General features: G+C 60.7%; 46 protein-coding genes and 1 pseudogene (2 of these 47 cut by a window edge). 21 read left to right on the top strand and 26 right to left on the bottom strand.

Annotation, left to right across the window (positions count from 1 at the left end; all coding sequences use genetic code 11):
• The 6 genes and pseudogenes from GC425_RS08795 to trmB form a co-directional block, all read right to left on the bottom strand.
• Positions 1-1,025, bottom strand: the start of a protein-coding gene (locus GC425_RS08795) for a PhoX family phosphatase (RefSeq protein ID WP_151844747.1). It extends 1,105 nt beyond the left edge of the window; the window shows 1,025 of its 2,130 coding nt (coding positions 1-1,025); its start codon is at positions 1,023-1,025; the stop codon falls past the left edge of the window.
• Between the two features lie 150 nt (positions 1,026-1,175).
• The gene (locus tag GC425_RS08790; protein WP_151844746.1) at positions 1,176-1,550 is read right to left on the bottom strand and encodes a DUF3054 domain-containing protein; all 375 of its coding nucleotides are present in this window, start codon (positions 1,548-1,550) and stop codon (positions 1,176-1,178) included.
• Positions 1,551-1,564: 14 nt separating this feature from the next.
• Positions 1,565-2,611, bottom strand: coding sequence for a YbhN family protein (locus GC425_RS08785; protein WP_151844745.1), 1,047 nt, complete (start codon positions 2,609-2,611; stop codon positions 1,565-1,567).
• Between the two features lie 7 nt (positions 2,612-2,618).
• A pseudogene (locus tag GC425_RS08780) lies at positions 2,619-4,754 on the bottom strand (MMPL family transporter); the annotation flags it as partial.
• Between the two features lie 85 nt (positions 4,755-4,839).
• Entirely contained in the window at positions 4,840-5,502 is a 663-nt protein-coding gene (locus GC425_RS08775) for an NYN domain-containing protein (protein ID WP_151844743.1), read from the bottom strand.
• Complete coding sequence (gene trmB, locus GC425_RS08770; RefSeq protein WP_151844742.1) at positions 5,487-6,251, bottom strand: tRNA (guanosine(46)-N7)-methyltransferase TrmB; 765 nt, start codon at positions 6,249-6,251, stop codon at positions 5,487-5,489. Before trmB ends, GC425_RS08775 begins: the two co-directional genes overlap by 16 nt.
• A gap of 33 nt (positions 6,252-6,284) precedes the next feature.
• Between trmB and GC425_RS08765 the strand changes: the two genes are divergently transcribed.
• From GC425_RS08765 to GC425_RS08755, 3 genes are all read left to right on the top strand, one after another.
• Positions 6,285-7,142: a hypothetical protein gene (locus tag GC425_RS08765; RefSeq protein ID WP_151844741.1), complete on the top strand. Its 858-nt coding sequence runs from the start codon at positions 6,285-6,287 to the stop codon at positions 7,140-7,142.
• Positions 7,143-7,243: 101 nt separating this feature from the next.
• Positions 7,244-7,789 carry a DUF6802 family protein gene (locus GC425_RS08760; protein WP_151844740.1) on the top strand — a complete coding sequence of 182 codons (546 nt, stop codon included), beginning with the start codon at positions 7,244-7,246 and terminating at the stop codon, positions 7,787-7,789.
• A gap of 48 nt (positions 7,790-7,837) precedes the next feature.
• Positions 7,838-9,661: a phosphoenolpyruvate carboxykinase (GTP) gene (locus GC425_RS08755; RefSeq protein ID WP_151842668.1), complete on the top strand. Its 1,824-nt coding sequence runs from the start codon at positions 7,838-7,840 to the stop codon at positions 9,659-9,661.
• Positions 9,662-9,765: 104 nt separating this feature from the next.
• On the opposite strand, the gene ahpF is transcribed toward GC425_RS08755, so the two are convergent.
• A complete protein-coding gene (gene ahpF, locus GC425_RS08750; RefSeq protein WP_151844739.1) occupies positions 9,766-11,367 on the bottom strand; it encodes an alkyl hydroperoxide reductase subunit F in 1,602 nt (533 codons plus the stop codon).
• 132 nt (positions 11,368-11,499) lie between these two features.
• Positions 11,500-12,063: an alkyl hydroperoxide reductase subunit C gene (ahpC, locus tag GC425_RS08745; protein WP_151842666.1), complete on the bottom strand. Its 564-nt coding sequence runs from the start codon at positions 12,061-12,063 to the stop codon at positions 11,500-11,502.
• A gap of 237 nt (positions 12,064-12,300) precedes the next feature.
• Here ahpC and budA point away from each other — a divergent pair, with 237 nt between their 5' ends.
• On the top strand, positions 12,301-13,032 hold the full coding sequence (budA, locus tag GC425_RS08740) for an acetolactate decarboxylase (protein ID WP_151844738.1): 732 nt from the start codon (positions 12,301-12,303) through the stop codon (positions 13,030-13,032).
• A gap of 75 nt (positions 13,033-13,107) precedes the next feature.
• The gene (locus GC425_RS08735; RefSeq protein ID WP_151844737.1) at positions 13,108-13,779 is read left to right on the top strand and encodes a TetR/AcrR family transcriptional regulator; all 672 of its coding nucleotides are present in this window, start codon (positions 13,108-13,110) and stop codon (positions 13,777-13,779) included.
• Between the two features lie 55 nt (positions 13,780-13,834).
• Here GC425_RS08735 and GC425_RS08730 read toward each other — a convergent pair whose 3' ends face one another.
• Positions 13,835-14,146, bottom strand: coding sequence for a hypothetical protein (locus GC425_RS08730; protein ID WP_151842663.1), 312 nt, complete (start codon positions 14,144-14,146; stop codon positions 13,835-13,837).
• A gap of 513 nt (positions 14,147-14,659) precedes the next feature.
• Here GC425_RS08730 and GC425_RS08725 point away from each other — a divergent pair.
• The gene (locus GC425_RS08725; RefSeq protein WP_151844736.1) at positions 14,660-14,995 is read left to right on the top strand and encodes a hypothetical protein; all 336 of its coding nucleotides are present in this window, start codon (positions 14,660-14,662) and stop codon (positions 14,993-14,995) included.
• 144 nt (positions 14,996-15,139) lie between these two features.
• Here the strand turns inward: GC425_RS08725 and GC425_RS08720 are convergent, their stop codons facing one another.
• The 3 genes from GC425_RS08720 to GC425_RS08710 all read right to left on the bottom strand — a co-directional run bounded on the left by GC425_RS08720 (position 15,140) and on the right by GC425_RS08710 (position 19,657).
• Positions 15,140-17,410, bottom strand: coding sequence for a 3-hydroxyacyl-CoA dehydrogenase NAD-binding domain-containing protein (locus GC425_RS08720; RefSeq protein WP_151844735.1), 2,271 nt, complete (start codon positions 17,408-17,410; stop codon positions 15,140-15,142).
• Positions 17,411-17,461: 51 nt separating this feature from the next.
• Positions 17,462-18,688, bottom strand: a complete 1,227-nt coding sequence (locus tag GC425_RS08715; protein ID WP_151842660.1) for an acetyl-CoA C-acetyltransferase — start codon at positions 18,686-18,688, stop codon at positions 17,462-17,464.
• 156 nt (positions 18,689-18,844) lie between these two features.
• Positions 18,845-19,657 (bottom strand): bifunctional 2-polyprenyl-6-hydroxyphenol methylase/3-demethylubiquinol 3-O-methyltransferase UbiG, encoded by an 813-nt coding sequence (locus GC425_RS08710; protein ID WP_151844777.1) that lies wholly within the window; start codon positions 19,655-19,657, stop codon positions 18,845-18,847.
• Between the two features lie 108 nt (positions 19,658-19,765).
• Here GC425_RS08710 and GC425_RS08705 point away from each other — a divergent pair, with 108 nt between their 5' ends.
• Positions 19,766-20,923, top strand: coding sequence for a glycosyltransferase family 4 protein (locus GC425_RS08705; RefSeq protein WP_151844734.1), 1,158 nt, complete (start codon positions 19,766-19,768; stop codon positions 20,921-20,923).
• Positions 20,924-20,997: 74 nt separating this feature from the next.
• Here GC425_RS08705 and GC425_RS08700 read toward each other — a convergent pair whose 3' ends face one another.
• The 3 genes from GC425_RS08700 to GC425_RS08690 form a co-directional block, all read right to left on the bottom strand.
• Entirely contained in the window at positions 20,998-21,138 is a 141-nt protein-coding gene (locus GC425_RS08700; protein ID WP_192930429.1) for a hypothetical protein, read from the bottom strand.
• Positions 21,139-21,488: 350 nt separating this feature from the next.
• The gene (locus tag GC425_RS08695) at positions 21,489-23,330 is read right to left on the bottom strand and encodes a hypothetical protein (protein ID WP_151844733.1); all 1,842 of its coding nucleotides are present in this window, start codon (positions 23,328-23,330) and stop codon (positions 21,489-21,491) included.
• Positions 23,331-23,418: 88 nt separating this feature from the next.
• Entirely contained in the window at positions 23,419-24,735 is a 1,317-nt protein-coding gene (locus GC425_RS08690) for a DUF3068 domain-containing protein (protein WP_151844732.1), read from the bottom strand.
• 271 nt (positions 24,736-25,006) lie between these two features.
• On the opposite strand from GC425_RS08690, the gene GC425_RS08685 reads away from it, so the two are divergent.
• Complete coding sequence (locus GC425_RS08685; protein ID WP_151844731.1) at positions 25,007-26,239, top strand: acyltransferase; 1,233 nt, start codon at positions 25,007-25,009, stop codon at positions 26,237-26,239.
• Between the two features lie 7 nt (positions 26,240-26,246).
• On the opposite strand, the gene GC425_RS08680 is transcribed toward GC425_RS08685, so the two are convergent.
• The 3 genes from GC425_RS08680 to GC425_RS08670 all read right to left on the bottom strand — a co-directional run bounded on the left by GC425_RS08680 (position 26,247) and on the right by GC425_RS08670 (position 30,756).
• The gene (locus tag GC425_RS08680; protein ID WP_151844730.1) at positions 26,247-29,831 is read right to left on the bottom strand and encodes an alpha-(1->3)-arabinofuranosyltransferase family protein; all 3,585 of its coding nucleotides are present in this window, start codon (positions 29,829-29,831) and stop codon (positions 26,247-26,249) included.
• A 21-nt stretch (positions 29,832-29,852) separates the two neighbouring features.
• Positions 29,853-30,041, bottom strand: coding sequence for a DUF2613 domain-containing protein (locus GC425_RS08675; RefSeq protein ID WP_151844729.1), 189 nt, complete (start codon positions 30,039-30,041; stop codon positions 29,853-29,855).
• Between the two features lie 199 nt (positions 30,042-30,240).
• The gene (locus GC425_RS08670) at positions 30,241-30,756 is read right to left on the bottom strand and encodes a universal stress protein (RefSeq protein WP_151844728.1); all 516 of its coding nucleotides are present in this window, start codon (positions 30,754-30,756) and stop codon (positions 30,241-30,243) included.
• A gap of 18 nt (positions 30,757-30,774) precedes the next feature.
• On the opposite strand from GC425_RS08670, the gene GC425_RS08665 reads away from it, so the two are divergent.
• A complete protein-coding gene (locus tag GC425_RS08665) occupies positions 30,775-31,992 on the top strand; it encodes a glycoside hydrolase family 3 N-terminal domain-containing protein (protein ID WP_151844727.1) in 1,218 nt (405 codons plus the stop codon).
• A 195-nt stretch (positions 31,993-32,187) separates the two neighbouring features.
• Positions 32,188-33,921 (top strand): VanW family protein, encoded by a 1,734-nt coding sequence (locus tag GC425_RS08660; RefSeq protein ID WP_231699795.1) that lies wholly within the window; start codon positions 32,188-32,190, stop codon positions 33,919-33,921.
• Positions 33,922-34,032: 111 nt separating this feature from the next.
• Here GC425_RS08660 and GC425_RS08655 read toward each other — a convergent pair whose 3' ends face one another.
• The gene (locus tag GC425_RS08655) at positions 34,033-34,458 is read right to left on the bottom strand and encodes a hypothetical protein (RefSeq protein WP_151844725.1); all 426 of its coding nucleotides are present in this window, start codon (positions 34,456-34,458) and stop codon (positions 34,033-34,035) included.
• A gap of 63 nt (positions 34,459-34,521) precedes the next feature.
• The gene (locus GC425_RS08650; RefSeq protein WP_192930428.1) at positions 34,522-35,328 is read right to left on the bottom strand and encodes a hypothetical protein; all 807 of its coding nucleotides are present in this window, start codon (positions 35,326-35,328) and stop codon (positions 34,522-34,524) included.
• Between the two features lie 547 nt (positions 35,329-35,875).
• Here GC425_RS08650 and wecB point away from each other — a divergent pair.
• The 7 genes from wecB to GC425_RS08615 all read left to right on the top strand — a co-directional run bounded on the left by wecB (position 35,876) and on the right by GC425_RS08615 (position 45,749).
• Positions 35,876-37,045, top strand: a complete 1,170-nt coding sequence (gene wecB, locus GC425_RS08645; RefSeq protein WP_151844723.1) for a non-hydrolyzing UDP-N-acetylglucosamine 2-epimerase — start codon at positions 35,876-35,878, stop codon at positions 37,043-37,045.
• Between the two features lie 104 nt (positions 37,046-37,149).
• Positions 37,150-38,397 (top strand): UDP-N-acetyl-D-mannosamine dehydrogenase, encoded by a 1,248-nt coding sequence (gene wecC, locus GC425_RS08640; protein ID WP_151844722.1) that lies wholly within the window; start codon positions 37,150-37,152, stop codon positions 38,395-38,397.
• A gap of 69 nt (positions 38,398-38,466) precedes the next feature.
• Positions 38,467-39,753, top strand: a complete 1,287-nt coding sequence (locus GC425_RS08635) for a glycosyltransferase family 4 protein (RefSeq protein ID WP_257823236.1) — start codon at positions 38,467-38,469, stop codon at positions 39,751-39,753.
• Positions 39,754-41,337: a glycosyltransferase gene (locus GC425_RS08630; RefSeq protein ID WP_257823234.1), complete on the top strand. Its 1,584-nt coding sequence runs from the start codon at positions 39,754-39,756 to the stop codon at positions 41,335-41,337.
• Positions 41,338-41,372: 35 nt separating this feature from the next.
• Positions 41,373-42,803: a glycosyltransferase family 4 protein gene (locus GC425_RS08625; RefSeq protein WP_151844719.1), complete on the top strand. Its 1,431-nt coding sequence runs from the start codon at positions 41,373-41,375 to the stop codon at positions 42,801-42,803.
• A gap of 45 nt (positions 42,804-42,848) precedes the next feature.
• Positions 42,849-43,673 (top strand): hypothetical protein, encoded by an 825-nt coding sequence (locus GC425_RS08620; RefSeq protein WP_151844718.1) that lies wholly within the window; start codon positions 42,849-42,851, stop codon positions 43,671-43,673.
• Positions 43,674-43,703: 30 nt separating this feature from the next.
• Positions 43,704-45,749: a glycosyltransferase gene (locus GC425_RS08615; RefSeq protein ID WP_151844717.1), complete on the top strand. Its 2,046-nt coding sequence runs from the start codon at positions 43,704-43,706 to the stop codon at positions 45,747-45,749.
• Here the strand turns inward: GC425_RS08615 and GC425_RS08610 are convergent.
• The 4 genes from GC425_RS08610 to GC425_RS08595 are packed head-to-tail and all read right to left on the bottom strand — an operon-like array spanning position 45,674 to position 50,401.
• Complete coding sequence (locus tag GC425_RS08610) at positions 45,674-47,740, bottom strand: hypothetical protein (protein ID WP_151844716.1); 2,067 nt, start codon at positions 47,738-47,740, stop codon at positions 45,674-45,676. The two genes, GC425_RS08615 and GC425_RS08610, sit on opposite strands and share 76 nt — an antisense overlap.
• A gap of 32 nt (positions 47,741-47,772) precedes the next feature.
• A complete protein-coding gene (locus tag GC425_RS08605) occupies positions 47,773-48,609 on the bottom strand; it encodes an ABC transporter ATP-binding protein (RefSeq protein ID WP_151844715.1) in 837 nt (278 codons plus the stop codon).
• Complete coding sequence (locus GC425_RS08600; RefSeq protein WP_151844714.1) at positions 48,593-49,534, bottom strand: ABC transporter permease; 942 nt, start codon at positions 49,532-49,534, stop codon at positions 48,593-48,595. Before GC425_RS08600 ends, GC425_RS08605 begins: the two co-directional genes overlap by 17 nt.
• A gap of 18 nt (positions 49,535-49,552) precedes the next feature.
• Positions 49,553-50,401 (bottom strand): prolyl oligopeptidase family serine peptidase, encoded by an 849-nt coding sequence (locus tag GC425_RS08595; protein WP_231699786.1) that lies wholly within the window; start codon positions 50,399-50,401, stop codon positions 49,553-49,555.
• 489 nt (positions 50,402-50,890) lie between these two features.
• Between GC425_RS08595 and GC425_RS08590 the strand changes: the two genes are divergently transcribed.
• The 4 genes from GC425_RS08590 to GC425_RS08575 all read left to right on the top strand — a co-directional run bounded on the left by GC425_RS08590 (position 50,891) and on the right by GC425_RS08575 (position 55,916).
• Positions 50,891-52,561: a hypothetical protein gene (locus GC425_RS08590; protein WP_151844713.1), complete on the top strand. Its 1,671-nt coding sequence runs from the start codon at positions 50,891-50,893 to the stop codon at positions 52,559-52,561.
• Between the two features lie 44 nt (positions 52,562-52,605).
• A complete protein-coding gene (locus GC425_RS08585) occupies positions 52,606-53,241 on the top strand; it encodes a hypothetical protein (RefSeq protein ID WP_257823232.1) in 636 nt (211 codons plus the stop codon).
• Positions 53,242-53,599: 358 nt separating this feature from the next.
• Positions 53,600-55,255, top strand: a complete 1,656-nt coding sequence (locus tag GC425_RS08580) for a hypothetical protein (protein WP_151844711.1) — start codon at positions 53,600-53,602, stop codon at positions 55,253-55,255.
• 25 nt (positions 55,256-55,280) lie between these two features.
• Positions 55,281-55,916, top strand: coding sequence for a hypothetical protein (locus tag GC425_RS08575; RefSeq protein WP_151844710.1), 636 nt, complete (start codon positions 55,281-55,283; stop codon positions 55,914-55,916).
• 28 nt (positions 55,917-55,944) lie between these two features.
• Here the strand turns inward: GC425_RS08575 and GC425_RS08570 are convergent, their stop codons facing one another.
• Together GC425_RS08570 and GC425_RS08565 are read right to left on the bottom strand one after the other, a co-directional pair.
• The gene (locus GC425_RS08570) at positions 55,945-57,579 is read right to left on the bottom strand and encodes an AbgT family transporter (RefSeq protein WP_151844709.1); all 1,635 of its coding nucleotides are present in this window, start codon (positions 57,577-57,579) and stop codon (positions 55,945-55,947) included.
• A 62-nt stretch (positions 57,580-57,641) separates the two neighbouring features.
• Positions 57,642-57,671, bottom strand: the final stretch of a protein-coding gene (locus GC425_RS08565) for an NAD-dependent epimerase/dehydratase family protein (protein WP_151844708.1). It continues 963 nt past the right edge of the window; 30 of the gene's 993 nt are visible here — the last part of the coding sequence; its start codon lies off the right edge, out of view; it ends in the stop codon at positions 57,642-57,644.

Below are 57,671 nucleotides of genomic sequence, written 5' to 3'. Positions count from 1 at the left end.
TCGTGGGGTTCCTTGCGCACATCCCATCGCGGATCGAAGCGCTCCCACTTCCGCTGCGTCTGTGGATCCTCAATACCGTAGCGCTTAAAGCGCTTCCGGGCGCGGGAATCCTTCACCTCGGCACCACCGGCGAAATACTGATCGATATTCTCCTCGCCGGACAGCACCGTTCCCCACGGGGTGAGGCCTCCGGAGCAATTATTCAGCGTCCCCAACACTCGTGTGCCCGTAGGGTCGGTTGTCGTTTTCGCCAGCTCAGAGCCAGCCACAGGACCGCGCAGTGCAAACTCGGTTGTGGTGGTAATGCGCCGGTTGTAAGGGCCCATCACTGGCTTCAGGGAACCATCCTTGGCATTTCCCTCCACCTCCACGATGGTCATTCCGTGGCTGGCGAGCTCAATTCTGTACTGCTCTTCCGTGGGATGATCTTCCTGATATCCGGGGAACATCTGGTGAGGCGTGGTGTATTCGTGATTGGACACCAACAGAAAGCGATTCTTCTTCCCCCTAATGGGAAGCAGTGCGGCATAATCGCAGTTAAATCCGAATTGCTTTTCGGCCGCCTCCGGGGACTGCCGATCCACAGCCCACCCCTCGCCGCCGGGAAGGACGGCATCGCCCCAGCGGATCACCACGGCAGACTCGTACCCATCGGGCACCACCACCGCGTCCTCGGTGTTAGGCGCCACCATCTCGAAGTTCAGACCAGGGACCGGGGACTCTCCACCGGCAGCATCAGCTGCCCCACCAGTAGACCCGTCGGGAGTCTGCGCCCCAGACTGCGCCGAATCGGAACACGCCGCCAGCATGGACGCCCCACCCACCGTCACCAACGCCGCGCTTCCGGCGCGCAGCGCAGCACGGCGGGAAAAATTCGCCTGAAGAATATCGCCGAAATACGCGTTGTTGGAAGTATTCGCCACCTCTTTAGAACACGCATCCCCGCACTTATACAGGCACGTCCGGTGGGAACGGCTGGAGGTGAAATCTAACGCGGACAGGAGGTTACGGCCGATCAATGCCATGGATAATGCCTTCGTCTCTTCTTGTGTAGTCAGTTGTGCTCGTCGTGCACACTAGAGGCTAAGAGACAAAGGTAGAGAGGCGCTTAATACGCGTTAAAATTTTGTTGAATGAGGGTGAACAGTAATTAACGCGCGCAGGCGCTCAGCACATTAACGCGCGCGCCGCGCAACCACCCCAGCGATTCCCCGCCACCCGAAAAGCAGCAGCCCACTCATCACCGTGGCCACCACAATGAAGGACCAATGCGGAAACGCGCCGTGGCGAACACCCCACAGGGTCAAGCCCGTGGCCACGCTGAACACCCAGACGACGGCCCCGGGGAGGAAACGCTGGGCGTCGGGGGAACGACGGATCAGCACCAACACGCCCCAGCCCAGCAGCGTGCCGCACAGAAACGGCCAGGAGGTCTCCAGCCACCCTAGGACGCTCAGCGGCATCTCCGGCGTGTTGTGGGCGATCCGTGCCAGCAGCGCAAACAGGAGGATGGCCAGGATGTCGAATATCGCCGCGCGGACGTTGAGCATGAATCCTTCTTTCGTTATGTCAATCGACGCCCAGCCTCACTATCGACCGGCGCGGTCGTGGGATCATCACCCATCTTATTGAACTGGCCTGCGAAGTACACGATCCATCCCACAAGCGCCAGACCGATGAAGCTGAGCATGCGGAACACAATCGCGGTCGCGAACGCCTGATGGATGGTCAGGGTTCCCATCGCCACCAGTGAGGACGTGAGCGCCAGGTCCACCGTGCCCAGGCCACCGGGGGTGACCTGAACCTGGCCCACCAGCTTGGCCGCGAGGAAGCTCAGAACCACGCCGGCCACAGGCGCCTCCGCGCCCACGGCGACCACGCAGAACAGCAGAGCGATGATCTCCAGTACCCAGTTCATCAGGCTGGCGGTGATGGCCATTGCCAGGCGCGGCAGGGGCAGCTCCACGGCGGCGATCTGCTCGGACATGCCGGCCAGGTGCTCGGTGAAACGGTCCTCTGGCTTCTTCATCAGCCGGTTGAAGGCCCGTGCACGGTTAATCAGAAACGCCTCCACGCTGCGGGGATGCAGGGCAATCCAGTTTGTTGCCAGGGCGATAGCCACCAACGCGCCCACGGCGACGGCGATGGTGACCCAACTGACCTTCAAGCCAAGGAAGAACACAGCGCCCACGGCGAGGATCGCCATGCCGGCGCCGGACAGCGCCCCGGAGAGGATCATGTACCAACTGGCGATGACTGGGGTGGCCCCCCACTTCAGCTGCTCGCGGAAGATCATCGCCGCGGAGATCGCGGGGCCGCCGGGGAACGTGGCTGACCAGGCGTTGGCTGCCAGGCCCAACATGTTGCTTCGCCAGCGCCCGGCGGGCACGTCCGCCGACCGGAGAAGAACCACCATCACTTCGGCCTGGGCCACCATGGACAACGCGATGGCCACGGCGGCGAGCGCGATCCAGGTGTTGTTGCCCTGGGACAGTTCATTCCAGCCGTCGGAGATGAAGGAGAGGTGTTCTCGGCCAAAGAACGCGATGGCACCCAGAACTACCAGCATCGCTATGGCCCGGAAGCCAGGCGTGCGGTAGAACTTCGACATATTATTCGTGACCCAACTTCTCGGAGGCTTTCTTGACAGCTGCGGGGGCCCACCAGTTATCCGCGCCCAGCAGGTGCATGATGGCGGGCACAAGCAGCATTCGGATGATGGTGGCATCGAGGATCAATGCGATCACCATTCCAAAGGCAATGTATTTCATCATGACAATGGTGGAGAAACCAAATGCGCCACACACAACGATCATGATGAGCGCAGCCGCCGTGATGATACCGCCGGTGGTGGCGGTGCCGAAACGGATTGCCGTGTCCGTGGTGGCGCCGCGTTTGCGTGCCTCCACCATACGGGAGACCAGAAACACCTCATAATCTGTGGAGAGTCCAAAGATGATGGCTACGATCAGCACCAGAACGGGGCTCATCAACGGCCCGGCGGTGAAGTTAAACAGGTCGGAGCCCACGCCGTCGACAAACAGAAGGGTCAGCAGACCCAGGGTGGCGCCGGTGCCCAGGATGTTCATGATCACGGCCTTGGCTGGGATGATCAGCGAACCGAAGATCAGGGCCATGAGCAGGAAGCTCACCACCACGATGTAGAGCAGCATCCACGGCAGCTTCTGGAACAGCGCTCCGATGGATTCCTGCTCCAGCGCTGGTGTGCCGGCGACTAGCACCTCGGCGCCGTCGGCCTCGATGGCCTCCAGCTCGCGCACCACGCGGCCGTAGTCATCGCGGTTAGCGATGCCCGCGGACAGCACGGTCACGTTGTCCTTGGTGGGTTGGGAGACCTTGAAGGGGCTGCTGAGCCCCTTCACCTGGTTCGCTTGCTGATACACCGGGGAGATCGCGGATGGGTCGCCGCTGATGACCAGCTTGATGGGATCCGTCCGGAAATCGGGGAAGGCCTGGTTGAAGTCCTGCTGCGCCACGCGCGTGCTGTTATCCGGTGGCAGGAATGTTTCGTTGATGCCGCCGAGTTTGATCCCGGCGATGGGGGCCGCCAGCGCGATCAGGCCCACGACCACCACGAACACAACTTTCTTGGAGTGCTTCATGGCGAACTGAGGGATCTTGCCCCAGGTGCTGAAGAACAGTTCACTGCGGCGCTTGTGGTTCTTGCGAATCGCCCACTTATCGATGTTGTGGCCCAGCATCGCGAAAATACTAGGGAGCACGGCCACGGAGAACAGCGCCGCCAGCCCCACCGCGCTCATGGCACCGAAGGCCACGGACTTCAGGAAGGCCTGGGGGAAGATGAGCAGCCCGGACAGCGCCACTGCCACCATCAACGCGGAGAATACCACCGTCTTTCCCGCCGACGCCGTGGTGTTGCGCACCGCTGTCTGTACGTCTGCGCCCTCGGCCAATTCTTCGCGGAAGCGGGAGACCATGAATAGCCCGTAGTCAATGGCGAGGCCCAGCCCCAGCAGAGTCACCACGGACTGGGCGAAGACGTTGATCTGTGTGAGGGAGGCCAGGATGGACAGCACGCCCATGGCGCCCAGGATGGACAGCACGCCCACCAACAGCGGCATGAGGGCTGCGATTACGCCTCCGAAGACGAGGAGAAGCAGCACCCCGACTGCGGGGAGGGCGTAGACTTCCGCGCGGGAAATATCGCCGGCCATGCCGCTGTCTAGCGCGCCGGAGACGGCGGTGGCGCCGGCGACCTGGACCGTGGGGGTGTCCTGGGGTGCGCCGGGAGCGGCACCGTCCAGGCTGATGGCGTGCAAATCATCCTCGATCACCCGATAGTTTTTCAGCACATCATCTTCCACGCCCTTCAAGGACACCGCCGCGAACGCCGCCGTGCCATCCGCATTGGCCATCTGCGCCGGGCCTCTATGGAAGAAAGAACGAATGCTGGCAATCTGATCCGGGTACTTGGCTTTCAGCGCCTCCAGCTGTTCTGTCATGGAGGCCTTGACCTCCTCGGTAACCGCGCCACCGGAGGTCGTGGAAGTCACTAGGACGATCACGTCGCCGTCGTCGTCACGGCCGAAGGTGTTCTGCTCGATCACGGCGGCGCGGGTGGACTCGGAGTTCGGGTCGTCCCAGCCCTCCTGGCTCATCCTGCTACCCAGCTGCGTGCCGAAGATGCCGTACAGGATGAGAATGCCGGTGATGATCACCAGCGGAATCAGCCGACGGAAGCGGTAGGCAATATCGCCCCAGGTAGTAAACATGCGCTAGAAGACTCTTTTCGACAGATAAATGAGCGGGGGTGAGAGAGGGTGTGCGACGGTAACGCCAGTGGCGTTCGTGATCACGTTATTGATCAAGCAAAGCAGATAGAGGACGGAACGGCTGCAACCACGCGCCCTCTGCAGGCAGATTCTCCAGGCTGATGCGTGGCAGCGGCTCGCGGAACACCCCAGGGATGTCCTCCAGGTCCACAAACTCAATCGACTCATGGGAGGTTGCCCACGCGGCATGCTCCTCGAAGCCGATGACCGTCACCGGCATCTCCTCGGCCAGCTCCTCCAGGAGCGACTGGAAGTTCCGGCCGTCGGCGCTGGCGACCACCACAGCATCCAGCGCGCCCTGCTCGCGGCGCAGCTCGATGTGCTCCAGCATGTCCGGGTCTACATCGGTGTACTCGTTCAGCTTGGGCTTGGCGAACACCGCAAAACCCATGTTCCGGAGGGCATCCACCCATGGGCGGACAAGGTCTGCGGTGCCGGTGGCGATGTTGGTGAAGACGGCCGCCTCTGGCTCAATCTCCCCATCGAAGTCCTCGGACAGTTCTTCGGCGCGGTGGACAAGCCAGCGGCCGATGGCGTCGAATCGGGGACGGTGCGCGGGGCTGGGGCGACCACCCAGGATGGAGCCTAAGCCCATGTCGATGTTGGGGGCATCCCAGATCAGGAGGACGCGCCGGGAGTCTCCTGGGGCCAGTGGGCCTCCTACTGTGGTGGCTACTTCTTCCGCCATAGGTACTCCCTAATTGTGTGTTCTTTGTCGAGGCCTTTTGCTTCGAATTTGGTGGTGATTTGTCGGTCGGTGAGGATCGGGATGTCCGATTGGTCCTCGGGCCAGCCCAGATATTCTAGTTCCGGTTCCACGGTCACCAGTTCGTCGATCCACTCTGCGTAGTCTGCGTGGTCGGTGGCGATGTGGAGGATGCCGCCCGGCTTCAGGCGCTGGGCGATGAGGTGCAGCGTGCCGGACTGGATGATGCGGCGCTTGTTGTGGCGCGCTTTGGGCCAGGGGTCGGGGAAGAAGATGCGCACGCCCTGCAGCGAGTTGGGCTGGAACATGCGCTGGAGTACCTCCACGCCATCCCCCCGCACCATGCGGATGTTGGTGAGTTCGTCGCGCACGACTGCTCCGAGGAGCTTCGCCAATCCCGGGCGGTACAGCTCCACGGCGATGATATTTGTATCAGCTTCTAGGGGTGCCATCGCGGCGGTGGAGGTGCCGGTGCCGGAGCCGATTTCCACGATGGTCTCCGCATCGCGGCCGAACCATTCGGGAAGGTCAATCACCTCATCTGCCAGCACTTTTCCGTAGTGAGGCCAGTGCTCTTCCCAGCGTGCTTCCTGGTTGTCGGTCAGGGTGCCGCGGCGGAAAGAGAAGGAACCTAGTCGCGGATAATCGCGTCCGTCGTTAAAATCAGTTTGAAGCGGCCGCCCATGGGGGAGGGAACCGCGTGTATTTTCGGTATTATTCATCGCTAACATTGTTGCAGATGAAGGGGACAGGGGGAATACAAGATGCAGACTTCAGTTTCTGTGATTGGTCCGGTGCAAGAGCGCCTGGATGAGGTGGCCGACGAGCTTCGGCAGATACAGCCGCAGTGGCAGGTGCTGGTGGGCGCGGGCCCGGATGCTCGCCCGACCGCCGTGGTGGCTGTGGTGGAGCGGTGGGATGCGGCGTCCTGCCACGTGGTGGGGGCGGTGGCGTCCGGCCAGGGCTGTGTGATTGTCCTGACCCGTGATGATCCTGAATTATCCGACGCCGAACCTCCCGACCTTCCCGGTATCTCGTTTATATCCACGGTGGAGGAGATCCCGGCTGCTGTGCGTACCGTGGCGGTGAGCGTGCGGGAATGGTCCTCGGATGCGTACCGGGCGGATGCGGAGCGCGTGGACCGGGTGAAGATTGCGATTCGGCTGGGGGCGAATAGGTCTATCCAGGGGCTGTGCGACCAGGGGATTGGTTCTTCGCAGGAGTGGGATCGCGCCTATTGGTCTTTCGTGGAGGATCTTCAGGCGGAGACACTGCGGCAGGGTGTGGCTTTTCCGTCGATGGAGTTGGCTCCACCGGAGTGCCCGCGCATTCCGGTGGAGGCGTCCTGGGGGCGGATCGCACTCGCGTTGGCGACCACCTGTGGTGCGTTCGCGGCACCCTTCGGGCTAGGCAGGGCACTGGGGCAGCCGATGCTGGGGCTGCTGGTGGGGCTGGTACTGGCTGTGATCGTGGCGGGGATCCGCCTGTGGATGATGCACGCTCAGTACGCGAAAGCTGCGAGGCAGCAGCGCGCGGTGCAGCTCAAGCAGGACCTGACGGCGCTGACGGCGGCGATGACCTCGCGTGTGCAGATCGCGCGAGTGGCGCCGGCGCTCACGTGAGGCACGCGAGCAGTGCCTGGGCTGGCGTGAGAGACACCAACACACATACACCTTTTTATCTAGCACCTTGTATCTAGCCATCTTTTATCGAGGGGATCATCATGGACTACAACCCGGACTACACCGACGGCCTCTACGGCCTACCATCCCACACCACGCCCGGCGCCGACTGGGCTCTGGAATACGCACCGCTGCCCATCGCATCCACACCGGAGGACTCGCCGCTGGCGGCCATCATCCCCCTGCTGGACGACCCCCAGGCGTTGGTGGGGCCCAGTGGGGACGAGACCTTGTTAATGGAATACAACGGAGTGGACTATCACATCCCCGCGGACATGGACACAGAATCCGCCACCCTGACGGACGGCCAAGGAATGAACATTCTGGCGGACACCGACGGGGACGGACGTATCGACTACGTCTCCTCCATCGATTACAACGGGAACTGGTCTGCCTGGCGATGGAGTACTGATGTGGGAGGTGCGCTGGGCGTCGGGGAAAATTCGGACCAGTATGGCCACGGGGAGGATGGCACCACGGCCGGGGACGGCACCTCGCCCCACAGTTGGGCATCTACCCCCGATATGGGCAAGGGGAAGTGGGAAGTGGGCGCGTGGAAGTGTGTTGAACGGGGGGAATGGGGTTAGGCTGGAGCCCTAGAACCCGAAAACTTTCGCAACTGAGGGAGAAACTCCATGACCATTCAGGGACTCATCGGAGAAGTTCCAACTGACAACCAAGACCTGATCAACTGGGTTAAAGACAGCGTGGAGCTTTTCCAGCCGGAGAACGTTGTTTTCTGTGATGGCTCCGACGAGGAATGGAACACGCTGGCAGAGCAGCTCGTCGACGGAGGAACCCTCCTGAAGCTGGCTGATGACTTCCAGCCCAACAGCTTCCTCGCCCGCTCCAACCCAGACGACGTGGCCCGCGTAGAGTCCCGCACCTTCATCTGCTCCAAGACTGAAGAAGAAGCCGGCCCCACCAACAACTGGGTAGACCCCGAGGCCATGCGTGCCGAAATGCGCGAGCACTTCTCTGGCTCCATGCGCGGTCGCACCATGTACATCGTTCCTTTCTGCATGGGCCCCATCACGGACGCAGACCCGAAGCTGGGTGTGGAGATCACGGACTCTCCTTATGTTGTGATGTCCATGCGCATCATGACCCGCATGGGTAAGGAAGCCCTGGACAAGATCGGCACGGACGGCGAGTTCGTGAAGGGCTGGCACTCCGTGGGCGCGCCACTGGAACCAGGCGAGAAGGACGTTCCATGGCCATGCAATGACACGAAGTACATCACCCACTTCCCTGAGGACCGCGAGATCTGGTCCTACGGCTCCGGCTACGGCGGAAACGCCATCCTGGCAAAGAAGTGCTACGCGCTGCGTATCGCCTCCGCCATGGCACGCGACGAGGGCTGGATGGCAGAGCACATGCTGATCCTGAAGCTGATCAGCCCAGAGGATAAGGCCTACTACATCTGTGCAGCCTTCCCTTCCGCATGTGGCAAGACCAACCTGGCCATGATCCAGCCCACCATCCCAGGCTGGCGTGCCGAGGTTGTGGGCGATGACATCGCCTGGCTGCGCTTCGGCGAAGACGGCCGCCTGTACGCCGTGAACCCAGAAAACGGCTTCTTCGGCGTGGCCCCAGGCACCAACTACAGCTCCAACCCCGTGGCCATGCGCACGATGGAGCCAGGAAACGCCCTCTACACCAACGTGGCACTGACCGACGAAGGCGGCGTGTGGTGGGAAGACATCGACGGCGACGCTCCCGCGCACCTCATCGACTGGCTCGGCAACGAGTGGACCCCAGACTCCGGCAGCAAGGCCGCACACCCGAACTCCCGCTACTGCGTGCCGATCGAGCAGTGCCCAGCAGCAGCACCTGAGTTCAACGATCCACAGGGTGTTCCCGTGTCCGCCATCCTCTTCGGTGGACGCCGCCCAGACACCGTGCCGCTGGTGACCCAGGCTCGCGACTGGAACCACGCCACCTTCATCGGCGCGACCCTGGCCTCCGGCCAGACCGCCGCAGCTGCTGAGGCTGCCGTGGGATCCCTGCGCCACGACCCTATGGCCATGCTGCCATTCATCGGCTACAACGCCGGTGACTACCTGCAGCACTGGATCAACATGGGCCAGAAGGGCGGCGACAAGATGCCAGAGGTCTTCCTGGTCAACTGGTTCCGCCGTGGCGAGGACGGCCGCTTCCTGTGGCCAGGATTCGGCGAGAACTCCCGTGTGCTGAAGTGGATCATTGACCGCATCGAAGGCCGCGTAGAGGCCGAGGAGACTGTGGTGGGCTACACCGCTCGCTACGAGGACCTGGACGTGTCCGGTCTGAAGGAAACCGAAGAGGACATCCGCGAAGCGCTTGTGGTGAAGCCAGAGGAGTGGGAGCGCGACCTGGCTGACAACGAAGAGTGGCTGAAGTTCCTGGGCCCCAAGGTTCCTTCCGAGGTATGGGACGAGTTCAACTCCCTCAAGGAGCGCATCGCTGCGGCGAAGTAGCGCGCACGCGTAAGGCCCGGCCATCCCTTTATAGGGACGGCCGGGCCTTGTTCCTGTTCAGGCGGCGCCCGCGCGCTGGCTGCTCGCGCCTGCAACCACAGTTGCTAGCGCTTACCGCCCGTCACGGAGAACTCCCATGCGGACAGACCGGCGGTCGCGCCCGAACCCTCCGCCACGATGATCTGCTTGAACGGAACATCCGTGCAGTCGCCGGCGCCGAACACGCCCGGCACGTTGGTGGCGCCGCGGCGATCGGTGACGATCTCGCCTGGGGTGTTCAGCTCCACGCCGGAGTCAGCCAGCCACTTCGTGTTCGGCACCAGGCCGATCTGGATGAACACGCCGGCCACGTCCACGCTCTTGGACTCGTCGGTGGTGCGGTCCGTGTAGGTCAGGCCGGTGACGTTCTTGCCATCGCCCACGATCTCGGTGGTGGCAGCGGAGGTGATGACACTGATGTTGGAGGTGGCCTCCACCTTGTCCATCAGCACGTCGTCGGCACGGCAGGCTTCGCCGAACTCCAGCACGGTGACGTCCTTCACCACACCGGCCAGATCCAGGGCCGCCTCGATGCCGGAGTTGCCGCCGCCGATCACGGCAACGGACTTGCCCTTGAACAGTGGGCCGTCGCAGTGAGGGCAGAAGGTGACGCCCTTGTTGCGGTACTCGTCCTCACCGGGCACTCCCAGGGTGCGCCACTGGGCGCCGGTCGCCACGATGACTTCGCGAGCCTTCAGTGCACCGTCGCCGAAGTGCACGGTGTGGAGCGCATCCTCACCGGCATCCACGCCGCCGCCCGGCTGGGCTGCGGCGGTGAAGCTGGTGGCGGACTGCGCCTTGATGATATCGATCTCGTACTGACGCGCGTGATCCTCCAGCGCGGCACCCAGCTGTGGTCCTTCGGTGTACGGCACGGACACGAAGTTCTCGATGGCGTTCGTGTCCAGCACCTGGCCACCGAAGCGCTCGCCGACCAGGCCTACGCGCAGTCCCTTGCGCGCCACGTAAATGGCGGCGGCGGCACCTGCGGGTCCCTGGCCCACCACCAGAACCTCGTAGGGCTCCTTCTCGTTGAGCTTCTCGGCCTCGCGGGCACCGGCTCCCTCGTCCAGGCGGCGCACGAAGTCCTCGATGGTGGTGCGGCCCTGGCCGAACTCTTCTCCGTTGAGGTAGATCGTGGGTACGGCCAGGACGTTGCGATCCTTCACCTCGTCCTGGAACAGGGATCCTTCCACGGCAGTGTGCTTGATGCGTGGGTTCAGCACGGCCATGGTGTTCAGTGCCTGCACCACGGTGGGGCAGTTTTGGCAGGTCAGGGACATGTAGGTGACGAATTCGTAGTCACCATCCAGGTTCTTCACCTGGTCGATCAGGTCCTGCTCTTCCTTGATGGGGTTGCCGCCGACCTGCAGCAGGGCCAGGACCAGCGAGCTGAACTCGTGGCCCATCGGGATGCCGGCGAAGGTCACGCCGATGTCGCTGCCCACGCGGTTGATGGAGAAGGATGGCTGGCGTGGGTGGGCATCGTCATCGCGGCGCGCGGTGATCTTCTCAGAAAGGCTGGCGATGTCCGTGAGCAGCTGCTCCAGGTCCTCGGACTGCGGGCGCTCGTCCAGGCTGTAGACCAGTTCCACGTCTTCAGTGATGCGGGGGACCAGGCTGCCCAGCTGCTTTTTCAGGTTGTCGTCTAGCAATTGCTTGGCCATGGTGTGGCTTCCTTTTCTTTTTCTTTTTTACGACGCCGTGGCGTGCGTGCGCTGGGGCGTCGGATAAAAAAATAAACATGGCGGGACGGGTAGGTTCCCCGGCCCGCCATGTGTTGGCACTGCGAACGAGTGTTAGATCTTGCCCACGAGGTCGATGCCTGGGGTCAGGGTGTCTTCGCCCTCTTCCCACTTGGCTGGGCATACCTCGCCTGGGTGTGCAGCGACGTACTGAGCGGCCTTGACCTTACGCAGCAGCTCCTCAGCGGAGCGGCCGATGCCTTCAGCGGTCTGCTCGATGTACTGGATTACGCCTTCTGGGTCGATCAGGAAGGTGGCGCGGTCGGCCTGGCCAGCACCTGGGCGCATGTTCTGGAAATTGTTGGTGATCTCTCCGTTGGAGTCGCCCAGCATGTAGTAGTTCACCTTGGAGACGTGCTCGGACTCGCCGTGCCATGCCTTGTGAACGAAGTGGGAGTCCGTGGACACGGAGTAGACCTCTACGCCCAGTTCCTGCAGCTGTGGGTAGTAATCAGCCAGGTCGCCCAGCTCGGTGGGGCAGACGAAGGTGAAGTCGCCTGGGTAGAAGAAGAAGATGGCCCACTTGCCGAGGACGTCCTTCTCAGTGACCTCAACGAACTCGCCGTTGTGGAATGCCTGTGCCTTGAAGGGGAGGATTTCAGTGTTGATCAAAGACATGGTGTTGAACTCCTTCATGTTTGGTTCGTGTATGGCCGACTATAGCTGTTTTTTCGGCACTGCGCTTGTCTTATAAGACTATTCAACTTATAAGGGGGGTATAAATTAATTCTTCCTAATAATAGTGATTGGGTGGACCCTATGCGGCCGCCGCGGACACTGCGGGAACGCCGATCGGGCGAGGCTGGCGCCGAGCTCCCTGCGGAGGTAGCTCCGAGGAGGTGGCAGAATGGCACCATGAGCCAGGACAACATCTACCGCCACACCATCTTCCAGAACTCACTGATGACAGCCCTGTTGGACGGGATCTATGACGGAGAGATGACCGTCGGGGAGCTCCTGGGCAAAGGCAACTTCGGCCTGGGAACCTTCGATGCGCTCGACGGGGAAATGGTCATTGTGGACGGCATCTGCTACCAGCTGCGACACGACGGCACGGCCACGCTGGCCGACCTCCAAGCCGGATCGCCGTACGCCGTGTGCACCAACTTCGTGCCCCGCATTCGCCGCCGTGCCCCGAAGAACATCACTCGTGCGGACCTCTCCGGCTTCATCGACGAGATGACCCCCAGCGAAAACTACATGTACGCCGTGCGCATCACCGGGCGCTTCAGCCGCGTGACCACCCGCACCGTGGTGAAGCAGCAGCAACCCTACCGGCCAATGACGGAAGCCACGGACGATGACGCCGAGCAGGTCTTCGACAACGTCAGCGGCGTGATCGCCGGATTCCGCACGCCCATTTACGAAAAGGGAATCTCCGTGCCGGGCTGCCACGTGCACTTCATTGACGATGACCGTACCGTCGGCGGCCACGTGCTGGATTTCACCCTGGAGGAGGGAAAGATCGAGCTCTGCCCCGGAACCGACCTGGAATTGCGCTTGCCGCTGACCCGTGAGTTTTCCGCCGCAAACCTCGCCCCTGAGGATATCGACGCCCAGCTTCACAAAACCGAAGTGAAACGATAGACGATCACCGTGGTGTGTGGACGGGCAGGCGCTACCCGCACCTGCCCGTCGGAGCGTGACCTTATAATTATCCCTATGAATATCGACTGGATCAGCGAGAAGCTGATGGCTCCCGAGGCGGATGCCAGCAGGCCGGAGAGGACGCGGCTGCTGCTGTTGAAAGCGGGCTTAAGTTTTCTGGCGCAGGGGGAGACGGATGTGTCGATTCTGCGGATTTGCCACAGTGCAGGGGTGAGCAATGGCAGCTTCTATAACTTTTTTGAGTCTAAGCAGGAGTTTTTTGAGCAGTCTGCGTATGAGGCGGTGAATAGGCTGTCCGATCTGCTGGTTGAAGATTCGCTTCGTGAAGATCTTGCTGATGAGGTTGTGGCGAGAAACTTCCGTGTTGTGGGGCGCGTGCATCGTGTTGCGCCGTTGATTTCTGAGGTGCTGATCCGCTTGGGGGCGGATTATTACGCCCAGGGGACTGGATTTGTGGAGAAGATGCGCGGAAGTATTGACCGTGGCGTGGCCGATGGAGTGTTCCACCTGGAGGATCCCGAAGGGGTTGTGGGTGCCACGGTGGGCGCCATGCTGATGCTGGGGCGCAGGTTGCATGACCACCCGGAGTTGTCTGCTGATCAGGCGACCGATGCGTTGTGCGAGAACATCCTGCGGATGATGGGGGTGGATCCTGTTCGTGCGCATGAGCTGGCGTGGGGAGAGCTGGAGCTGTCTGCGATGGCTGCGGAGCTTATTGGTCAGTAGCGTAGCGCACGCGGGATAGGGCGCGTGCGCGTGCGGGATTGTTCGTGCGGGATCGTTAACGTCCAACGAGTATGTAGAGCGCCAGTTCGGCTGCAATGACACTGGAGACGGACAGAATGATGCATATTGTCCGGGAGAACTTGTCGCCAAGGAGCCAGAATATGAGGCCAGGAATGAGCCCGATGAGTGCTACTGCATGCCATTCGTAATCGGGCTTCATATCCAGTTTTCCCGAACTTATGAACTCCGCGACCAGGGCGAAGATGATGAGGCCGGCTCCGCCCGCTGCCCAGCCTCGTGGTTCCCAGAACTCATCAAAGAACTCTTTGGTGGTGAACTTCGGGCGGTCTTTCCGGTTGTCATTCATGGATTCCAGTCCTTGGCTTTCTTCTTAGTTGGCATGCCAGCTTCTGTTGCGGTAGTGAAGATTCGTTTCGTTCACGATAGCATAAGTTAGGTTAGGTAAGGCAAAGATAGATATAAGTAAGCATGTCGATTCGCGCGAAAGGTGAAGTTGGGACAAGGGGTTCCCAGCTGGGGGAGTTAGGGGTGGCTCGTGATGGATGTTTGACTGGCGATAGCTTGGGCGGGCTAGCGTCCAATGTAAAGCGCTAAATCGTGAGATATTTCAAATGAGACCAATATTCGCGGCAAAGCAAATAAAAATACTAAATCCCTCAATTGTCGCTTGGGAATGAACGTCGAGCTGCCCTCATTGTAGGGAAATTTAAGAGAAGCCTAGCGAGGCGAGCAGCAGTTTGTGTACGGTGAACTACATACATTGCACGCGTCGAGCGGTGATGTAGTGCTTGTGTACTCCACTTTGCGCGCTTGAGGATGCGCTCGAAATATTTAATTCTACAACTAGTAGGGAGAAAGTGTGATAACGAAGACTTTTGAACTGGACCCAGAATCCACTCTGAATGATCTCCAAAATAAACTTTCCTACTTGCCGGGATTCAAGGTGAAGGACAGTGGGAAGAGTCATCTGACGGTGCATGTTGGCCACCCACTCAAGTATCGTTTGTTGGGGGTGTATGTGACGGACAACTACCTCGCTCCGATTGAGGTGCAAGCTGAAAAGACTGATGATGGCGCTATTAGTGTCACGCTGAAACAGTCGATAAAAGCTCTGTTTAATCTCGGCGGAAAGAATGTAGAGTTTTACCAACGTGGATACTCTCGCGTTGAGGAAGCGTTGTCTGCCAAGAGCTGAATCACATGAGGGCGCCCAGCTAGGGGGACACGAGAGCGTCCAGCTACGAAAAAGAGGTCGGACTGATGATTCAGTCCGACCTCAAGCCGGTGAAGGAACTAGCCTTCTCGGTGCAATCTTCCCTGGCACCAGCGCCGTGAACGCTTAGGCCTTCAGGGACTCCGGAACCTCGAAGCGCTCGCCGTACTTCTCAGTCAGCTCAGCGGCACGAGCCACGAAACCAGCCACGCCGGTGGTTGGGTAGTCGCCGCCATCAACGTCGGCAACCTTGCCCTCAGGCAGAGTTGCGGCAGCAGGGCGAGCGTAGTTCTTGATGTACTGGCGAGTACCACCAGTCCACGCTGGGAAACCAATGCCCAGGATGGAACCGATGTTGGCATCCGCATCGCTCATCAGAACGCCCTCGTCCAGGCACTTCTGGGTCTCCAGAGCCTCAGCGAACAGCATGCGCTCCACCAGGTCGATGAACTTCGGAGCGCCGTCCTGAGCTTCCGCGGTATCCAGACCGCGCCCGGAGGTAGAGGACTCGGCGTCGGACACAACAACACGTCCGGCGCCCAGCTCGTCCCACAGGCCACGCCACAGACCCGCGCGGCGTCCCTCCTCGTTGTACTCGTAGAAGCCACGGCCCTCCAGCTTGCCTGGGCGGTCGAACTTGTCCAGCATCGCATCCACGATCTCGGTCACGCCACCGTCGTCCACGCTGATGCCTGCGGCCTCCTGGGCGGCCTTCGTCTCAGCGCCGATCTTGCGAGCCAGCTTCAGGTTCAGCTCATCCTGCAGCTGCAGTGGTGGGGCAGGGTAGCCAGCCTGGCGGCCGGCAGCCTCGATCACGGCAGGGTCGATGCCCTCAGCCAGCATGCGCATAGCCTCGTTCAGGAAGAAGCCAATCACGCGAGAGGTGTAGAAACCGCGGGAGTCGTTGACCACGATCGGGGTCTTGCGGATCTGGGAGGTGAAGTCCAGGGCTGCTGCCAGGGTCTCATCGTCGGTCTTTTCACCACGGATGATCTCCACCAGAGGCATCTTGTCCACAGGGGAGAAGAAGTGGATACCGATGAAGGCTTCTGGGCGCTTCACGCCGGTAGCCAGCTCGGTGATTGGCAGGGTGGAGGTGTTGGATCCCAGAACGCAGTCGGAAGGAACAACAGCCTCGATCTCAGCCCAGACCTTGTGCTTGAGCTCGGTGTTCTCGAACACGGCCTCGATGACGATGTCACAGTCGGACAGGTCGGAGTAGTCCACGGATGGGGTGATGCGGTTCAGCAGGGCCTCGGACTTCTCCTGGGTGGTCTTGCCGCGCTCCAGAGCCTTAGCCTCCAGCTTCTCGGAGTAGTTCTTGCCCTTCTCCGCAGCCTCGATGGCGATGTCCTTCAGGACAACCTCCATGCCGGCCTTCGCAGCAACGTAGGCGATAGCAGCACCCATCATGCCGGCGCCAACCATACCCAGCTTCTTGAACTGCTTCTTCTCCACACCCTCTGGGCGCTGTCCGCCACCGTTGCAGTACTGCAGGTCGAAGAAGAAAGCCTGCATCATGTTCTTGGAGGTAGGTCCGGTGACGAGCTCCACGAAGTAGCGGGTCTCAACGGCGGTAGCCTCTTCGATGTTGCGCAGCTGAGCGCCTTCCACAGCGGCCTTCAGGATGGCCTTAGGCGCTGGCATAGGCGCACCCTTGATCTGCTTGGTGACGTTCGCTGGGAAGGATGGCAGGAACTGTGCTAGGGCTGGGGTGGATGGGGTTCCGCCCGGGATCTTGAAGCCCTTCTGGTCCCATGGCTGAGTGGCCTCTGGGTTGGCCTTGATCCACTCCTTGGCCTTGTCCAGCAGCTGGTCGGCTGGCACAACCTCGTCCACCAGGCCGGCCTTCACAGCGTCTTCAGCGCGGAACTGACGGCCAGTGGTCAGGACCTTCATCAGTGCGTCCTGGATGCCCAGCATGCGCACCACGCGGGTCACACCGCCGCCACCGGGCAGCAGGCCCAGGGTGACCTCTGGCAGGCCGAACTTCGCGCCCTTAGCGTCCGTGGCGATGCGGTGGTGGGTAGCCAAAGCGATTTCCAGGCCACCGCCCAGGGCCGTGCCGTTCATAGCGGCAACTACGGGAACGCCCAGGGTTTCGATGGCGCGCAGGCCGGCCTTCATGCCGTCGATTTCCTTGGTGAGGGCCTCAGCGTCTGCGGGGGTGGCCTTGATCATGGACTTGATGTCGCCACCGGCGAAGAAGGTCTTCTTCGCGGAGGTGATGATCACACCGGAGATCTCCTGGGCCTCTACGCCGGACTTCAGCTTCTCGACCAGCTCAGGAAGTGCGTCCTGGAAGGTGGAGTTCATGGTGTTGACCGGCTGGTTTGGGTCGTCCATGGTGATGGTGACGATCTTGTCTGCGTCCGTCTCCCACTTAAACATGCTCATTGTTGTCTCCTTGTTGGAAGTGTTGTTGGGTTGTTGGTTGTTGGGAGGCGGCTAGACGCGCTCGATGATGGTGGCAACACCCATACCTGCTGCAACACAGAGGGTGATGAGGGCGTAGCGGCCGCCGGTGCGGTGCAGTTCGTCTACTGCGGTTCCGGTGATGATGGCGCCGGTGGCACCCAGTGGGTGGCCCATGGCGATGGCTCCACCGGATACGTTGAGCTTCTCGTCTGGGATGTTGAGCTCGCGCTGTGCACGCAGAACCACGGAGGAGAAGGCCTCGTTGATCTCCCAGATGTCAATGTCCTCTGGCTTCAGGCCAGCCTTGGCCAGGGCTGCGCGGGATGCTGGGGCTGGAGCGGTCAGCATGATGGTGGGCTCCACACCGGAGGTAGCGACGGAGACCACGCGGGCGCGTGGAGTGAGGTCGTACTTCTTGCCGGCCTCTTCGGAACCGATGGCGACCAGTGCGGCGCCGTCGACGATTCCGGAGGAGTTACCAGCGTGGTGGACGTGGTTGATCTTCTCGATCTGTGGGTACTTGGTCTGTGCCACTGCGTCGAATCCGCCCTGCTGGCCGATCATGGCGAAGGCTGGGCGCAGGCCGGACAGGGACTCTGGGGTGGTGCCCTGGCGGATGGTTTCGTCGCGGTCCAGCAGGGTGATGCCGTTCTGGTCCTTCACAGGGATTACGGCGCGGTCGAAGCGGCCTTCTTCCCAGGCCTTGGATGCGCGCTCGTGGGAGCGTGCAGCGTAGGCGTCCAGCTCTTCGCGGGACACGCCGTCCAGGGTGGCGATAATGTCTGCGGAGATGCCCTGTGGGATGAAGTCGTTGTAGAAGTTGGATTCTGGGTCCAGGGCCAGCGCGCCGCCGTCGGATCCCATGGGGACGCGGGACATGGATTCCACACCGCCGGCGAAGACGAGCTCGTCCCAGCCGGAGCGGATCTTCTGTGCTGCGAGGTTCACGGCGGTGAGGCCGGAGGCGCAGTAGCGGTTTACCTGCAGGCCGGTTGCGGTGTAGGGCAGGCCGGCGTTGAGTGCTGCGGTGCGTGCGATGTCCATGCCCTGGTCGCCGACGGGGGTCACACAGCCTGCGATGATGTCGCTGATGGCGGCTGGGTCGATGCCGGGGTTGCGCTCCATGATGGCTTCGATCAGGCCGGAGAGCAGGTTGACGGGCTTGACGGTGTGCAGGGATCCGCCTGGCTTGCCCTTGCCGCGTGGGGTTCGGACTGCGTCGTAGATGTAAGCCTCTGGGGCACCATTACTAGTCATGGCAGGTTGGTTTCCTCACTTGCGTTGTAGACTTCATTTGTCTGTGTGGATGTGCTGGTTGCACACTATGTGTCGAGCGCCACATTACCAACCTGGGCAGACAAGTGCCCATCCGAACACTTATAAAAACACACCTTTACCCCCGCTAAGGGTGTTCTAGCTGGACTTTCGGAACACCAGCACCAGATTCGATACCAGAAACTCGCGCAGCACTGGCACCCGCACCATCCACCATGCCCACCAGGGGTGATACCGGGGGAACGTGGCCACCAATTCCGCGTTGCCGTTGCGTTGCCCGATATTATTCGACGCCTGCAACCCGTCCCCACAGCTCACATCAAAAAGGGACACACCCCACCTGTTTTTCGGCTCCGTGCCGTGCATGCGACGGTAACGACGGGCGGCGAATTCGCCGCCCACATAGTGCGGCCACAAGCCGGTCTCGTGCCCGCCGAACGGTCCCAGCCAGCACGTGTAGCTGTAAATCACCACGCCGCCGGGGGCCGTCACACGCAGCATCTCGTCCAACATGCGCCAGGGATCCGGGACGTGCTCGGCCACGTTGGAGGAGTACGTGATGTCGAACGCCTCATCGCGAAACGGCAGGTCCAGGCCCGAACCACGCACGGAGCTGGCCAGGCGAATGCCAGCGGCGGCCATCTCGCCCACATCCGGCTCGCAGGTGTAGTACTGCGCATCCTCCTTTGCGAAGGCCACCCCGAAATAGCCGGGGCCACCGCCCACATCCAGAATCCGAGTGTGGGCCAGCGCGGAGCCCGTCGCGCCTGCGTACAGGGCTTTGATGAGGCCCACTGTGTCCTCCGCCAGGTGCCCGTAGAAAATGTCAGGGTCCGTTTGCTCGTACTTGAAGTCGCTCAACAACCCCCAGGCGCGTCTCAACGTGGCGCGCTTTTTCCACTGCGCCAGTGCTGGGTTTGCGATCGAACTAGCCGCCGCGGTGGAGGCCATCGTGAGCGGGCCGACGAGGCGCCGCAGCCGAGCGAAAAGAGTCATGTACTCATACTTTCAGACAAATGCGCCTGAAGAAGCGCTTCGGACGCTAAGGTTATTTCTATCATGAAGATAGTCCTGTTGTGCTGGAGAGATACCAACCACCCCGAAGGTGGCGGTAGTGAGCGCTACCTCGAACGGGTGGGAAGCTACCTCGCCGCTCAAGGGCATGAGGTTATCTTCCGGACCGCGGCGTATAAGGGCGCGCCGAGGGCGTCGTGGAACATCAACGGGGTCGACGTGGGACCAGGAGATGACCATCCCACCGCCAGCAGCGCATTCAGGGTGATTCGCGGCGGCGGGAACCTGACCGTCTACCCCCGCGCCCTGGCCTGGTTGCTGTGGCAGCGCCTGCGCGGACGTACCCCCGACGCCGTGGTGGACACCCAAAACGGCGTCCCTTTTTTCGCCAGCGTGATCTCCGGTGCCCCCACGGTGGTGCTGACCCACCATTGCCACAAGGAACAATGGTCGGTGGCGGGGCCGTTTCTGTCCCGGCTGGGTTGGCTCATTGAGTCTACGATCAGCCCGTGGGTGCATCGTGCCAACAAGTGGGTGACGGTCTCCCAGCCGTCGGCGGACGAGTTCATCGGACTGGGGGTGCCCGCCCACAACATGACCATCATTCGCAACGGAGTGGACCCGGCACCTCAGCCGGAGGATCAGGTCTCCCCCGAGGACGTGGACACCGTGCACATCGTCACCCTGTCCCGGCTGGTGCCACACAAGCAGATTGAGCACGCCCTGCTGGCGCTGGCTGGAATTGTGCGGGACTATCCGCAGGTCAGGCTGGATGTTGTGGGCGACGGCTGGTGGATGGACAAGCTGCGGGACTACGCCGAGGAGCTGAACATCGAACAGTACGTGGTGTTCCACGGGCACGTGTCCGAAGACCAGAAGCACCGCATTTTGAACCGTGCGTCCTTGCACGTCATGCCGTCCAGGAAGGAAGGCTGGGGGCTTGCGGTCATTGAGGCGGGTCAGCACGGCGTGCCGACCGTGGGATACAAGGCGTCTGCCGGGCTGAAGGATTCCGTGATCGATGGCGAGACCGGCGTGCTGGTCGAGAACGAAGGCGACTTTATCACCACCATCGAAAAACTGATCGAGAACCCGGACTGGCGCCGCAGGCTGGGCGACGCCGCCCGACGGCGCGCGGAGTCCTTCAGCTGGGACGCGACCGGGCGGGCGTGGGAGCGGCTGCTGCGGTCGCTCAAGGGTTAAGACTGACGGCGCGAGTGTGCTGTCAGCTGTGGGCACGCCGTCAGCTGTGGGTACACCGTCGAGTGCGGAGCTGGTCAGGAGAGCTGAGCGCCATACTCGAACCATTCCTGCATGTGATCGGCGGTGACCTCCGGCGGGCCAATCGGTGCCGGGTGGAAGTCGATAATGCCGTGCGCGAGGATATCCCGGTCGTGTTGGGAGGCGCTTTGGCACAACCATAGGATTATTTCGCTCTTTCGAGATTTTATCCTGGGGAAATGCTCAAGAATTGCGACAAAGTCCTATGGTTGTGCCAGCGTGCTTACTGCCGGCAGGGCTGGCAATGTCCCGGCCGGTGCAGTCGGGATGTCTCAGCCGCTGCGCGCCACTTAGGGCTCGGAAATTACCGTTTTCCGGACAGACATTTTGTCGTTTAACCCTAGGTTTGTCCATCGCCGCGTTAGCTGCGGTGGTGGCGAACATATACTTCCCTACGCTCGCCCTGGTTCTCCTCGCGGTGGCCTTCCTTATCAGCAGGTTGAGTAATGCACTGGAGAAAAAGCAGCAAAAGCGCAGCGAGAACTGCCTATTTCCTGCGCACCCACCGCAATGCGAAATGCTGAATGCGCAACCCCAATCCCAGCACCGTCGCACTCCAAAACATGATGAGACCCACCGGGGCTGGCAACGTACTAGGATGAGGGCGCTCGCTCTCAGGCGCATCGCCCGCATGAGATGCGGCCGCATGGGCGGCGCCCGACGCGCCCGACGCAACTGAGCCGCTCGAACCGGCCGAACCAGCCGAACCACTCGACACAGCCGGCCCCACGCCCGCCGCCCCCGCATGGGACACCCTGAACAGCAGATACCCATCCGCGGCCAGAATGAGCGGATACCCCGCCTCAAACATCGTCTCCTTCGCCGCAGACACCGCCTCCCGGCCCGCATCTGACGCGGTATCAAGCAGCACCCACGACACATCCGCATCCGCCAGGCGCTTGTGCACGTCATCCCCGCCGTCAATGACCGCCTTCAGCAGCCCCATTACCTCCGGCTGGCCGTCCACCAGGCGACCGTCCACGATCAGGAACCCGGGATCCAGCGGCTCGCCGCTCAGTAGCTTCATCGCCGGACTGATCGACGGATACTCTCCGCGCTGATGATAATTCCCCGGCGGGAACATCAGAATCTTCCCCGGAGGCGCCGCATCTACCGCCGTCATAATCCTGTCCCACACGGGCGAGATGGGCTGGGTGCTCAGCGGGGCGATGTCACGCGGGAAGCAGGGCACGCTGATCACCGTTGCCATCATGATTATTAATGACGACGCCCAAGCGCGCCCCACCGACGCCTCACCGAACTTACCCACGAACACGCCGATCAGCAGCACATAGCCGGGAATAGCCAAGCACACGAACTTCTGGGTATCCCGCAGGAGACCCGCCCCCGGCACCGTGGAGACCAGCCACCCCATGAACTCCAGCCCCCAGGGGGTTGCGAACGCCGCGGGAAGGAGGATGGCGACCACCGTCATCACGGCCACTGGCCGGTACACCCGCCAGAGCTCTCTCATGCCCAGCAGTAGAACCAGCACCAACACGAGGCCCACAATGGTGGGGAGAAGTGTGCGGGAGGGAGCTTCGGCGTCGGCATTCCAGATTCCACCCAGGGACAGTAAGGCGCCCAACGTGCCTATACCCTCCTCCGCGCGGGCGGCAAAAAGTTCTGCGGACCGGGGGCTGGACAGGCTACCGGAGGCGCCATGTGGGTTGAGCAGAATCGCCAGGATCCACGGGGAGGACATGAACGCGCCCGTGATGAGCGTGATTCCGCGGTCGCGGATGCCGCGGGCGAAAGTGAGGGATGTGATCACCGCGAGCAGCGCGCCGGTGGGCACCAGCGCCGAGCCTGCGAAGCCCAGCAGCCACGAACCCCAGCGGCGATCCGCGATGGAATAGGCGAGGACCGGCATCAGAAACGCCGCCGTGGCAATGGTCCACTGGCCTTGGAGGAAGCGCTCGATGGTGAAGGGGTTCCAGATCACGAACAGGCTGGCGGCCATCTGCGGCGCCAAGCCCCCGCCCGCCATGTTCCGGACCATGAGGGTGGCATGCCAGCAGCCGGTGAACGCGCAGAGTAGAACCAGGAAACTGGCCAGGGCCACGCCCGGAATCTCGGGGGTGATGATGCCGAAGATCGTGTCCTGCGGGAGGTTGCGCGGGGCACCCATCGCGGTGCCGCGAGCCGAGGAGTTCAGCGCCATGTCTTGCGCGATGAACATGTCCCGCAGCATGAACACGTGATGAGGGTTGGTGGTGTACAGACCCTTCCAGAACGGCCATAGGGTCAGCCCCGTGACAAGAAAGAACCACCCAGCCAGGAGGAAGCTGTTCCTCCGCTGGGTGGTTCTACTTGTTTGGGTGCTCACAGAAATAGTGTAACTGGTGAAGGCGGCAAAAGCGTCTCAAGTGAAGCACTTTGTCCTGGAGTTTTACCAAACTGTTAGGTGTGGTGGGTTAGACCTCGCGCTCATACTCTGCCTGCTTGCGGGAACCGCGAGCCAGCACGAAGCCAACGATCAGCAGGATCAGGCCGACTGGAATCAGGATGAATGGGACGGTCTTGCCCATGGTCTCCATCTTCGTGAAGCCGTCCTCGGCCTTCTTCATCTGGCCCTGCTTGGACTCGTCGTTCCACTTACCTGGGTAGTACATTGCGGTGCGGGTTGGGTTCTCCAACTCCTTCTGGCGGTTCTCCGGCTGAGCGATCTGGTCCGCTTCCTCCTGGTTGCGGGCGTAGTACTGCCAGATCTCCTCGTTACCGTTGACGATCACGCCGGTGCGTGGCTCCACCCAGATGGTGCGGTTGACGGTGTAGAAGCGGGACAGCTCGATCTCTGGGTTGTCCTCCGGCTTGGGGGCCTCCTCGGACTCTTCACCCTCAGGCTTGTTGGCCTCGTCGCCCTCAGGCTTGTCAGCTTCCTGGGCCTTCTTCTCCTCGGCCTTGGCCTCGGCAGCCTTTGCCTTGTCCTCCTCGGTAGGCTGGATGCCCCACACGTCCGCTGCGAACTTCAGACGGTACGGAGCCAGGGTAGCCTCGTCAGCCTTGTCCAGCTCGCCATCGGCTTCCAGAGCCTCACGGATGTGAGGGTACAGCTCGGTGGGGTTCACGGTCTGCTCGAAGCGGTACACCTTCACACCGTCCTGCTCCTCTTCGCCCACGAAGTCAATGTCCTTGGTGGTGAAGCTGGTGATGTCGAAGTACGGGTAGGACTTCTTATCGGTACCCATTGGCCACTGGTATTGGATACCGTTACGGGCGAACGGTGCGGTGGACGCGGTCTTTTCCTTGCCCTTTCCAGAAGACAGTGGCGGGGTGATGTTCACGGTAGACACAGGATCCGGAACCGGCATCTGGGTCTTGCGATCCAGGGTCACGCGGTCCACGGTTGCGGACAGCAGGTTGTCTGGCTCCTGCTTGTCGTTGCGGTACAGGGTCTGGCCCAGTTCCATGGTCACTTGCTTCTTATCGGATGGCTCCTGAGCCACCGTGAAGCGCTGGGACTGCATGTCCAAGCCCTTCCAGATGAAGCAGCTGACCCTCTTGACCTCGCCAGAGCACTCTGGCAGCTTGTCCTTGCCATCCACAGGCTTGCCTGCGGCCAGTGCCTTGGAGTCCAGGAGGTTACCCGGCGTGGGAGCGGTACCCGTGGTGGAGACCAGGTTCAGTGGCAAAACCTTGCCTTTCGGCACGATGTACGTTGGCAGTGCGATGCCGAGGACCAGCAGGGCGGCACCAACAGCCGCTAGAACGGCGGAGAAAATTCTCTTCATAGGAGGGAAGTTCCTGACTCTTGTGTGTAGTTATTCTTAAGAATGCTTCAAAGGTAAGCGGCGACCGTAGTGAACGGGCTGTGAGAGCATCGCCCGGGGAGAATCACGTGGGAGTCACTCTCCGGCGCTCGTCCGGTGCTCTTACGACCTCAACTCATAGTCTTCACTCGCATTGATCATACTTTAGCCATACAAAGTAAGGCCTTGGGGCGGTTTTCGCAAAATCCGCCAAATTTTTTGAAAATTTTTCGCTACGATAACGCTCATCACTATGAACACAGCACCCTCTCACCCCGAAACCAACCCGGCGGCATCATCGGTTGCACAATCATCGACGCAATCGGCAGAGCCATCGGCGGCGCAACCGACGACACCCAGCCGCACGCCGTTCCTGCCCGCGCTGGAGGGGCTGCGAGCCATTGCCTGCTGCGGCATCATCATCACCCACGTGGCTTTCCAAACCGGTGCCGACCACGGCTCCCTCATTAACCGCATGATGGCCCGCACAGATTTCTTTGTGCCGGTGTTCTTCGCCTTGAGCGGATTCTTGCTGTGGCGCCGCCACCACGCAGATTTTTCCCTCCCCACGAACTCCCGCCACGCGTGGATGTGGGCCGGGTACTACGTCAAGCGCGTGGGGCGCATCATGCCCGCCTGCCTGGCGATGGTGGTGATCGTGCTGTTGCTGTTCCCCGTGGCCGAAAACCCGGGCTGGAAGCAGGTGCTGGCGAACCTCACGCTCACACAGATCTACGTGTCCGGAGGTCTGGTCGGCGGTCTGACCCATCTGTGGAGTCTGTGTGTCGAGATGGCCTTCTATCTGGTACTGCCTGTGGTGGCGCTGCTGTACGGCCGGCGATCCCCGCGCCAGCGCATTGCCATCATCCTGCTGGTGGGGCTCATCAGCTTCGGCTGGGCCTTCATCCCCGCGTTCACTGAGCCCCCAGGGCCAGGGGAGCTGAACCCCCACGTGATGCCCCCGGCGTTCACCGCCTGGTTCGGGGTGGGAATGCTGGGAGCGGAGCTGGAAAAGCTGAAAGCGCACGGGGGTCTGGGTCGGATCACGCCCGCGCTGCCGGTCATCTTCGGACGCTTCAGGGCCGTGTGGTGGCTGGTGGCCCTGGGCGCGCTGGCCGTGGCGGCCAGCGACGGGCCGGAAGGACTCACCCATGCGGGGCCCGGCGAGTTCGCCCGCCGCACGCTCTACGGGCTGGTGTTCGCCGCAGCACTCCTGCTGCCGTACGTGCTGGAACCGCGGTCGCGTTTTTTGGAATCCAGCGTGATGCAGGCACTGGGCCGCTGGTCCTACTCCATCTTCTTGTGGCACATGAGCCTGCTGTCTCTGGTGTTCCCCCTGTTGGGCATCGGGCTGTTCAGCGGCCACACCGCGCTGGTGCTTGTGGCAACGTTCGTGCTGACGGTTCCCGTGGCTGCACTGAGCTTCTCCCTGGTGGAGGAGCCGGCGCGCCGGGCTATCAATGAGTGGTGGCGTTCGCTCAAGTGACGCTGCCTCACCTGCGTGTGCGCAGCCGCGCACGCAGGTAGGCGGCATAGGGCACCGCCAGCGCCACCAGCAGCGCGCCGGAGACGAACCAGGAATCGCCGGCGTAGCTGGCGGATCCCCACGGGCCGCGCGCCGCCCCGATCACGGCAACGGCGGACGCCACACCGAACACGGCAGGCGCAACCTTGGCCTTCGCGTTCGTGGTCGCTGCTGTATCGCCGGCCGCCGCAGTCTCCGCTGCATGATCACCGTCGTCGACGCCCGCGGCTGCGCCGCCGTCGTTCAGCGCGCTCGCACCCGTGCGCCCGCCGGTCCGCGTCCTCCACAGCACCAGCAGCCACACCGCCACCAGCACCACGGCGCCCGCAAAACCGGCCATCAGCCAGGCGTGATAGGTGGACGTGGGTGTGAAGCTCACACTGATCGGGCCACTCACGCCTGCGGGGATGATCCAGCCCTGCTGCCACCCGTTGACCACCAGGGGCTTCAGGCGGATCTCCCCACCGGAACCTTCAGAACCGGAGCCGTTACCGTGTGCCACCGCCTCACGACCAGGGTTCGCCTGCGACGGCAACCACAGCACCCGCTCCGCGCCCGCGGCCTCGCCGCCCGGCAGGTCGAGCTGCACCGAGCCGGCCTCCCCAGTACTGAGCGCATCCGTAGCGATCGTGGCAGCGCCCGGCGCCTCGCTCACCGCCGCCGCGTACAGCGGCTCCGCGACCGTGAGCGCCACCCACGTGGCCGGGGAGGACAGCGTGTGCGTCCCCGGTGTGAGGGTGAACGTGTCTCCACAGATGTAGGTCTTCGGCGCGGCGCCCGCGCTGGTCACCGTCACGCCCGCGACCGTCCGCGCCCGGTCCGCGCTCAGCCGCCCCTCGGCCTGATCCGCGCAGCGATCCGTATGCACCACCACCGGGACCTCCCGATCCACCGTGAACTGTCGCGTCATGACTCCCTCGTTGAGCTCCTGCCCAACGATCCACCGATTCACCGTCCCTGCCGTACTCGACGCCGCCGGCACCGCGACCACACGGTGTGGCGTGATGTCCTCATCGTCGTTGGAACGGACGGTGGCTTCTGCAATGCCGAAGCTGCCGAAGGAACTGAGGATCGTCACACGGATCCGGTCGGCCTCGGCGGCCGGAACCTCCACGTCCACGGGGTCCTTTGAGTTCACCAGCGTGGTGGTGGATGCGACCACCCGCTCGCCCAGGTACGTGGTGACCTGCAGCTTCGCACCGCGCCCCTGGCCCGTGAGGCTGAGGCCCAAGCGGGAGTAGGGCTTGTTCAGGCTGAACTCCAGCCACTGACCACTGGAGACCCCGGGTGCGGGATACCAGGCGGTGCGGGGCTGGCCATCCACCGCTGCTGACACAGCAGCGGTGGTGTCCGCCCCGCCAAAACTGGAGGGCTCATCGCCCGCAGAGCTGGCGCGCACATGACCGCCGGTCTCCTGGACTTGGGTGAAAGCATCCTCTGGGAGTGCTCCGTCACCCTGCTCTTCCTGGAGCCATTCGGGGCTGCGCACAGGGTAGTCCCGCACTGGGTTCAACAGCTTCGTGGCATCGTCGGCAGCTCGGATGGCGGAGTCTGCGTTGTTTACATTTCCATAGTTGTGGTCGCGCAGCGCAGGGGTGTCCGTCACCGTCTCAGGAGAGGCTTCGGGGTTGAAGATACGCGGCCGCGGCGCGGCGTCGGCGCGGCGGCCCAGGGCGGCGTCGGCCTCGGATAGCCTGGTCGCAGCCTCGGGTGCGGCCGCCACGTTCTCCATCTTCTCCCGCGGCGACCAGCGCGGCAGACCAGCTGCCGCCACCTGCTCAGGCGAGCCCGTGGCGAAGATACGGATTTGCCGATCATCGCCGAACTCCGCCACCGGACGGAAACCGCCACTGCGCTCCAGCGTGCGCAGGATCTGCGCCGAACCCGGCGTATCCGCAGCCGCCGTGAGGTCACCACGGACCAGCAGATAGCCCACCCCTTGAGAGCGCAATGTCGCAGCCAACGTGGGGATCGAACGCCCAGAGCTTAGGGCCTCGTTGATCCCATCCAGCCCGCGAATCGCCTCCGGCTGCACCAACGGCACCGAATCTCGCACCGCCCACGGAACATCCAGCAGAGGCTGCGCCGGCTCATCGCGCGTATTTCCCCACGTCTGGCGGCCAAAACGAGCCTCGGGAAGAATCAACGTCCGCGGAGCCACCGTCGCGGGCTGCGTCACCTCACCGTGCAGGAAATCCGCAGCCTCCTGCCAATAGCCCGGCACCGCCCGGTACGCATCCGCCGCCGCCAGACGCAACGACCACGCCGGCGCCGTCACCACAGCCAGCAGGAGGCACACCGCCACGCCCTGCACCACAGAGCGGTTCTTCTCCGGGTGCTTCACCTTCTGAGCATCCCAGCGGAACACCACCGACCGCAGCGCATACGCCACACCCACCACCACAGGCAGGCGCACCAGCGGATCGAACTTATGCAGATTGCGCAGCGCCGCCCCGGAGGCATCCAGGAAACTCCGGAACTCGGACGACCAGGGGCTCAGCGGACTATACGCACTGATCATCACCGCGCAGCCCAGCAGCAACACCACCAAAAGCCGCCCCGTGAATGCTACGCGCGCCCGCGCCATCCCGCGCAGACCCCACAGGCCAATCAAGGCCACCAGGAGAGTGCCGACGATGAACACCGGCTCCGCCACCAGCGCCGAGCCGGCGATGCGCTCGTTACTTAAGAACGGAGTCCAGCTGGTGGTCCCGCGCAGAACCTCCAACGGGTTCAACCACCGCGTGGTCAGCGAGGCCGACTCAATGAAATCGGTAAACGCCGGGGAATAGCGGCCCAGAATCAACAGGGGGCCCACCCACCAGAACACCGCCAACACCCCAGCGGGGATCCAGGTGGCGAGGAAGACGAAGGCTGGGCGTCGGGAAAAATCGGAGGAACGGCGGGAACGGGCGAAGGAACGCGGGCGGGACAGCAACCACGCAGCACAGAACACCACCGCAGGCAGAACCGCAACGGCCGTGGCCACCGCATTGACCGCACCCATCGCCAACACCGCCACAGCGCTGGACAACGCCATGCGCACACTCGTGGCCCGCGAGTTAGCAATCGTGGCACACACCACCGGAATCAACACCCACGGGGCCAGGGCCATCACCCACGCCTCGGAGGAAATCGCCCCCACCGTGGTCAGGATGCGAGGGGACAGGGCGTACAAAACACCCGCGATGATCCGGGACGTGGTGGACGTGCGGAAACCAGCGCGACCCCACACCTCAAGGAGGCGGATCACCCCGGCAAACGCCACGAACAGAAGAAGCGCCCACCACAGGCGCTGGGCCACCCACCCCGGAACACCCACGCTGGAGAGCACAGCAAAAAACAGGCCATGCGGGAACAGGTAGCCGTAGGCCTGATTCTGCAGCTGGCCCAGCGGAAACACATCCGTCCACGGGCTCAGCGCCTGATGGAGAAAGCCCCAGGGGTTTGCCGTGAGATCATGCTTCGTATCGGCACTCGTCAGCCCGGGGGACTGTAAAAAGGCAAGGAGGAGCCACGCGATAGCGCTGATGCACCACGCGCGGCGTGTCACAGTATGCAGTGAAGTGAGGGACTAGTTAGTCCGAGCACCGTACTGAACGGAGCCCAGGAACGCGGAGTCCTGGGACACGGCAATGTCATTCTCGCTAGGAAGGGAGGTAGAATCCGCCTGGGAGCCTGCGACGAGCACCGCAGCGCCTCCCAAAATCACGCCAGCAACAGCGCCTGCGATTGCGGTTCCGGTGGAGCTCTTGGAAGCCATGTATGTAGTCCTGTTCCTCTAGGTACACTCGGCAGGCCTCGGGGATGAGGCCTGCGTCAGTCAGTGAAGTTGTCTTTGCAGACTCTAATACAACATTGTGACGGATGTGGCCGTTTTGCGCAAGAAAATTCTTGCGCGTTGCTGACGGGGCGCGTGGCCGCGCGTTCGGCCACGCGCGTGGGCGGCGGTTAGCCGCTCGCTATTCGTCCTCGTCCGCAGGTGGGACGATCAATACCGGGCGGCCCGAGTTCTTCACAATCGCATCCGCCACCGAAGACTGAAGCAGGGACTTCCAGCCAGTCAACGCGCGCGTGCCCATCACAATCAGATCCACATTCAGCTCATCCGCTGAATCCACAATCGCGGACCAAATGGCGCTGCCGGACTCCACCAAGAACGGCTCCACTGCGAAACCGGCCTGGCGAGCCAGCGTCACACCCTCATCGCAGATGCTGGTGGCCTCCTTAAACGCCGGATCCTCTTCTACAGCTTCGGTGGTGGACAGATCCGCCTGCATCAGGCCACCCACACCCGCCGCGCGTGCGGCCTGGCGATGAATCGGCTCCCACACCGTCAAGATGTAGGCATTCTTTGCAGACAGGAACCGGCCCGCGTGGTCGATGGCGCGACGGGACTGATCGCTGCCATCAAAGGCGATCAGGACAGTGTCTGCATCCGGATTAAAATGTGTTGGTGTTTCCTGCTTGTTGCTCATGTCTATTACGTTAGTAGTATGCGCCCACGTTTTGCTGTTGTTTTATCGACTGTGTTAGCTAGTTCCGCACTTGTGCTGTCGAGCTGCTCCTCCTCCGATGATGATGTCGCCACATCCCGAGATGGAAACGCCAATGCATCGAACACCGCTGCCGCGACTCCGTATCCTCCTGCAGACCCTGGCACCATCGAAGATGTCGCCAACCGCGCCGCCGGAAAAATGATCGCCACCCCCATCACGGACTGGGACTCCGCAGTCGCTGCGGTGGACGCCGGTGTGCGCCACCTCTTCGTCGGCACCGGCTCGGACTTCTCCATCCTCAACGGCCAGGGCTCCCCAGAGAAGTCCATCGCTGCGCTGCAGGAACGCGCCGGCGAACCGCTGACCGTCTCCGTGGATGAGGAAGGCGGAATCGTCCAACGCCTGGCCGACATCGTCGGCGAACTTCCCAGCGCACAAGAGATGGCAGAAAAGCACTCCGCCGACGAGGTGCGCAACATGATGCGCACCCACGGCGAAAAGATCAAAAAGCTCGGCATCACCGTAGACTTCGCCCCCGTGGTAGACCTCGCCAGCGGAGCTTCCGCAGAAGAAAACGCCATCGGCTCCCGCTCCTTCAGCGCAGACCCCGCCGTGGTGGTAGAGTACGCCCGCGCCTACGCCGAAGGCCTCCAGCAAGCCGGCATCACCCCGGTCATCAAGCACTTCCCAGGCCACGGCCACGCCACCGGCGACTCCCACAAGGGCAGCGTCACCGTTCCACCCCTGCCGCAGCTCGAACAGCAGGACCTCGTCCCCTTCGCCCAACTCGTGAGCATCCCGGGTGTGCAGGTGATGGTCGGCCATATGCTCGTCCCGGAGCTCGGCACCCCAGAAGAGCAGCAGCTGCCGGCCTCCATCAACCCGGCGGTCTACCACTTGCTGCGCACCGGCGGTTACTCCGCGGCAGCCGGAAACCCCGCGCCCGGCTTCGGCGGCCTCATCATCACGGACGACTTGTCCGGTATGGCGGCCGTGGCAGACAGCTACTCCCCCGAAGAATCCACCGTAGCTGCACTGGTTGCTGGAGCCGATCAGGCGCTGGCGGCGTCGGGGGAAGTCAACGTGGCGCAGGTGGTGGATGCGGTGCGCGCGGCGATTATCGACGGTCGGATTAGCCGCGAGCACGCCCAAGCGGCCATCGACCGCTCCGCCGAACAGGCCCCCAATAACTCCGGCGATAACCCCGCGCGCTAGGCCCGAGCGCGCCCGTTCGCGGCGAAGGTTCCACCGAAACATGCTGCGGACGGTACACTTTTCTGTGTGAAAAACCAACACCCCGTGAAACCTCGTCATAGGCGCCGTCAGAAGCAACGCCGCATTCCGCTGTGGATTTGGGGCCTGCTGCTGCTCACCGGCCTGGGCGGGGTGGTCTACGGAGTGGATTACGCCATGAGCGAGGGGCAGCTGCCCCGCGGCGTGACCGTCGGTGGTGTGGAGATCGGCGGAATGAGCCCTAACCAGGCAGAACAGCGCCTGCGCAACGAGCTCGGCGAGAGCGTGCGCAAGCCCGTCACCATCGAAGCCGGCACGCTCACCAGCGTGATCGAACCCACCCAATCCGGGCTGCAGGTCAACTGGCCCGGCACGGTGGACCAGGCCGGGCAGCAGCCACTGAACCCGATCACGCGCCTGACGAGCTTCTGGAAGAAGCGGGAGGTGGGCATTGTTTCTTCTTTCAACGACGCCAACCTGGACCGAAGCATCTTACGCGTGGAACGTGAACTCGACCGCCCCGCTGAAAATGCTGCGCTAGCGGTGAACGACCGAGGCAAGGCGGACATTAAGAACGACATCCCTGGCCAGCATGTGGACCGGGCGGTGTTGCGTGAAGGCATCGAGCGCCAGTGGCTCAACAAGACGCGCACCGTGAAGGTGGACGCGGACGTTATTAATGCGGCCATCCGCGTGGACGCGGCCAAGGCTCTGGCGAAGGACATCGTGGAGCCGGCGACCTCCGGGCCGCTGACGTTCAAGGGACGGGACAACGTCACCGGTGAGATTCGTCCCGAGGATATGGGCAAGATCCTCACGTTCCCCGAAGAGGGAGACACCTTGAAGGTGGACTGGAACATGGACGCGGCGAAGGACATCCTTCAGCCGCAGCTGGCCTCCACCGAGGTGGAGTTCCGTAACGCGAACTTCCGGATTTCCGGCAATGATGTGACGGTGATTCCGCACTCCGATGGAGTGTCCATCAAGTGGGATCAGACTTTGGAGGATTTCCAGGGCAAGGCACTGAACAAGAAAGAGCGCGAGCACGAGGTCTTCTACGAGGACAAGAAGGCAACCTACACCACGGAGCAGGCGAAGAACGCGCGCTTCGACGACGTGATGGGCGAGTTCACCACCGGCGGCTTCAGTAGCGCTAGCGGAGTGAATATTCGACGCGTGGCGGAGATGGTCGACGGAGCCATCGTCCTGCCCGGCGAGACCTTCAGCCTGAACGGGCACACGGGCCCACGTGGAGAGGCTCAGGGCTTCGTGAAGTCCGGCATCATCCTCAACGGCAAGGCCGACGAGGCCGTGGGCGGCGGCATCTCTCAGTTCGCCACCACCCTGTACAACGCCTCCTACTTCGCCGGCATGGACGATGTAGCCCACAAGCCGCACAGCTACTACATCTCCCGCTATCCCGAGGGACGCGAGGCGACCGTGTACGAAGGTACGATTGACCTGAAGTTCAAGAACCCGTTCAACACGCCGGCACGCATTGTCGCTACGACCACCAGCAACTCCGTGACCGTGAAGCTGATGGGTGTGAAGCACGTGAACGTGGAGTCCATCACCGGCCCACGGACCAACCCCACCCAGCCGCAGGTCCGCCAGGGTAGTGGTGACAAGTGCATCCCATCCTCCGGCGCCCCAGGGTTTACCGTGACGGATACGCGCGTGGTGAAGGATCTGTCCGGCAAGGAACTGCGCAGGAATACCACCACCACGAAGTACGACCCGAACCCGATCGTGCGCTGCGGTGGCGGCGGGGGCCGGGGCGACGCCGGCGCTAGTGCCGGAGGGGGTGCTACCGGTGGAGGTACTGGTGGTGCTCGGGATGATGCTCCCGCGCCGGGCGGCGCTGGCGGCGGGGCGCTTGCGGTGCCGGATTTGAGGGATCTGGGGCTGTAGGGCTCGTCCCGGGGCGTGGAGATAAGCGACAGGCCGGGCGCTCCTAGGGAGGAGCGCCCGGCCTGTGGGCTTTAGCGGGCTGTGAGCTGGTGGCTCATGCGCGCTGCACGCTTAGCGAGGAACAAAAACGTTCAGCACGGAAGCGACGGCAGCGATGAAAGCGCTGGCAGCGCCGAAGCGGAAGAGCTCAGCCCAACGAGGGGTGTGCTCAGGCTCGGAGGAACCGAAGAACTCGTAGCCGGTGATCTCCTGGTCAGCCTCCAGCTGGTGGCCAATCTTGGTGAAGAGGCCTCCGAAGTAGGTTGGGTCGCCTGGGCGGGCGCCACCCTTGGTCTTCTTCTCGGTCTGCTTCTCAGCAGTCTTAGGGGCCTGTGGAGCCTGGTCATTCTGGTCTGCAGCTGGCTGCTGTGCCTCACCAAGCTGGGATGCAGCTGGCTGGTTGGCGGCTGCCTCGTCGGCAGCAGCGAAGGAGGTGCCAGCGCATGCCATGGTGGCAGCGGTGGCTACAGCAACGGTTGCAGTGCGAAGCTTCTTCATAGTGGGGAGCCTTTCAGGGGGAAAGATGCTGGGGAGCGGAGGGGGTAGGGAGAACCGTGGGGCTTAGCGCCAGACGACGTCTGGAACCTTCACGATCACGTCACGCCACACGATGTCGAAACCGGAAGCGGCTGGGCCCTGAGCCTGTGGCAAGGTTGGGATAGCCAGACCCTCCAGCTTGATCTCCTTGAAGTTCACCTGTGGCAGCTGAACGGAAGGAAGGGTGATGGTCTCAGGGAACTTGATCTCCGGCAGGTTCACCTCAGGCAGGTTGATCTGCTGAGCCTGAACCTGGCTTGCCAGAGTTGCAGCGGACAGAACAACCAGGCTAGCGATAGCGGAGCCGAAGACCAGCTGTGCCCACACTGGGATGTCCTCGCGGTCCTCAGCGTCCTTGCCGGTCAGGTCGAAGCCGAAGCGGTGGTCGCCGGAGCCCCAGTTACCGGTGGAGAATCCGAACAGGGACTGGCCCTTTACTGGCTTATCCAGCTCCAGGGAGCCCAGTGGGTCGAAGGAGTCCTTCTTCGGTGCTGGCGTCTTGTCGCCAGGCTTCTGCTCGGCGTCAGCCTTCTCGTTGTCCTTGTCACCCTTTTCGGGGGTGTTATTGTCGGAAGCCTTGTCCTCAGACTCCGTGTTGTCAGCCTCCTTCGAGTCTGCCTTCTCCTCGGAACCCTTGTCCTCGGAGGGGTTGTTTTCGGCGTTCTCGTCGGTCTTGTCGGTGGTGGTGTCGTTGGCAGCTGGTGCGGTCTGCTCGGTGGTGGATGGGGTGCTCTCGGTGTCCTGGGTGTCGGCTACGGCGACGGCGGAACCGGCAAAAGCAATGGAAGACGCAGTGGTTACAGCGAGTGCAATCGTGCGGAACGTGCGCATTGTGAATACCTTTCAGTATTTCAGGTCGAAAAGACATGTCAGAAGATTGGAGAGGCGAGGGAACCACCCACCCGAAGCTATCTTTAGCCTAACGAATGGTAAGTATGCCCTAACGCCAAGTGAGTGTACACTAAGTTATGAAAGTATTTCTACTTAGGTTTCTCGGTTAACGGAGGCGGTACAGATCAATTTGTTTCCCTACGCTATTAAGTAACTGATGCGGAAATGATTTGTCCCACAACACTATTAATAGTGCCCCTGTATGACCGGTGGGTTTTGCGGAGATTAATTCTAAGTTAACGGGCAAGCAGGGGGTTGTAATCTGCAACGGGTTTCATGTAAACATACATCTAAGCTACTGATTGAACGGAGAATGTTGACTTAGGAAACGATAATTAATGCCCTGCGAGAACGTAGATTGTGCAGCTTAGTACTAAGTAAAGCGATGTGCGAACGGCATAATTATCCTCCTAAGCAAAAATATCCTACAGAACGCAATCGTTGTGTCGCTGAACTGAAGAAAATCCACGAGGCTTGAGGAGAAATAATGTCACGGCCGAAGGTGATGACGGTGTACGGAACTCGTCCTGAGGCAATCAAAGTCGCTCCGCTCATTAAGGAGCTGGAGCGGGACGAGAGGTTCGAGTCCATTGCTGTTTCCACTGGTCAGCACAAGGAAATGCTCGAACAGGTCAACACCATGTTTGGCATTACGCCCACGGTGGACCTGCAACTCATGAAGCAGGGGCAGGGCCTCAATGAACTGGTGTCCCGCGCTATTGCCGGGCTTGATTCGGTCATTGATGAATACAATCCAGACGTTATCGTTTCTCAAGGCGATACTTCCACTGCCGCCGCTGCCGCTATCGCTGGTTTCCACCGCGACGTGAAAATTGTTCACCTGGAAGCGGGCCTGCGCACCGGCGATATTCTGTCCCCATTCCCTGAAGAAGCCAACCGTAAAATTATCGGTCAGGTAGCGTCCCTGCACCTCGCCCCAACTGCCGGTGCCAAAGAGAACCTGTGCATTGAAAACATCGATTCCCGTGGCATAGTGGTCACCGGAAATACGGTCATCGACGCACTTTTGGAAGCAGCAAGCTGGAACACTCGTTTTGAGGATCCGGCATTGGCGGAGGCGGCGTCGGGGAATCGGCGAATGGTCGTGGTGACCACGCACCGGCGCGAAAACCTGGACGCAATGAAGGAAATCGGCGGCGCGGTACAGGACCTGGCGATCATTTACCCCGACGTTCAATTCGTCCTGCCGCTGCACCTCAACCCGCTGGTGCGCTCCGCGGTGCTGCCGGAGGTGGAGTCCCTCGGCAACGTGGTCATCACCGATCCGCTGCCGTATGACCAGTTCACGAAGCTGCTGAACCGCGCCGACGTGATCCTGACGGACTCCGGCGGGGTTCAGGAGGAGGCGCCGTCCCTGGGCAAGCCCGTGCTCGTGATGCGCAACAACACCGAACGTCCCGAAGCCGTGGACGCCGGCACGGTCAAGCTGGTGGGCACGGACCGCAAGCTGATCGTCGCCGAATCCCGTCTGCTGCTGGATGACGATGATGCCTACGACGCCATGGCCAATGCGGTGAATCCGTATGGTGATGGGTTCGGCGCCTCACGTGCTGTCGCGGCGATCGCGGAGCTTCTGGGCGTGGGCGAGCGGCTGGCGGACTTCAGCGTGAAGAACGAGTCCCGGGTGCTGCTCTAACACCCCCCCGGGGCGCGGCCGGGCGCTCGCGTCCCGCGAGTGGCATACATAACAAGATAGAACAGTCTTAAAAATACCGTTTTACCTGCACAAAAGGAATAACAATGCAACAATTTGAGTCAGTATGTGTGGTTGGGCTCGGATACATCGGCCTTCCCACTGCAGCGTTCATCGCCTCGAAAAACATCAAAGTGACGGGCGTGGACGTCAACCCCACCTTCGTGGAATCCATTAATCGGGGCGAGGTTCCTTTCGTGGAGCCGGGCTTTGATGAGCTGCTGGAGAAGGTCGTGTCCGAGGGCTATTTGGTGGCCCAGTCCGAGCAGATTGAGGCGGACGCCTACATTGTCTGCGTGCCTACGCCTTTTAAGGACAATCACGAGGTTGATCCGAAGTACATCAATTCCGCGGCGGAAGCTATGGCGCCCCACCTGAAGCCGGGTGCGCTGGTGGTGCTGGAATCCACCTCCCCTCCAGGAACCACCCGTGCCATGGCGGACACTCTGCTGAATTTGCGCCCCGATCTGTCCCTGGATGAGGGCGCGGACAATGCCATTTTCGTGGCGCACTGCCCGGAGCGCGTTCTACCTGGACAAATCATGGAGGAGATGGAGAATAACGACCGCGTTATTGGCGGACTCACTCCTCGAGCCACGCAGATGGCCTGCGACCTCTACGGCACCTTCTGTACCGCCGAATTGCTGCGGACAGACGCAACCACTGCGGAAATGGCGAAGCTAACGGAAAACTCCTTCCGCGACATCAACATTGCGTTCGCCAATGAGCTGTCCTTGATTAGCGATCGCCTGGGAATTGATGTGTGGGAGCTGATCGAGTTGGCGAACCATCACCCTCGAGTGAACATTTTGCAACCAGGGCCGGGCGTCGGAGGACATTGCATTGCGGTGGACCCATGGTTCATTGTGTCTTCGGTGCCGGAGGAGGCAAAGCTCATTCGCTTGGCCCGTGAAGTCAATGATGCCAAGCCGGAGTGGGTATTGGGCAAGGTCAATAAGGCGCTGGAATCCCTGGAAAAGCCAGTCGTTGCGGCGCTGGGAATTGCGTTTAAGAACGATATTGATGACCTTCGCGAGTCGCCGTCCTTGGATATTGTGCGCACGCTCGCCGAGGACAATCCGGGTTACGACCTGCGCGTGGTTGAGCCAAATATCGACGCCCTGCCTCACTCCTTGGCAGCATTCGACAATGTTCAACTGCAATCCGTGGAGGACGCAGTTGCAGCCGCGGATGTGGTGTTGTTGCTGGTGAACCACAAGGAGTTTATTGAGCTGGACCGCTCCACCTTGGACGGCAAGACGGTGATCGACACGAAGGGAATCTGGCGTAAATAGCGCGCTTGTGCCCCTTGTTCGCGGTGCGCTGTGCCGCCTTGTTGAGGAGAAGAAGCCCTGAAGATCTTAGTGCTCTCGCAGTTGTGGTACCCAGAAAATGGTGTGCCACAACGGCGTTGGTCATGGCTCAGTAAGATTCTTACGGACGCCGGCGGGCACGAGGTAGTGGTGATTACGCCACCGCCGATGCAGGAACAAGCCTCCTCATTCAAGGATTATGCTCGGCAGCGCCGCCGTGCGAGCCACCACAATTCTTTGCATGGTGAACGCGGCATTGGCGGAGAGCTGATTATCCGCAGCGGCTATTTCCCCAATGGTGACTCCCTCACTGCGAAAATTGCGCACCAGGCGGCCGGAGCCTTGTCCACCGTGTGGACCGTGTTTCGATACCGGCAGTGCCTGCGGGATGTGGATCTGATTATCGGTACCGTTCCCGCATTACCCACCGCAGCGTTGGCTGCAGTTATTGCGCGATACATGAAAGTTCCCTTTGTGATTGACCTGCGGGATGCGTGGCCAGACCTGTTGGCCTATGCCGATAAATGGAACAAATCCCTGGGAAAGACGTCCCTGCGCGAGCGCGTGTTGAGGAAGGGGCCGCTGCCCGCGGTGGTGAGCATGACCCGGCAGGTGCTATCCACGGTGCTGGATAAGGCCGATGGGATTATCGTGACCTCGGAGAACTTTCGTGAGCGTTTGCTGGACACATTGGAAGACAAGTCCACACCCCGCAATGTGCTGACGATCCGGAATGTCTTTCCTCCAGAATCACACGACACGGAAGCCATTGCGCCAGCTGAAAAACAGCGCGGTTTGCATGTGCTTTACGCCGGCACCTTGGGGCGCGCACAGAACCTAGAAAACGCGCTGAAGGCTGCGGCACTGGTTCGTAACGCTGGGTATGACATCCATCTGACTTTTGTGGGTGCAGGGGCTGCGAAAAAACGCCTGCATGAGATTGCCCGGCAGGAAGGCATTGAAGCCGAGTTTCTGCGCCGCCGCCCGGCAGATTCTCTCAATGATTTGTATAGCTGGGCCGATACCGCGCTGGTTCACCTGACGGACTGGGAGCCTCTGGAATGGACCGTGCCGTCCAAGACCTACGAGCTCATGGAAGTGGGAGTACACATTTCCGGTGTGGTCAGCGGCGAAGGTGGACACCTCATTGAGCAGCTGGGTGCGGGACATGTGGTGAAGCCCGAAAACCCCGAGGCGTTGGCGGCTCTATGGATCAGGCTCATCAATAACCCGAGCTTGCTGACCCCTTCGGACAAGGGGCAGCGCTGGGTGAAGCGGTTGCGGGAAGAATCCGTGCCCGATGACGTACTTAGCTTCCTTAATCGGGTGGTGGCGTAAATGAACACCCTGGGAATTGCGCTGCAGCGAGCCGCATGCGTGTGTAGTTTTTCGCTGCATCATCTGCTGACCGAGCCGCGCAGTTTTGTGCAGAAGATTGCGCAGCGCTTTGACCGTACTGCACCCTGGATGCAGCACCTGGCTGCTCCCGGACAGTCTGTGTATATTGACGGCCAGCTCTACGTCAATAAGGCGGGAACCTGGGAGCGGAAAACGTCGCTGGTGCGCGAAGGAATTGGCCGGGTTGTTACGCGCCTTGTTAATGGGGGTGAGGCGGCTGGGCGAGAGGCGGCGTCGATTATAGAAAGCCCTACAGCGCACCAGAATGCGGGACGCGGCGCCACCGTGGCGTATGTTCTCACCAATTCACTGCCCTTTACCCAGTCGGGATATTCGCTGCGGTCCCGGGCGATTATGGACATGTACGAACGTATGGGAATGCGCGTGCGGGGAATTACTCGGCTGGGATATCCGCTGGTTATCGGGCATCTCCATTTTCCCATTGACGATGCGCGTCATAATGTGTCCCGATTGGTGGGGTGGCGTTATCCCTGGTCGGAGAAGAAACGGGCCGAGTATGCGGCGGAATTGCTGGTGGAAAAAGCGCGGGACATGCAGGCAACCGTGCTTCACACCACAACGCCATATGCCAATGCGCAGGTGGTGTCCTGTGCTGCGCGGCAGCTAGGGATCCCGTGGATCTATGAAATGCGGGGGCTTGCACAGGACACGTGGTTGTCTCGGATGCCGGCGGAGCTGGCTGAGGTGGCTGCGGGCTCGGAGCAGTATGCCCACGTCTGGAAGCAGGAAGTGGACGCTGCCCGCAAGGCCGCGGCCGTGGTGTGCATCAGCCAGGTGATCAAGAATATGCTGGTCGCGGCGGGTGTGGACGAGGAGAAGATCTTCGTGCTGCCCAACGGGGTGGAGGAGCAGTGGCTGCAGCGGAGCTATGATGTGGCCGCGCTGCGGCTGGAGCTGGGGTGGGAGCCCGAGCGTGAGGACACGGTCTACATCGGCGTGATCAGCGCGCTGGTGGGCTACGAGGGCATTGATCTGTTGATTGAGGCAATGCAGCAGGTGCGTAAGAATATTCGCCTGGTTATCGTGGGTGATGGGGAAGAATATCACCGTCTTGTGGACCAGGTGGAGGCCTTGAAACTGCAGGACCGCATTCGTTTTTATGGGCGTGTACCTCATGAGGAGGTGTGGAAATATTATGCGGCACTTGATGCCTTGATCATCCCACGCAGAGATGAAAGAGTCACACGGGCAGTGCCGCCCATGAAGCCGTTGATGGCCATGGCGTGTGATAAAGCAATCATTGCCAGCGATCTTCCGGCGCTCAAGGAGGTCACAGGTGGTCGAGCGGTATATGTGGAACCGGGGAATACCGCGGCATTGGCTCAGGCAATTGATGACGTACAATGCTTCCGGCATAATGCGGGGTCGCACCATTCCGTGAGGCCACGCGATTCCACGGGGTCCCGCGATTCCACCGGGTTACACTCCGTGGCCGCGGACAATACCTGGCAGCGGCACGAAAAACTTCTCAGTACAGTATACGAATTTTTAGGACAAGAATAGTGTTACAGCCACACAAAGAAAGCGCACAGAGTGCGATGATTAAGGACTTATGGGACCAGGGTGATTTTGAGTCCATCGTGGCCATGGATCACGAGGAGCTGAACGATCCGAAAGATCGCACCCTGTATAAGGAAGCTCAGGCGGCCGTGGAGCTGATTAACCTGTCCCAGCGGTACTCCTCGGAAGAGATTACGGATAAGGGTGGTATTCGCCTCCAGAGCCGGACCAAGGTTGTCACCATTTTGCACTCGTCCCTGCCGAACCACATTGGTGGCTACACCGGGCGCGCCCAGGGACTGTTGAAGGGCCTGCAGGGAAACGGCCTGACCGTTATTGGGTACACGCGACCAGGCTTTATTCAGGAGCGTGTGGATAAGCGCGCCCGTCCGCCATACGAGGACGACGTGGTTGATGGCGTGCGTTACCGCCACCTGTCTACGGACTTTCCCCGCAAGAGGGGCGAGTTCCGCTACATGCTGGATTGCGTCTCCAAGTACTTAGAGGTGTTCGAGCGCGAGCAGCCGAATGTGGTGCACGTGCGGTCCACGTATCTGATTGCGCTGCCGGCGTTGATTGCAGCACATCAGCTGGGATTGCCGGTGCTGTATGAAATCTCTGGCCTGTGGGAGCTGGTATTCCAGGGCCGCGGGGCATATGGAAAGGCCAACCGGATTGCGCGCATGGAGGATGCCACGGTGGCGTCTGCCGATTGCGTGGTCTCCATGAACCACTCCATGGCCAACCTGCTGAAGGAACGCAACGAGAAGTCCGTGGAGATCGGCCTTGTCCCCAATGCCGTGGATGCCACCCGCTTTAGCCTGGTACCTCCGCTGGATGAGGTGGAGACCTTCAATTACGACATCGGCTATGTGGGCTCCCTGGTGGATTACGAGGGCCTGGACGTGTTGCTGCACGCCATTCACGAGCTGAAGAAGAAGGGCAAGACCGTCACCGCGAAAATCGTAGGTGGTGGCAAGGAGGAAAAGTTCCTGCGCAAGCTGGCCCATGATCTGGGGATCGACGACCAGGTCAATCTCGCAGGAAAGGTTCCCGCTAGCCAGGCCGTCTACCAATTCAACGACGTCAAAATGGTGTGCCTGCCCCGAAAGTCCACCCCGGCCACTGAGTGCGTCACGCCACTGAAACCGTTCGAGGCGATGGCCGCCGGCCGCCCGCTGCTGGTCTCCAGCGTCTCGGCGCTCAGCGAGCTGGCGCAGGGCGGAAGGATCGCCCGTGTGTTCCAGGAGCAGGATCCGGAATCCCTCGCCCGGGAGATTGAATATCTCCTCGACGACGCCGACGTGCAGCGCACCATGGTCAAGAATGCTCAGCAGACCATCGCGGAGGAATACAGCTGGAGTCTTGTGTCCGAGAGGATGAAAAACTCCTTGCTCAGCATCGCGGCACCGGCGAAGAAGCTGCCGCTGCTGCGTAGGCAGGACGCTGGAAACCTCATTTCCCTCTAAGACCCCATCAGTTCCCTTGTAAGAACAACATTCAGGCGAAGGATAATGGCACAAGATCACGACAAGAAACCACGGACAGGTAGGCGCTGGAAGCTGAGCCTGCTGCTCATTCTTATTGCGGTGGGATACGGTGTGGCCGTGGCCCTTATTTTCCACCACTACACGGTGCTGATCCTGGCACTCACGGCACTGCCGCTCATCATGATTTACAACGAGGCCTCTATTCAGGCCGTGACCCGATTGACGCGGGATATTCGCAAAACCGAGAAGCGCGTGGAGCGAACTAAAGCGCAGCTCACCCGGTTTGAGCGTCAATTCAATCAGGAATTGGGCCGCTCCGAGGATCAGATTCCGGCGCTGGTCTCCGGCGGTGCCGGACATGCCGGCTCGGAGGATAAGCCTTCCTTGGACGTGGTGCACGTTGCCGAGTTCCTGCGGGGCGGGGCATTACACCACGGCGAGGATAGCGCCCAGATTCTGAAAGACAAGACGCTGTCCCATCTGATTGATTTCCTCTCCCCGGATGCGATTTACGCCCGTCAGTCGTTGCTGGATACTCCGAGCACTCTCGATGCGTCGGAGTTTGATTCCGTGAAGGAGCTGAACTCTACGCTGAAGAATAGCTCCGGAACGGGCCTGGTCATTGACCGCGAGTCCAACTTCAATTCGGATTATTACGACCTCCGAGAGCTGGCGTTGGATGGCCGTATTGTGGTGGCGCTGGTGCAGGATGGCGCCTCGGAAGAGCTGGAGGAAGACGAAGGCATTTCCCATTTCGTGGGCTTGGTGGATATGCCGGTGTTGCCGCTGCAGGTGGGTGTGCGGACGCTGTATCCGAGCGCTCGGCTTGAGGCGGAGCCTGAGGATTAATTCGCACGTGACCACAACAGGTGAGCACAGGTGAGCACGGCTACTATTCGCGGCATTCATGTGGGGAGCGAGGCTTTCCTGCGCAGCATCCACGCCGACGATTGCCTCTCCCTGTGCCCTCACGATTTTTCCCCCGAGAATCTCCGAGCCGCCGACAACGCGAACGCGGATCCCGCCCATTATGTGCTGCTGGAAATCCACGCGCAAAAGCTTTCTCCCGAGATGCGTTCGTCGGTGCGAGAGACGCTCCAGTGGCTCCGTGTGAATAACCCCGACATCCGGATTATCCTGTGGCAGACGGGTGCCACTCTCGCCGTCGAAGAATGCAACGACCTGATCGAACTGGCGGATATTCTGCTGACGGAACGGGGGTCGGCGAATTGCGCTCTCCCCGCCGATACTGCCCATACTCTGCGCGTAGAAACCATCCAGTGCCTCCCCGAGGATTCCGAGCGCCCGTGGTTTATCTCCGATTCCGGTGAACTATCAACGCAGATCACCGGCGCAATTCCCGCCGTGGATAGGGCCGCTGCGGCGCCCACGCTGACCGTAGCGGAGCGTTTCCTGGCCGATGCTGACTATATTCGGCGTGGTTTCCTGGTCCGTGACATATACGACGCCCAGCTGTTCAATTCATTACCCTCCCTCCTCTTTTCCGCTGATCTGTGTGACGGCCTGAATGCTCCCGATACGCTGACGGAGAATCAACGCGAGCTCCTGGGCATAGTGCTGCTGAATGCCTCCCAGCAGTGCATGAAGAACTATTCACGCCGCGGGCAACTCCGGCGTATTTTGCGCAGTATTGTCCCGAAAGCGAATCTCCCGTGCGCTGAGCCGTTTGAGTGCATTCAGCACGTGACCCACGAGAACGCGGCTGAACAAAAATCAGCCCAGCAGAACCCTGCCCAGCAACGCGTGGTGTTTTCTCGTGAGCGCGCCGACACCGCGGAGGATAGGGAAGTCTTCCACCTCTCCACACCCCAGCCCGTGGAACTCACCCCGGAACGCATCCAGGACCTCGTGTTGCTCCTGCGCGCCAGCGGCCTGGATGCGATCAGCCTCGACTGGGACAGCCTGGCGCGCCGCTTCCTCCTGCCGACCGAGCTCACCTCCACCGAGCTGAACCTCACCGAGCCGGAGCCGACCGAACTCGCGCCCGCCACGCACACCCCCGCGCTCACACTCATCACACCGGTGTGTAACAACGCGGACTTCTACCTCGGCCGATGCCTCCTCAGCCTCCTGTGCCACAGCACCTGGGACCGCTGGCAAATACTCATCGTCGACGATGGCAGCACGCCCAGCGACTCCCTCTCCGCCCTGGAACGCCTGGACCGCCTGGTGCCACAGATGACCGTCCTCCGCGCGGGGGCAACGCCCAGCGGGTCCGCCTCCCGACCCAGAAATAGGGGAATCGACGCCGCGCGCGGCGACTTCGTCGCATTCCTAGATCCCGATAATGAGATCTCCTTCCGGGGATATGACCGCCTCCTGGAACGCGCGGGCGCGCTGCATCGAGAGTCGCGGCGCAGACAGCCAGACTTTCTGGTGGGCTACCAGCGGAAAATCGCCACCAACACCGTGGGCACGGACGGCTATTACGAAGGCCTGAAAGGCCGGTGCTTTGCTCTCTCCGCGCGGGCATTCCTGTGGCTCTTCGCATTCCCCGTTATTCCCACGCAGTCCAGCCTGATATCACGCGCGCTGCTTCACCAGTCGGGGATCCGTTTTGTCGAGGGCGGCGTCGGTCAAGATAGTTTATTCGGGTGGCAGATCGCAGTGGCTGCGCGTCAGCGTGGATGCGTGACGGATGCGTACGTGAATTATTATGCGGAACGGGAGGGATCGGTCACCAATGTGATCACGGCCGACTATTTCCGCAAAAGTCTGCTCCGGGAGAAGCAGACTGCGCGGTGGCTTCGCGAGAAACGGCTGTTCAGGCGGTATCGGGCAACGAAATACCGCCGATTTATGTGGGAGTGGTACGTCCCAAAACTGGCTCAGGTTCCCCACCAGGAGCGGCGGCCCACGCTGGAATATATTCGCGAGATTGCGGATTTATATAACCACGGGTGATCCGTGCGAATCGCCGGGTAAGTGGACGGCCGGAGGGCGGGGCGCGGATGCACACCGCCCTTAAGACAGGGTGCAGTAGCTTTCACCCCCAGCTCCTGGTCTGCCTTCGTGGGGTAGACGTCCCAGGCCAGTAGCTGCGTGCGGCTGGCTCCGGTCCAGGCCGAGCCATTTTTTTTCGTGGAGCGCACGCCCACATCCACTTGTGCGCCAGGAGCCAGCCCGGTGAGCGTGAGCGTAAGCGGCTCGGGGTGCGTTCCAATGGGGTAGATTGCTAAATCCGTGCCGTCGACGCGCACAAAGTGGACGATATTGCTCACTGTTCGGCCTGGGTCATAGGGGTTGTGAATAGTGATGCACAAAGCCTCGTGATCGCTGCTGTGGTCGTTGTCCTGAATGCCGCGGAAGAAAACCTCGCCGCCTTCGAATAATTCGTCCTCGCTGAGCTGGACAATATCCGGCAGGGTTTGATGGATTGGCTCGGAATCGCTGGCTTTATCCTTCCTGTGGTGCAGCGTGACATTCCCCGGCGTGCGAATCTCCTCCACATGGAATGGCTTGCCATTGACCGGGAAGCCCGCCAGTGCCGGGTAGGTGGATTCCACAATGCGCTTGGAAAACAGGTTCTTCTTCCGGTTATAGAAGGAATGCGCCTGCGCCTTTTCAAAAACCTTACGAATGGCCAGGGGATTGATCGGCAGGAATGCACTGGTTTGGCTATTGATGGCCTCGGACTGGAAGCGTCCCGCGCGCAGCTCCATGTACAGCATGTTGGACACGGGGTAGCCGGAGGCGAGCACCGTGTCGTAGTCGTAGCGCTCCCACAGCTCGTGGGCCTGCTCGTCGGACAGCGTGTAGCCGCGCCGGGATTCGGAAAAACCGGCCACAGCACCCGTGATTTTCTTGAACACGGCACTGCTTGGGATGGGGCGATTCGCGCTAACGTAGTAGTCGCGGAAGCCCTCAAAACCGGAGCCCACGAAGCACAGGGATGGCTGTCGCCCCAATGTGTTTTCATACAGGCCGCGGAAAATTGCCGCGTGTTGGCCATGGAAACTGCGGGAGAGGGTGCTTTTCTGCTCCTCGGACAAGGCGAACTCGCCGGCGTCCTCGATGGACAGCGTGATGTGGGGGACGGAGAAGGCCTCGGCGATCTGCCGCGAGATCGTCACGTCGATCTTGTAGGAACGCTCGGTGCTCCCGTCCTCCGGCGATGGTGGAGAGACACTGCCGTAGGTGATGAACGTGAGGTCCTTGGAGACGGACAGGGCTACCGCTGCGCACAGGCGCGTGTCGACGCCCGCGGTCAGCGCGCAGTGGGTCTTTAAAGGCTGTTGCAGCCAGTGCTTGACCGATCGCTGGGCCAGCTGGATCGCGGTATCCAGGGACTCCTGCGTGACGGACGCGTCGATGCTCGTGCCCGCGTGAGGGTAGTAGCGCGTGAGGCTTCGCTGCTGAAGGTCGTAGGCGAAGTTCGGTGGGAGCGCGGCGGCGCGCGCATCCTCAGTTTCGTCCCATAGGCGATGCTGGCCTAGGCGCGTGATGGTGCCCTGTGTGCCCTCCCGCGTATCAATCTCCTCGGTGAGCAGCGGCAGGTGGGAGGAGAGGAGGAAGGACTCCCGGTGGATGTACACCGGCTGGGAGGCGAGCATGTCGTTGTACACGTAGCCGCGGCCCTCAAGGAATACGACGCAGGCCCATCGTCCCACCGAGTAGTCCAGAAGCTGCTCGAAGCTCTCCTTGCCATCCAGCAGCGCGTGGTAGGCGTCCTCTGCAATGTCGCCGGAGGAATCATCGGCGGTATTGGCGCCGTGACCTAACCAGATAAGTCCGCAGTCAAAGTCACCTTTAATAGTGCACGGTTCGTCTTTTTGTTTATAAAGAAAAATCTCGCCCCATACGTGTTCCGTGCTAAATCCCCTTAGTTCTAGATCAGAAATAGCCGCAGGGCGATCTGTGAGCAGGAAACCGTAAGGATAAAGACGAACTGCCATGCGTTCATCCTACGTTAAGAGCCCTAGAGGCGCTAAGGACTTTTAGCGCCATCGCCAATCTCAATCTTTGGCCGCCGATACACGCTTTTGACGTGCTCAATCAAGTCATCGGCAGCCTCAGTGTTTCCGCGGGCAGTGCGCGCAGTCCATTTGTTGTACAGCAGCGCAATGCTGTCCACATCGCCATCCGCGATGATTTCACCATCGTGCAGCCAAATAGCGCGGGTGCACATGGAACGAATAGAGGACATCGCGTGGGAGACAAGAAAAATCGTGCCCGCGTCCTGCAAAAACGCAGACATTCTGCGCTGCGCCTTTTCCGTGAAACTGGCATCGCCCGTACCCAAGGCCTCGTCAATGAGCAGCAAATCCCTCTGCAGCGCGGTGGAAATAGCGAATTTCAGGCGCGCACCCATGCCGGAGGAATAGGTCTTCATCGGACGATCCACGGCTTTCCCAATGTCCGCGAAGTCCACGATCTCCTCCGTGAGCCGGGGGATATCCTCATCAGCGGCGCCCTGGGCCAGCAGGCCTAAGCGGATGTTCTTGTAGCCGCTCAGCCGCGGCTGCAACGCCGCGGAAACATTCAACAGGGTGGGGGTGGCGTTCACCCAAATATCGCCACGGTCCGGCGCCTCGTTGCCGGCGATCAGCCTCATTAACGTGGACTTTCCCGAGCCGTTCCGGCCGATCACCCCAATGCATTCGCCGGTGCTGGCGTACATGCTGACGTCGTTGATCGCGCGCACGTACTTCTTCTCATTGGTCATGCTGGCCAACGGCCGGTTGAAGATGCTGCTCTTGTTATCCGCGCGGTAGATGCGGGAGACATTGCGGACAACAACAGAGGGCTTATCTAACTCGTGCATACTGTGACTCACCTCGCCAGAAGTACAAGAATCCGATGATGAGTACCGCAAGAGTCCACAGAACCATCGTGGACCACCGCTCCAGGCTGGGCGCGTTGCCGTACATAATCGCGTGCCGCAGAGAGTCCAGGAATATATACGCCGGGTTATGCTCCATGATGTTTCGAACACGAGGGATGGCGTCGAATCGCTCGATGGAGAAAAAGATTCCGGACACGTAGAACCACGCGCGATTCACATAAAAGATCAATTTTTTCGCATCAGGAATGAACGCAGTGAGGCGTGCGGTGGCGAAGGACAGGCCCAGCGCGAACAGGTTCATCAGCAGGAATATCGGAATCGCCAGCACGATCGTCCAATGCAGCGGCTCCTCATGCTGAAACGCCAGCGCGGCGGCCACGGCCAACGCAGCGGGGATCAGGCTCATGAGCAGGTAGCGCAGGGATTCGCCGAGCACCAGGGACGCCCGGGGGAAGTTGAACGTGCGCAGCAACGCACGCGATCGTTGGATCAGCCCCGACCCGTTCGTCAGCCCCTTGGATAGCGTGGAGAAGAAGATGATTCCGATGATGAGGAACCCCACGAAGTTCTCAATCCCGCGGGAGGTGTTCAACACCACGCCGAACAGCACGCCGTACATCGCGATGCGCAGCAGGGGCTCCAGGATGGTCCAGAGGCGGCCCAGGAACATGTCGTCGTTATCGGCGATGGCCCGGTAACGCGCGTTGAGGTAGGTGAACTTCCGGTAGCGCCACATCTGGCGGAGGTAACTGCCCAGGGTGACGTGCGTGTGGTGCTTGGTGAGGCCCTGAGCATCCGCGCGCACAGCCCGCGGCGCATTCGGATACTCCGCGTCCGGGTGCTCCGTGTCCAGATGCTCACTGCGCAGGCGCGCGACGGCGGCTAGTTCCTGGTCATCTCTCATGCGGGAAGTCCTTGTGCCTTACAGCCCCTGCGCCAGCCGGTCCAGGTGCGTGTTGATCGCCTTGAGGGTTTGGTTTTTGCCCAGCGGATTGTGTCCCAGGTTCTTATCACTGTACGGGGAGACGGTAACTGTAGGGGTTTTGTTCTCCACGTCGATGTCCCGCAGCTCGTTCAAAAACGGGATGAAGTGGTTGTTGAAGTCGCCGTCGCTGGCGATGTTGGTGAGCATCTCCATCGGCGGGATGTAGTTCTCCTTGGCGAACAGGGAGACGATGTTGATGCGCCAGGCGAATTCTTCCTTGGCTTGCTCCGCGGTGCGCCCCTCGAACACGTCGCGCAGTAGCGCGTTGACATACGCGGCTGCGTAGCGGGACCAGTCCAGCTGGGGGTTGTTGACCAGGGCGTAGCTGCCTCTATCTAGGGTGGCGGTGGCGGCTGCTTGGAATCCGCCGGCGGAGCTGCCGTAGTGCAGCGTGTGGGCGGAGTCGGCCAGATCAAAGGCCTCGCGGACGTGGTTGAGAATGGTGACGTAGTCCGGGATAGCCCAGCGTTCCAGGCTGCCTTGTCCCCATCCGATGGTCAGGCGGGTGTTCTGGACCAGCGTGGGGTCTGCGATGTGGATACTGTCTGCGTTGATGTCGTCCAGCCAGGTGGAGCGTTGGAAGACGATGCCGTCCGGGGCTTTGGCGCGCACTAGGGCGCCGTTGTAGAACGCGGCCAGGACGTTGCGGCTGGTGTGCCTTTTCCGCACGAGGACTGGGATTTTTTGCTCGTCGATCTGGACCAGGGCGCGGTATTCTGTGAATCCTTCGCCTTCCAGGGTGGGCTCTAGTGATGGAGTGAGCTCAGTGAGCTGGATAGGGTCCATGGTTGCCTTTCCGTGGGAGGTGGGATGTGCTGTGAAAAGTTACTCAACGAAAGCTAATTGGCTGTCATTTTCAGCTTGATATAGGCAGTCTACCTAATGGGGTCCTTATGTGGGCTGAATGGTGGTCGCTGCGGGGGTTAGGCAATGCTGCAGAGGTGGGGGTTGTTGGTGTGAATCATTTATGAATTCGACGCCGCCGCGCGACCCAACGGCGCGCTAATGAGCATGAATTGGTGTGTGATATGTGTCACCTCCCCCCCCCCGATGGGAAGGTATTTTTTTGAAAAGTGTTAGATATTTGACGTGTTCAAAAGCATTAATATTCAGGCGTTTTATTTTCTTGCGATTCTCATACAAAATAGTTTGATTTTGTCGCGTAATCCATAGTGGGGGTAGCCTAAGCTAGCTGTACGTAATGCGGGGTTTAGCTGTGCGTGTTATGAAATTCGCATGAGAATGTTTAAGCGAGGTGCCACGCTCTTTGGCACAATGGCCCTGACTGCAGCGATGGTGACATCGCCTTTGGCTCACGCGGAAGTCCCTTCGGATAATATTCACGGTTCTTTCGGTGGAGTGAATGTGGATACCGGTAAGGCTGAAGTGGACAATATCGGTGATACCACCGAGGTGAAGTGGCAGGTTCAGCTGTCGAAACTGCTGTCTTCTTCGGATCACACTCACACATCCAGTCATGCGCAGATCCTCATTCCGAATACTGTGGATGTGACGTCTATTCGCTTGACGCATCGCCCGATGACAACGACTGATGATGAGAACTTTAACGCTGGAAAGTACGAGAGTTCGGTTCCGGCTAAGGAAGTGAGCTACGAGGTGCCGATCATCCCGGTGACTCCAGGATCTGACGTTGAGGAGGACTTCACTCCGGACCAGGAGGCGCGGGAAGAATATGGAGTCTCGCCATTCTTCGAGAGTCCAATTGGGACTAATAATCCAAATGATGCTGATAATGAGGAGACATTTGGTTATCTACAATACGGCGTGACCCCATCGCCGTATCCTGATCAGCCGGGATGGAACGCCTATCAAGTAGTGCTGGATAACGTCGGCGTTTACACCTTTGAGGTGACGGGTACCACGAAGTCGGAGGGGAAGGACACCTACATTCCTATCCGTGCCGATAATGCTCTGTGGCGCTGCTTCTCGGAAGGTCAAACCCCTGTTCGTCCAAGTTCAGCTTATGACGATGGCTGCCAGTCCTTGAAGGATTACGCGTGGGCTCGTACCGATGAGTTGCCACCCGTGACCACCGCGGAGCAGGACGAGGAGACCCGCGCAAAGATCGTTCGCCTCTACGAGGATCAGGGAACACGCCATGGCCTGACGGGTGTGGGTACGTGTGCCGTGACCCGGAACACCGATCGTTTTGACACCATCTCTACTGATATTGAACAGGCGGGCGCCGACAAGATCGGCCAATTTACGCGTCAGTTCAACCTTCACGCCAACATTGCCGTGACCTACATCGGTTCGTTGACCGGCCCCGAGGATAACTGCGACCAGGGCTTCTATCACATCCAGGTGAAGGATAAGCCTGAAGATGAGCCAACCGAGGATGTGACCGAGGAGACCACGGAGGAGACCTCCGAGGCAGCTCCAGAGGAGACCGCCTCCGAGGCAACTCCTGACGAGTCCACCACCGAGCCATCGGACGAGCCGACCACGAAGCCTTCTGAAGAGACCTCTGAGGAGATGACGGATGAGTCCTCCGAAGAGTCCACCACGGAGCCAAGCACGGAGGAGTCCACCGAAGAAACCACGGAGGACACCACCGAGGAATCTACCGAGAAGTCTTCGGGTAAGCCTTCCGAGGAAACCTCTGAGGAGTCCACCACCGAGCCATCGGAGGAGGCAACCACGAAGCCTGCGGAGAAGATGACCGATAAGCCCTCCGACAAGGAAGAGTCTGAGGACGGCAAGAAGCAGAGCCCAACCGAGCGCGAGACTCCCGTCAAGCCAGTGAATCCTCCGAAGGATGCCACCCCGAGCGACATGCAGCAGGAGACCATCCTGCAGAAGGAGACCAAGAAGCACTCCAAGTCGTCCAAGGCCTCCAGCTCCAACGACTCTTCTCAGGAGCCGAAGTCCAAGTCCACGCAGGGTCCACGCGTTGCTACCGGCGGAAGCATCGTCGCGGCCTAAGGCGCGTGCCGTTAAGGAATGATCGTGAGCCGTAAGGAATGATCGTGAAAAAACTAGTTGGTGCAGTGGGAGTAGCGTTGCTGCTGACCATGACCACTGCCTGCAGTGACGATAAGCATGACGAGACTGCGGCCGAGGTCACCTACGATAACGCCCCCGAGGGTGAGGTGTACCGTGACCTCAAGGGCAACCCCGTGGACCGCTCGAACGCGGACAATGCTGGTGTGAGCCCTGCAGAGATGAACCAGGTCACCGAAACCGGCGAACGGTTCTCCATACCATCTCTCAAGCTGAGCGTGAAGTTGGGTTCGGTCACCTCCTTCAACGGAGTGATCGAACCGCTCAACTACACGGATGCTTTTGTTGTGTCGGACTACTCGGACGGCTACAGCAACCCCGAGGACGGCTCGGTCACTGTGGTGGCCCACGCCCTGGATCGTGGTGGTTATGCTCCTGGCAATTATGTGTTCGACACTGCCACGCATAAGTCCTTGGTGGAGGACGGTCAGATCATTGCCGTGGGTCCTGGGATTTTCAAGATCACGGAGCAGCGGACGGTGAAGAAGGCTGATATGCCGGGGCAGGCGTCCATTTGGAATAACCAGCCCCGCACCCTTCACTTCATCACCTGCGTGCCGAACAGCGATGAAAACTTCGTCATCACTGCAGAACGCGTCTAAGTTCTAGCGTTTCGCCCCAGAAGTTGTCGCCTTGGTGGAGGTGATGAGCTTCTGGGGTTTCTGCATGCGATAGTGCAGTATTGTTGCTACTTTCGCGGGGGTTTAGCGCGGGGGCTATTTGAGGAACTCTGTGTGCAGAGTCTTGTTGGTTTGATTGTGATTATGATCACGGGCGCCCCCGGCTGGAGAGTTGTTGCGGAGACAAGTCTAACTAAAAGTATAGGTATCCAGGCTTTTAATATTTACTCAGCGATCGGAAACTATGTCGCTTGAGACTCCAGTCAAAAGTGGGGGTAGCTGGAAGTGCTTGCGGGGGATAGGTGACTACAGCTGAGTGTGTTATTAATTTGGCATGAGAATGTTTAAGCGAGGTGCCACGCTCTTCGGCACGATGGCCCTGACTGCAGCGATGGTGACATCGCCTTTGGCGGGTGCTCAGCACGAGCTCCCTTCGGACAACGTACACGGATCCTGGGGCGGGGCAAACGTGGATACAGGTAAGACTGAGGTGGACAATATTGGTGACATCACTGAGGTGAAGTGGCAGGTTCAGTTGTCGAAACTGCTGTCTTCTTCGGACTACAATCAAGTGTCTAATCGTGCTCAGATTCTCATTCCGGACACGGTGGATGTGACGTCTATTCGCTTGACGCACCGTCCGGTGACGACGACTGATGATGAGAACTTTAACGCTAAAAAGTATGAGAGCTCGCTTCCGGCTAAGGAAGTGAGCTACGAGGTGCCTATCATCCCGGTGAGTCCAGAAACTGGCCTTGCCGAGGACTTCACTCCGGACCAGGAGGCGCGGGAAGAATATGGAGTCTCGCCATTCTTCAAGAGTCCTATTGGAGACAAGGATTACAATGATGGTGAGACATTTGCGAATATACAATACGGTGTAACCCCATCGCCGTATCCTGATCAGCCGGGGTGGAACGCCTATCAGGTGGCGCTGGATCACGCCGGCGTCTACACCTTCGAGGTCACGGGTACCACGAAGTCGGTGGGGAAGGATACCTACATTCCTATCCGTGCTGACAGTGCCATGTGGCGTTGCTACCAGGAAGGTGGAAACCCGGTTGGTCCTAATTCCAGTTATGATGACGGCTGCCTGTCCTTGAAGGATTACTCGTGGGCTCGTACCGATGAGTTGCCGCCCGTGACCACCGCCGAGCAGGACGAGGAGACTCGCGCGAAGATCGTTCGCCTGTACGAGGATCAGGGTACGCGCCATGGCCTGACGGGTGTGGGCAAGTGTGCGGTGACCCGGAATACGGAACGTTTTGACACCATCTCTACTGATATTGAGCAGGCGGGCGCAGACAAGATCGGCCAATATACGCGTCAGTTCAACCTTCACGCCAACATCGCCGTGACCTACACCGGCTCGTTGACCGGCCCCGAGGACAACTGCGACCAGGGCTTCTACCACATCACGCTGAGGTCGAAGCCTGCGGAGACTCCGGATGAAACCACCGAGGAAACCACGGAAGTAACTCCAGAAGAGACCACCGCGGAGACCACCGAAGAGCCCACCACGGACAGCGCCACCGAGGAGACCACCACCGAGCCCACCTCGGAAGAGTCCACCACGGAGGACAGCACCGACGAAAGCACGGAGGATCCTGCCGAGGGGTCTACTGAAGGATCCACCGAGGAGGCCACCACCGAGCCCACGGAGGCAACCACCACGGAGCCTACGGAGGAGCCGACTACCGCTCCCACCGAGAAGTCTTCGGAAGAACCAACGTCTAAGCCTTCCGGCAAACCATCGGGCAAGCCGGCCGATAAGGAAGGTTCTGACGACGGTGAGAAGGAAAGCCCTGCCGATCGGGAAACCCCGATTAAGCCGGTCAAGCCTCCTAAGAAGGTGAACCCGAACGAAAAGCAGCCGGAGACCATCTTGCAGAAGGAGACCAAGAAGCACTCCAAGTCTTCTAAGGGATCCTCTCAGGAGTCGAAGTCCTCGAAGGGCCCACGCGTCTCCACCGGCGGAAGGATCGTTGCAGCCTAAGGCGTGCGCGCGTTAAGGAATCACTGTGAAAAAACTACTTGGTGCAGTAGGGGTTACCCTACTGCTGACCATGACCGCCGCCTGCAGCGACGATAAGCACGACGAGACTGCGGCCGAAGTCACCTACGATAACGCCCCCGACGACGGCGTGTACCGCGACCTCAAGGGCAACCCGGTGGATCGCTCGAACGCGGACAATGCCGGTGTGAGCCCTGCAGAGATGAACCAGGTCACCGAAACCGGTGAGCGTTTTGCGATCCCGTCGCTCAAGCTCAATGTGAAGTTGGGATCGGTGACGTCCTTCAATGGAGTGATCGAGCCACTGAACTACACGGATGCTTTTGTTGTGTCGGACTACTCGGACGGCTACAGCAACCCCGAGGACGGTTCGGTCACCGTGGTGGCCCACGCTCTGGATCGCGGCGGCTATGCCCCAGGAAACTATGTGTTCAATACCGAGACACATAAGTCCTTAGTGGAGGACGGCCAAATCATCGCCGCGGGTCCAGGGATCTTCAAGATCACGGAGCAACGGACGGTGAAGAAGGCTGATATGCCGGGGCAGGCGTCCATTTGGAATAACCAGCCCCGCACGCTGCACTTCATCACCTGCGTGCCGAACAGCGATGAAAACTTCGTGATCACCGCTGAACGCGTGTAACCCGCACCGTGTGTAACGAGTAACGCGTTTAACCGGCCGGGTAGTGCATGGACACGCCCGGCCCCAGCGGAATACCCAGCAGGTACCACACCACGAAGAACACAAACCAGCCCACCAGCATCGCAATAGAATACGGCAGGGCCAAGGACATCAATGTTCCCACGCCGGCGCGCTTGTAGTAGCGCTGCAAGAACGTTAACGCCAGCGCAAAATACGGAGACATCGGCGTGATGATATTCGTTGGCGAATCACCAATACGGAACAACATCTGCGCCACCTCCGGGCTGATATTTACATACATCAGCATCGGCACAACCACCGGCGCCATCAGCGCCCACTGCGCAGAACCGGACGTAATAAACAGGTTCAGCAGCGCAACCATCAGCACCAAACCGGCGAACATCACCAGCGGCGGCAAGTTCCAGGCCTGCAGCAATTCAGAGCCCTTAATGGCCGTCCACACGCCCAAATTGGACCAATCGAACCACGCCAAAAACTGCGCCACCATAAAGAACAGCACAATCATTGGCAGCAGCGACTGCAACCCCTTGGCCATAAAGTCTGGCACATCACCGGCGGATGTAATGGTGCCCACCTTCAGGCCGTACACAGCACCCACCACGAAGAATCCCAGCGCAATCGGTACCGCAATAGCCTGAATCAGGGGAGACTCCATAAACTCCCCATCGGGACCTGCGAATGGAGAACCCGGTACGAAAATCAGCGCGAAGAACACCGCCAAAAAGACCAGCAGCGCCACGCCAGCCCACGCCAAACCGCGAGCCTCAATGGGCTTGAGGGACAGCTCCTCCTCGTCCTCAGAGAAGTCGTAATCCTCATCCGAAAAGGACAAGGAAGACGTATCAAGATCGTCGTGATCCACCAGCTCACGCGCCTTACGCACAATGAAAAGCTCCGTCACCGCCGTGATAATCAGCGACAGCACAACCGCGGACGGCACCACGAAGAAAATATTCGCCAGCGCATTCACCGTGTAGTCCGGATCCACAATGTGCGCCGCCTTCGTGGAAATACCGGCCAGCAGCAAATCCGTGATATTCAGAATCAGCGATGCATTAAATCCAGCCGAACTCGCCGCGAACGCCACCATCGCGCCCACAATCGGGGAACGCCCCACCGCGTGAAACGCCATCGCGCCCAGCGGAATCAAAATGACATAAATCGCATCCGACGCCACACTTCCCGTCACACCAGCCAACGCCAGAACAAACGTCAGCATCTTCGGGGACACGCGCGCGACCATCGCACGGACTAGCGCAGAGAGCAGCCCTGTCTGCTCCGCGACTGCCACGCCCAGCATCACGGCCAGGATCACGCCCAACGGCGGGAAGTTGATGAAGTTATTCACCGCTTCCGTGACCATCTTGGATAGGCCCTCGCTGGTGAGGAGGTTCGTCACCTCAATGGGATCTCCGGACTCGGGATCTGTGGCGGACATCCCCACCGAGGAGCCGATCCACGAGGCGACGGCAACAATGCCGGCAAGAAAGACGAACAGCCAAAAAGGATTCGGCAGCTTATTGCCGATCTTTTCAATGGTGCCCAAGAAGCCGCCTGGAGCCTCAGGCGGCTTCTTCTGGTCGTGATCCTTGGCGTCGGTTTTCTCAGCGTTAGATTTTTTGGAAGCGGTGGATGAAGACATGGTTGCTTGCTCGCTCACTCTCAACGTCACAATGTGATGGCAACCACCCTACCTGCTGAGAGCTACATGCGTGAGAAAACGTCCACCGTCTT

The organism is Corynebacterium sp. zg254 (assembly GCF_024701495.1).
GTDB lineage: Bacteria > Actinomycetota > Actinomycetes > Mycobacteriales > Mycobacteriaceae > Corynebacterium > Corynebacterium zhongnanshanii.
The sequence above is the reverse complement of the archived record's forward strand: the minus strand, read 5'-3'. Positions and strand labels throughout refer to the sequence as shown.

Coding starts and splice junctions, on each gene's coding strand:
- GC425_RS08790 (WP_151844746.1), bottom strand. CDS start 1,550: ATGCTCAACGTCCGCGCGGCGATATTCGACATCCTGGCCATCCTCCTG.
- GC425_RS08785 (WP_151844745.1), bottom strand. CDS start 2,611: ATGTCGAAGTTCTACCGCACGCCTGGCTTCCGGGCCATAGCGATGCTG.
- GC425_RS08775 (WP_151844743.1), bottom strand. CDS start 5,502: ATGGCGGAAGAAGTAGCCACCACAGTAGGAGGCCCACTGGCCCCAGGA.
- trmB (WP_151844742.1), bottom strand. CDS start 6,251: ATGTTAGCGATGAATAATACCGAAAATACACGCGGTTCCCTCCCCCAT.
- GC425_RS08765 (WP_151844741.1), top strand. CDS start 6,285: ATGCAGACTTCAGTTTCTGTGATTGGTCCGGTGCAAGAGCGCCTGGAT.
- GC425_RS08760 (WP_151844740.1), top strand. CDS start 7,244: ATGGACTACAACCCGGACTACACCGACGGCCTCTACGGCCTACCATCC.
- GC425_RS08755 (WP_151842668.1), top strand. CDS start 7,838: ATGACCATTCAGGGACTCATCGGAGAAGTTCCAACTGACAACCAAGAC.
- ahpF (WP_151844739.1), bottom strand. CDS start 11,367: ATGGCCAAGCAATTGCTAGACGACAACCTGAAAAAGCAGCTGGGCAGC.
- ahpC (WP_151842666.1), bottom strand. CDS start 12,063: ATGTCTTTGATCAACACTGAAATCCTCCCCTTCAAGGCACAGGCATTC.
- budA (WP_151844738.1), top strand. CDS start 12,301: ATGAGCCAGGACAACATCTACCGCCACACCATCTTCCAGAACTCACTG.
- GC425_RS08735 (WP_151844737.1), top strand. CDS start 13,108: ATGAATATCGACTGGATCAGCGAGAAGCTGATGGCTCCCGAGGCGGAT.
- GC425_RS08730 (WP_151842663.1), bottom strand. CDS start 14,146: ATGAATGACAACCGGAAAGACCGCCCGAAGTTCACCACCAAAGAGTTC.
- GC425_RS08720 (WP_151844735.1), bottom strand. CDS start 17,410: ATGAGCATGTTTAAGTGGGAGACGGACGCAGACAAGATCGTCACCATC.
- GC425_RS08715 (WP_151842660.1), bottom strand. CDS start 18,688: ATGACTAGTAATGGTGCCCCAGAGGCTTACATCTACGACGCAGTCCGA.
- GC425_RS08710 (WP_151844777.1), bottom strand. CDS start 19,657: ATGGCCTCCACCGCGGCGGCTAGTTCGATCGCAAACCCAGCACTGGCG.
- GC425_RS08705 (WP_151844734.1), top strand. CDS start 19,766: ATGAAGATAGTCCTGTTGTGCTGGAGAGATACCAACCACCCCGAAGGT.
- GC425_RS08690 (WP_151844732.1), bottom strand. CDS start 24,735: ATGAAGAGAATTTTCTCCGCCGTTCTAGCGGCTGTTGGTGCCGCCCTG.
- GC425_RS08685 (WP_151844731.1), top strand. CDS start 25,007: ATGAACACAGCACCCTCTCACCCCGAAACCAACCCGGCGGCATCATCG.
- GC425_RS08675 (WP_151844729.1), bottom strand. CDS start 30,041: ATGGCTTCCAAGAGCTCCACCGGAACCGCAATCGCAGGCGCTGTTGCT.
- GC425_RS08670 (WP_151844728.1), bottom strand. CDS start 30,756: ATGAGCAACAAGCAGGAAACACCAACACATTTTAATCCGGATGCAGAC.
- GC425_RS08665 (WP_151844727.1), top strand. CDS start 30,775: ATGCGCCCACGTTTTGCTGTTGTTTTATCGACTGTGTTAGCTAGTTCC.
- GC425_RS08660 (WP_231699795.1), top strand. CDS start 32,188: ATGAGCGAGGGGCAGCTGCCCCGCGGCGTGACCGTCGGTGGTGTGGAG.
- GC425_RS08655 (WP_151844725.1), bottom strand. CDS start 34,458: ATGAAGAAGCTTCGCACTGCAACCGTTGCTGTAGCCACCGCTGCCACC.
- GC425_RS08650 (WP_192930428.1), bottom strand. CDS start 35,328: ATGCGCACGTTCCGCACGATTGCACTCGCTGTAACCACTGCGTCTTCC.
- wecB (WP_151844723.1), top strand. CDS start 35,876: ATGTCACGGCCGAAGGTGATGACGGTGTACGGAACTCGTCCTGAGGCA.
- wecC (WP_151844722.1), top strand. CDS start 37,150: ATGCAACAATTTGAGTCAGTATGTGTGGTTGGGCTCGGATACATCGGC.
- GC425_RS08630 (WP_257823234.1), top strand. CDS start 39,754: ATGAACACCCTGGGAATTGCGCTGCAGCGAGCCGCATGCGTGTGTAGT.
- GC425_RS08625 (WP_151844719.1), top strand. CDS start 41,373: ATGATTAAGGACTTATGGGACCAGGGTGATTTTGAGTCCATCGTGGCC.
- GC425_RS08620 (WP_151844718.1), top strand. CDS start 42,849: ATGGCACAAGATCACGACAAGAAACCACGGACAGGTAGGCGCTGGAAG.
- GC425_RS08610 (WP_151844716.1), bottom strand. CDS start 47,740: ATGGCAGTTCGTCTTTATCCTTACGGTTTCCTGCTCACAGATCGCCCT.
- GC425_RS08605 (WP_151844715.1), bottom strand. CDS start 48,609: ATGCACGAGTTAGATAAGCCCTCTGTTGTTGTCCGCAATGTCTCCCGC.
- GC425_RS08600 (WP_151844714.1), bottom strand. CDS start 49,534: ATGAGAGATGACCAGGAACTAGCCGCCGTCGCGCGCCTGCGCAGTGAG.
- GC425_RS08595 (WP_231699786.1), bottom strand. CDS start 50,401: ATGGACCCTATCCAGCTCACTGAGCTCACTCCATCACTAGAGCCCACC.
- GC425_RS08590 (WP_151844713.1), top strand. CDS start 50,891: ATGGCCCTGACTGCAGCGATGGTGACATCGCCTTTGGCTCACGCGGAA.
- GC425_RS08580 (WP_151844711.1), top strand. CDS start 53,600: ATGTTTAAGCGAGGTGCCACGCTCTTCGGCACGATGGCCCTGACTGCA.
- GC425_RS08570 (WP_151844709.1), bottom strand. CDS start 57,579: ATGTCTTCATCCACCGCTTCCAAAAAATCTAACGCTGAGAAAACCGAC.